This is a genomic window from Acinetobacter bouvetii (genome assembly GCF_902753875.1).
Lineage (GTDB): Bacteria > Pseudomonadota > Gammaproteobacteria > Pseudomonadales > Moraxellaceae > Acinetobacter > Acinetobacter bouvetii_A.
The window spans coordinates 1-57,671 of record NZ_CADDTS010000036.1 but is presented as its reverse complement, the minus strand read 5'-3'; the positions used below and the strand labels follow the sequence as shown (position 1 = coordinate 57,671).

Here is a 57,671-nt window from a genome sequence, read left to right as displayed (position 1 = left end):
TGTCATTCAGCAGTATGACTTTTGCAGCCAAGCTGGATCAGAATATGCATACGCTGGCCAAAAACTACAAGGCATTTAACAAGTCGCATAATCAGAAAGATGCACTCAAAGCACTGGATAATATGAAGGCTGCAGCCTTAGATGCCAAAAAAGTCAAATTAAAAACCAATGATGTAAAAGCACCGAGTTCAGACGTTTTATTTGATCAACTGGTAGCAGAGATTGATAAAACCAGAGCCCTAGTTCAGGCGGGTAAATTAGATCAGGCTAAAGTTGAAGGTAAAAAAATTAATGCAGTGAAAGAACAAGGACATGCGATTTATCATCCTAACTAATTTGATCTGCATGCGCGGTATCCGTTGATCTAAAGGATGATCAGACTTGCTTTATCTCACAGCAGATCAGACCGCTGAATCTCTTGGATTAAAAAAATGCCAGCCTATTTTAATGGGCTGGCATTTTTTGTTATGAGGCGGATGTAATCAATTTGAAGCCAGATCGGCCTGATTTTCTTTGAGATAATCTTCAGTACGCTGCATCGCTTCTTGAATATTAATTAACGCAGTTTCGACATCTTTTAAGGTCTTGGCATTGCCACCACTCAAGGCCTGACGCCATTTACGTGCACCCGGCAAGTTTTGGAACAAGCCCAAAATATGACGAGTAATAATCGATAGTGGTGCACCTTCCTGCATGCGCTGAGCAATATACGGCATCATTTGCGCCATAATATCAAAGCGGTTCGGCGCTTCCAGATTCCATAATTGTCCCAGTTCTGCCAGAAGGTAAGGGTTGTGATAAGCCTCGCGACCGATCATCACCCCATCGACATGTTTTAAATGTTCCTGAGTTTCGGCAAAGGTTTTAATGCCGCCGTTAATTTCGATGATCAGATTGGGACGTTCCTGTTTTAAACGATAGACATCTTCATAACGCAGTGGCGGCACATCGCGGTTTTCTTTCGGCGATAAACCTTGAAGTAGGGCAATTCGGGCATGGACAATAAAATTGTCACAACCCGTTTTGGCCACAGTATCAACAAAGTGCAGCATTTCTTCATAAGACTGCATGTCATCAATACCAATGCGGTGCTTCACGGTCACAGGAATGTCCACCGCATTGCGCATTTCACCTATACATTCTGCTACCAGATCCGGTTCTGCCATCAGACAGGCGCCAATTTTATTATTTTGTACCCGGTCGCTTGGGCAGCCGACATTCAGGTTGACTTCATCATAGCCCCAATCTTGAGCCATTTTGGTACAGGTGGCTAAATCTTGAGGATTGGAACCACCAAGCTGCAACACAATCGGGTGTTCTTGCTGATTGAAATCTAAATGACGGTTGGCGCCACCAAACAGAATAGCGCCTGTAGTCACCATCTCAGTATAAAGAATGATATTCGGGTTAAACAGACGGGCAAAAAAACGGTAATCCTTAGTCGTCCAATCCATCATCGGTGCAACGCTGATTCGCGGAGATTGAGCATTTTCAATGTTTTTGTTGATAGTCATTAAAAATCATACCTTTAATCTGTATTTCGCAACCTGCGAGAATCTGTTTGAGCCTGTGTTTAGGTGGGTTAATCGGTTTGCATTTACACCTAATTTTACACCATAATCAAAAAAACAGGTTGTGGTGTAAATTATGGGGTCAATTACAGCAAGGAAAGGCGCAGATGGTAAAGTTAACTATCGTGCTGCGATTCGAATCAATCGAAAGGGCTTTCCTACTTTCTCTGAAAGTAAAACATTTCACTCAAAGAAGTTGGCTGAAAACTGGGTTAAGAAACGAGAAATCGAAATTCAAGAAAATCCTGATATTTTACTTGGCAAAGAAAAGCTGATTGATCTGACCTTATCAGATGCCATAGATAAATATTTGGATGAAGTCGGGAGCGAGTACGGAAGGACGAAACGCTATTCTCTGCTCTTAATTAAGAAGCTACCAATTGCGCGCAATATTATCACAAAAATAAAGTCAGTACATTTGGCCGAGCATGTTGCTTTAAGGAAGGGAGGAGTCCCTCATCTTGAACTAGAACCCATCGCAACTAGTACACAGCAACATGAGCTTTTACATATCCGTGGGGTACTTTCTCATGCTGCTGTTATGTGGGAAATGGATATTGATTTAAATGGTTTTGATAAGGCTACGGCTCAGTTAAGAAAAACACGTCAAATATCATCCAGTCAAAAAAGAGACCGACTTCCGTCAATGGATGAGCTGATTGCACTGACGAAGTATTTTACAGAGCGATGGAAGCTAAACCGTTATGGTTCTAAGTATCCAATGCATTTGATTATGTGGTTTGCAATTTTTTCATGCAGACGTGAAGCAGAATTAACACGATTATCTCTTCGAGATTATGATTCACATCACTCAACATGGAAAGTGCATGATCTCAAGAATCCAAATGGCTCCAAAGGCAATCATAAATCATTTGATGTCCTTGATGCTTGTAAGGAAATGATTAAAAGGTTAAGGCAGTCAGAAGTTCGTGAACGGATGTTGAAGCTTGGGCATGATGAAAACTTACTATTACCTTTAAATCCTAAAAGTTTGGGTAAAGAGTTCAGAGACGCTTGTAAAATGTTGGGTATTGATGATTTACGCTTTCATGATTTGAGACATGAAGGCTGTACACGCTTAGCAGAACAGAGCTTTACTATTCCTGAGATTCAGAAGGTGAGCTTGCATGATTCTTGGAGTAGTTTACAGCGTTATGTGTCGGTGAAGGCAAGAAGAAATACTATGCAGTTAGAAGAGGTGCTACGCCTCATCGATGAAACGTAGCATAATCTTTAGAAGCTTCTGAATACTTACTGTCTAAAATATCTGCCAGATCTCTAATGTGCACCAAAAAAGGTGCACGTTTACTTTGATCTATTTTAAAAACTGAGAAAGGGAACTCTTGATTATTCGCCTTTCTCAGTGCTTCAGCTTTACTAAGATGAGGATAATAGTCTGCAACAATTGTCATTAGTTCAATGGTCATAGAGCGATACTTCATAAATAGATAGTCTGATGTATTTAGCTTTATAGCCCCCATAATTATTTTTCCTGAACTGTTTAATGATTGATGTTTTTATCGTAATAATTACAACTTTAAAGTTATATAATTGAGGTGAAGTAAAAGATTACTGTACTATAATGATATGTTAATCTATTGAAAATTAATGAATAGTTTGAATTGTTGTTTTATGGCATATGTTGATGTAGGTGAGTTAGAATTTTTTGCTTTTGAGGTATGTCAGGCCTTTCTTAGGTACTGTACGAAATTTGAACGGGAGTATGATATTGAGGCTCCAGATCGTGAAGCTTTGGGTCTTCCTCATTTACAAAATCCTGAGAGAAATTTTACAGAAGATGAGTTCGATAAAATTTTTCAGATTATGCGTTACCCGTATATGGTTGAGCGATTTGGTACAACTTATTCAAGTCACGATTTTCTAAGAGTATTATCACAAGTATTTGATTTATTAAATAACTATGAGGGGCTTTCAGAGAAAAAAATAAAAATAGAATATCAAGAGATACTGAACAGATATGCATTAATGAATGTTGATATACTGTTTAGCAAAAAGATCCACACCCGAATTAGGGGAGTGCGTGGAGCGCATAAACGATACTCAAATGTACTTTATAAAAAGCATCAGGTTATTTTTGATTTTATGCGGAATAAGGCTAAAGTACAGGGGAAATGGGCGAATCTGAATGCTGCTGTTGAAAGTGTTTTGCCAGAACTCGATATTGAATTAAAAAAATTTGATAAAGACTGGATTTTATTAAAACTGGCAGAAAAAACCAAAGAGCTGGAGCAAATAGAACAAGAATTTGAAAAATATAAAGCTCATCCGCCACGCTATAAGCTGGGTTCAGCTAAAATTATCACTGCAACCCGACATGAAACCTATATAGGTAAAATAAGAGCGCTAAAGGTCGAGTGCCGGGATTTAGATAAAGCTTTGGAAATGGATGATCCATCATTATTGCTAAAAAAACAGCTTCCATTCAATACTGCGTATCAGCCAGAAGTCATTAAAAACTTGTTAAGAAAAGAAACAGATCTTCTGGCTGATATACTGATTTAACTTCAAAAAATGTTACTTCATTTTCAAAAACTGTACTTGGTATTTCTTAGGTTTTCCATCAGTATCCGTCATGCATTCGGTATAGACTTTTTCAATGATGAAATCTAATACGTCTGGAATAGATTTATTAAAATATTCCGCTAAGTTTTTTAATTGCTCATGTCTTTCTTTTGTTAATGGGAGATGATGAGGTTTTTTAATTTTGCCAGAATCTCTAAATTTCTTTTGAGACCAAGTTTTTTTCATTTTAATTAAAAAAAGCTCTTTAGCTTCTTCAGATGTTAAGTAGCCTATTAAGTCTATTGAAGAAATAATACAGTCGTACCGTTGTATATCATTAATTGGTAGAATGGGAAATGCGGCTAATTTATATGATTTTTTTAAATAATCCCATGCCCAATTTATTTGATCTTTATTCTTTGAATCTATCCATTTAGTATGTTCTTTTTTATATTGTAAATTTGACCACATTGTTTTTATATCATTTATTTGATTTATTTTTATTTCTTTTGTTGTATTTAGCTTGTCAATAAAATCTATAAAATAATCATAGTTGTTGGCAAAAAATAAGTTAACAAAAAGTATGTTATTAAATTTTAATAACATGTTGATAGTAAATATCAATAATTGAGAGTTTTGAGGGTCTTTAGCCCAATTCAAATCATTTTTATTAATTAAGAACTTATCTTTATTAATTAATGATGATTTGTAGATTTCTTCACCATTTATACTGTTGTCAAAAATATTAAATATAATTTTTCTTTTTTCTGAAACAGAACTGTATCCAACTTGAGGATACTGTATATGGAGTTGTTGAAAGTTCCATAGCCAATTGATATCCCTATCTGTAAAACCACGATTATCTTTATATGACAATGCATCTTTTCCTGAAATCATTGTTATCGCCTTGTAGAATCTTTAGTGGAATTATAAGTGAATTATTTAAGATATACGAGTGGTAAATTAGTGTTTTATTGATGTTGAAATATGTTTTTTATAATTATAAAACAATAACTTATAATGTTTTTGTGATTTTCATTTTAGAAATAGTTAAGTACTTGGCGAATATTGGGTGAAGTGATTGGAAAACTTTCTAAACATGAGTAAAAGCTCTGACTTAACTTTAGCTTGATCCATGCAGTCAAGAATCGACCTTTCGATGGGACTAAAAGTAAAAATTCATTTCTGTAATACGATGCTTTATTTATAGAGTATTAATGGGTTTTTAATATAATGAATATATATCTGTTCTTGATGTTAATATATATCTTAGCATTAGTATATTTATTATATTAAACACTTAGGTTTATTACATACCATTTATTTGTATGTAAAAGATAACTTAATGCCTAGTGATATGTGTTAAACATTCACTAGGATATTATATGTGCTTAATTCTATCAAATGATAATGAATCAAAAATCTTGATTGATGTAGATCAGTTTATACAGTCAATATATAAAAATGAAATTAATGAAACTCTGTTTAAGAGTATATTGAATGATCTAGTTCCTAAATTTAAAGCAGTTTATAAACCCCATTTAAAGTACAGTGAAAGTGTCTGTGTCTTTAAGAGAATGGTGTGCTCATTAGATGAAATATTGCTTGGAACTAAGAGCATTGATGATTTAAGTAATTTCGAATTACGTTACTTATGGAACAATGCTTTATATTATTTCAATGATGTTAATTTAGAGTTACTAGGGTTTAAGAATCAGGAAAGAAAAAATCGTAATGGTTTAGAAGAATATCTAACTCAGCTGACTAAACACTATTCTAAATTGCTGTTTATACGCATTGATTTAAGTATAGCACTAGAGCACCAGCATGAAGTCGGTATAGAGCGGTTTAATCATTACCTACGTATCTTCATTAACCGTGTACAGAATCAAGATACCTGTTTCAAAGACCTACAGGGGTATGTATGGGCTATTGAACAAGGGGAGAAAAAGGGTTATCACAGCCATGTATTATTGATCTACGACGGACATAAGCACCAAAAAGATTTCGGTATGGCCATACAGGTTGGGCAATGCTGGACTAAGATAACAGAGGGTAAAGGTTATGTCTTTACTTCTAACTCTCCTGAGTACAAAGAACGCTTTAATCAAAAAGGCATTTTAGGCATTGGTATGATTTATCGTAACAATCCTCAACAAGTACAAAATGCAATCAATGCTGCAATGTATCTGGTCAATCCTGAAAAAGACCACCAGCATCTTCGGGTTAAAGTAAGTGGTATGCGGACCTTTGGTAAAGCGCAGTACGTGATTGATAGTCGACGAGGTTGTAATGTCTCCGCCTTACCCGAATTTAAAGGCTTCAAACTGTGTGAAGATTACTCCTAGGTAAAATGGATGTGTAATGTATTACAGCATTACATATCTTATGTAGAAAGGAACAGTCAGATAGGTTTTGGTTCTTTATCTGACATATACACAAACTCATCAAACCATCCGCTAAGGAATTGCAAAAGTGCATATTCTAAAAGCGGACGTTTCAACTTTGGATAAGCTGGATATTTTTGATTCATTTTGGGGTTATGCTATTGTTCTATATTAGAAATTATATTTTAAAAAAGAAGCTTTTTTGCTCTTAATTTATTGCTATTATTTTTTAATCTTAGAATGTGTTAGCTAGTTCCAGTATCCACATATTAGATGTACTAGCTCAAACCCGATCTGACAGTTACCCATTTTTTAGTGTGCCTGTCAGGTTAAATTTGAGCTAAATTCTTCTCAGCCCAAATTCGCTTCCCATCAAGTAGTGTTGCTAGTGGTGTGCGACCACAGCACATTTTTCCCTGGTGAGTTCGTTCAGTATTATAGAATTTCAGCCAAACGTCTAGATCAGCTTGTAATTCCTCTAATGTGCTATACAACTTTTTCCTAAAGGTTACTTGATAAAACTCCTGCAAGATTGTCTTATGGAAACGCTCGCAGATCCCATTTGTTTGCGGGGATGCTGCTTTTGTCTTGGTGTGATCAATATCATTGATGGCTAAATACAGCTCATAATCATGTTGTTCGACCTTGCCGCAATATTCCGTACCTCTGTCTGTCAGGATACGTAGCATTGGTAGATCCTGTGACTGATAAAATGGCAGTACGCGATCATTCAATAGATCTGCTGCTGTAATCGGTGTTTTCGTTGTATAGAGCTTACAATGTACGACTTTGCTGTAGGTGTCGATGAATGTTTGTTGATAGATTCGACCAACACCTTTGAGATTGCCAACGTAAAATGTATCTTGTGCTCCAAGATATCCTGGATGGTGTGTTTCTATTTCACCACAAGCAACATCATCTTCATGTTTACGCTCAAGCGCAGTAATTTGATGATCATTTAACTCAATTCCATCTTGTGCCACCTTGGCTTCTAAAGCTTTCAATCGCTTTTTAAAGTTCTCTAAATCATGGCGTAGCCAAATTGAGCGAACCCCACTACCTGAAATGAATACCCCATTTTTACGTAATTCATTACTAGTACGGTGTTGACCATAAGCAGGATATTGAATTGCGAAATCAATCACAGCTTGTTCTGTAGCATCATCCACGCGGTTTTTTAGATTCGGTACTCGTCGGGATTTATTGATGAGTGATTCAACATCACCTGATTCGACAAGTTCCTGATAACGGTAAAAGGTATCTCTAGAGACACCCATGACCTTACAAGCTCTGGATACATTCTGAAGTTCTTCAGCTAAATTGAGTAAGCCTACTTTGTGTTTGATGATTTGATTGTTAGTATGCAACATAAGAAAGTTACCTTTGTTTGATTAAGATTCGACACCTTTATCAAAACGGGTAACTTTCTCTTTTTCAAGATCAATGTCTGATCAGATCTGAACTAATACATATTAGAACAGTTAAGTAAAATTCTGAATTACATGATTTTTCACTTTGAATCTGCAAAATAATACTATGACAGGTGTAAACTTGTCTGTATTCAAAGCATTTATAAAAGAAATACCTTTATGCAGACCGAGCAAGGTGGAGTTTTCTTCTGCGTACCAGATAGAGATATCCCTTTAGGGACTAAACTTTTATGAATTTTAAGATTTAGAAAATCTAAAATCAATATAATACAAATACTGCTTATACGAAGCCCTGACATAAAATCAGGGCTTTAGCTATTTCAATCTTAAATTTCAGCAAAAGCCTATTCACCTTCAGAACAATACTAATTACGCCATTGCTACTTTTCAATTAACTTGATTTTCCCATTAGCATGGATCTCAACCTCTGTATTACATCCTTCTTAATCCAGCTCTGATGAAGTTTGTAAAAACTTTGTCACCTGCTCGCGGTTTTGATTTCCCCATTCACAAAGTGGAATCAGCGCTTGTACAAGTGTTTCGCCAAAAGCTGTAAGAGAGTAATCAACCATTGGCGGTACACACTTATAATCATGTCTATTAAGAACATTGATTGCGACTAAGTCTCGTAACTGTTGAATCAGCACTTTTTCACTGATGCCTCCAACACTTCTCTTTATTTCAGAAAATCGTAACGGTCCGTTCTGAAGATGATACAGGATTAAAGGCTTCCATTTACCACCCATAATTTTTAAAGAAATATCTAAACCGCATGATGTATCCATAATAATCTTACACTTACCTTTTGGTAGGTTCTACTCTTTAAGTAACCTCTTGTCTATACTTCTTTTTGTCCAATCGATCTATGTGATACGGCATCGGTTGGCAGAATCCAGACTTAAAGGAATATATGATGCAGAATGATCTTGAGATAATTAGAGAATTATACAATGCAGCTGAAGGTAAAACCCTTGACCTGAATAGGTTTGTTTCATTCTTTTCAGATGAAGGATACGTTCTGAATGTTCCTGCTGAAATGGAATTTCGCGGGAAAAATATTGCTATGGTAGCAAGTGGTATGGCTGCAGCATTTCCTGATGTTCATCGTGAAATTTTTAGTACGTATGCTATGAATGGTATCGTTGTCGTTGAGCTTGCAATTCGTGGTACACATACAGGAGAACTCGTTACACTTGAAGGAACGCTTGCGCCAACGGGGAAAACGATAGATGTTCCTTGCTGTGATGTATTTCATATTGAGAATGGAAAAATAGTTTCTTTCCATTGCTACAATGCTGCATCGATCATGCAGCAGCAGTTGAGCTAACTTAGATAGATGATATAAATATTTGAGTGTTGAATATGTAATCAACTATGCAAAGTCTGATCTGCAAGCTCAAAAATGAGACTGTTCTAATGTTTTAAATAGATTCTTTATTCCGGATTTCTTGATTCAGTCTGATTATTTTATCTTGGCAGATTACGATTTTCTAAAATTAAATCATAAGAATAAAGAAGCCCAGATACGAGATCTGGGCTTCTTTATTTTATTAAGTCAGACAAGCCTTTATTTCAAATGTTTCTGAAGTTCAGATCCAGCTTGAGATATAGCAGTTTTTACGGTTGGCTCATTGCTGAGTGGGTTTAGTAGACCATAATCATGGATCATACCGTTATAACGGGTAACGGTTACAGGTACACCGGCTTTATCCAAATGACGTCCGAATGCTTCACCTTCATCACGTAATACATCTAACTCAGCAGTTTGAATCAATGTTGGCGGGAAGTCTTTCAGCTGCTCATTGCTGGCGCGAAGTGGAGATGCCAGAATATTGTTGCGGTCAGATGCTTTAGTGGTGTAATTATCCCAGAACCATTTCATCATATTTTTGGTTAAGAAGTGATTATTGGCGTAAGTGTTATATGACTCATTATCAAAGTTTGCATCAGTCACTGGCCAAAGCATTACATTGTAACGGATTTTTGGACCGCCGAACTGCTTCGCTTGCAGCGCTACAGAAGCAACCATGTTACCGCCTACACTGTTACCTACTAATCCTAAACGCGTACCATCCACCCCGATTTCTTTACCGTGCTCAGCCACCCATTTAGTTGCTTCATAAGCCTGGTCAATCGCGACCGGGAAGTGAGATTCAGGGGAAGGCGTGTAATCCACATAAACCGCTGCAGCGCCTGATTCACGCACCAAATCTCGGATCAAGCGTTCATGAGTAGGGAAGTCGCCCAGTACCCAGCCACCACCATGGAAGAACATGAAGACAGGCAGCATTCCTTTAGTGTTTTCAGGTTTCACGATTTTCAGCTTGATGCTTTGACCTTTAATCTGAATCGTTTTATCAGAGACTTGAGCAGGAGGAAGAACAACGCCTTGCTGAGCTCCAATAAGGACCTGACGAGCTTCTGCTGGAGACATTTGTTCCATAGGCTTGCCATTACCTGAATTTAAGACATCAAGGAACGCTTTAACACCTGCAGTTGGTGCTGGAGCATTAACAGGTTGTGCTGATGCTGCTGCAGATGCGAATACGGCAGAAGTTAATAAAGCAGATACGATTTTCATGGCGCTAACTCACTATAACGTTCGAGAATTTTTTTAAGCAATGTGCTGGTTTCTATCCAGGAGCTGATTTCTTTGTTTAAATCACCTCCTGCTTAACCTTGTGTACATAATACTTGCATGCAAGTTACTTTTGGTCAAGAATTATTTATAATATTTTTTTAGATACTTTTTGAATAGGTTGATAAAATTATGAATAACAGTATCTTAGACGGGCAGCTTTGTTTCTCTTTATACTCTGTATCAAATGCATTAACCCGACAGTACCGTCCATTCCTGAAAGAATTTGATCTGACTTACCCTCAGTTTGTCGTTCTTTTGGCCTTGTATGACCAAGATAATATTTCTTTAAAAGAGCTTGGTGAGAAAACTTTATTTGACTCAGGGACATTAACGCCACTGGTACAGAAACTTGAAGCTAAAGAATTCTTAAACCGGGTATCGATCGCTGAAGATGAGCGGGTAAAAAAGGTCATCCTGACGGATAAGGCAAGAGAGTTGAAAGATCAAATTCTGGATATACCGAATCAGATGCGCTGTTCAATGCGGATGAGTGATGAGGAACTAGCGACTTTAAAACAACTTTCCAAGAACCTATTGCAAGATTTATAAGAATCAATTTTTTAGAAAAGCGGATGCAGTTCACATTGGAATCTGAGCATCTAGTGAAATCATCAATTTCACTAGATGCTCTGCAGAGCTATTTAAACGGATGGTGAATTGAGCTGATTTAATGCTGCAATCACGTCATTAGGCAGTTCCAATTCAGTTACAGCAAGGTTTTCATGTAAGTGCTTAATTGATGACGTACCTGGAATGAGAAGAATATTTGGAGAGCGCTGCAATAGCCAGGCTAAAGCAACTTGTATGGGTGTAGCACCGAGTTGATCCGCAACATTCTGTAACGTTGAGGATTGTAGTGGGTTAAAACCGCCTAATGGAAAAAATGGTACATAAGCAATCCCTTGCTCTGCAAGTTGATCAATTAAGGCATCATCCTGCCGATTAGCAATGTTATACATGTTCTGAACACAGACAATAGGAGCGATGTTCTGTGCTTCAGCCACTTGTGTGTGCGTGACATTGCTCAGTCCAATATGCTGAATTAAGCCCTGATGCTGTAATTCAGCCAGTGTTGTCACTTGTTCTTCAATAGAGCCTTCTGCCAGTGAAAAAGGATCAAACATTGCCCTTAAATTCACCACATCTAAAACATCAAGTTTTAAATTTTTGAGATTGTCAAGGACTGCCTGAATTAATTCTTCTGAGGAAAAAGCGGGTAACCAGGATGCATCATCGCCACGTTTGGCACCGACTTTTGTCACAATGGTTAAGTCATCACGATAAGGGTGTAATGCCTCCTGAATCAATTGATTCGTAATATGTGGACCATAGAAATCACTGGTATCAATATGGTTTACACCTAATGCCACGGCTTCACGGAGTACATCGATTGCTGCCTGGTGATTCTTGGGTGGACCATACACTCCAGGACCGGCCAGCTGCATTGCGCCATAGCCAAGCCGCTTAATCGTAAATGTTCCCAGTGTGAATGTACCGCTTTTATCAATATTCATTTCAGACCTGCTTGATTAATATTCTTAAGATCAGTACAAATATATGAAATATCCTTCAGTTTTTGAATTCGCATTTATGAACGCACCAACAAATGTGTTAAAGCCAAGAAAATCACCCGTTCAGGCCCGGTCGACTGCGACAGTTGAAGCGCTACATACAGCAACCATTCAGGTTTTAACACGTGATGGATTAATGCGGTGTACAACTACACGTATTGCAGAAAGAGCTGGGATGTCGGTAGGCAGTTTGTATCAATATTATCCAAATCGGGATGCGCTGCTGACTGCTGTGCTGGAGCTGCATTTAAACAATATTACAGGCTGTGTAGAAATGGCATGCCAAGAGGGCATGGGAAAACCAATTGCAGAGTCTGCAGCAATCTTGGTTTCAGTATTTTTACAAGAAAAATTTAAGAATCCTAAAGAGTCAAAAGCTTTATATAGTATTGCAGCCGAACACGATGGTTTAAGGCTGGTTGTAATGATGAGAAAAAGGATTGTGAGTGCAATCGGAGATATGCTGCAAACAGCGCCAGATATTCATATTCATGATCCAGAACTTGTTGCACAAATAGTATTAGGCGTATTGGATGGTCCTGCACGCGCCATACTTGAAGGGCTGACGACACACCAAGTGGAAGAAAATTTATCTGACCAATTGATTTTATTGTTAAGAGGGTATCTACAGCAGTATAAAAAGATATAACAATGAAAAATGTCGATCTTATTGATATAGCCCGTTAATGAACCTTACGATTCAGTGCGGTACCGTCACGCGACACATAAGTTGTCATTTGCGACACATAAAATGTCATTGATAAAAAACCGCCATATTGATTGGCGGTTTTTTTTTATTAATAACGTCATGAAGTATGTAAGCTCACATAATTCTCATTATATTACCTTTAGGAATTACTAATTAATCTATGTTTCTTGTACATTTGAAATACTTAGCATTAGATTACTTAAATCGCTTTTACCTTTAGAAGCTAAAGCCGTAGCTACATTTAAAATATCATTTTTATTTCTATTTTGACTTAATTTGAATTTTCCAACTAAGTCGGTAATCTCGATTTGTATTCCTACAATATGCTTCATTCTTTCACTAATAAATTCAGATGGTGCATCTGTCATTTTCCAAGGAACATCTTGATTGGATTCATGTTCTCTAGTAAGACGAGCTAAAATACCTCTTAATACTTTTTCATCTTCAATAATCCTAGCTTTACCTTTTGCATGAATAACTACGTAGTTCCAAGTTGGAACAACTTTATGATGTTCAAATTTTCCTACATACCAATTAGGAGAGATATAAACATCATCAATGCGAAATATTACAAGTACATCAGCATCATTCTTTAAAACTTCAGCCAAAGGATTCTGTCTCGATATGTGAGCCAATAACTTACCAAAATTACCACTATCAGACACTATCTCAAAAGGAAGATGATTAGCATCTAACTCACCATTAGAATATGTAACGACATAACCGAAAGGATGTTTTTTCATTAAATCATGAAGAAGTTCTAGTCGTCTTTCTTCAAAATGAGGGGGTAAGTACATTAGATTCTTTCTATAATTTTGAGATTGTATTACATCAAATTAATGTAACTGACGGCTAACTATCAACCCCTATTTAATATAGTAGACTGTTGATGGAAATTCATTTTTTAGAAAATGACATTAATTGTGTCGCAAAACTTTAAAAATGACAGCTTATGAGTCGCAACTCTTTGTCATTATGTGTCGCAAAATCTTATAAGTATTTAATTTTTAATTACTGGTTATGACAAACAATGTGTCGTTTGAGGGGTACACGCGTATGTCAAATTTTTCTTCAGCCATGGCTTCAGCTTCCGTTTCTTCATCAGCAATCAATGCCGTGTCCAAATTTTCATTTTACATAGCTGTTGCAGATGAAGCCGGCATTTCATCCTCGGGTAGCGTTTCGCTTAAATCCGTTTGCATAAACTTCTGGGTTTTTGGATCAAGCTCTGCCTGTGGCTGATCAGTTTGCTGTTTGGCCTTATCTTGTGAGGGGCTGCAAGCACTGAGCAAAGCTATCGATAAGCAGGCAGTGGTCAATAATTTTATATGGGTCATGTCATTCTTCTTGGTCGGCCCTCTGTCTCAGTTTTTCCATGTATTGAACTTTTTGCGTTGTTCAATGGATAGACAGAATAAGTCAAGACAGAGGAAAGCGGTGTATGGACCTGTGCTAAAGCGAGCTGATTATGCGGGGGTATTGCCCCTAGAGCACTCGCCAGAGCGCGTTTTAATGGTCAAGCATTACTTGGTTCAGTAGGGGCTTTAATCTTCATTACAGCGGCTGTCACGGCTTCAGCTATGGCTTGAGGTTATTCATCAACAATGGCGCTGTAGGTCAATTTGCCATGTGCGGTGTAGAAATAGACTTCCTTGATTTCGTCCGCTGTACAGCCTTTCAAGAGCAGATTGAATTTATCACCGTAGTAGGTTCGCTTAGGAAATTCGACGGTGTACGGTTCAACGCCAGTGACCTTGCAGTTGGGATTGTCCATTTCCACCTTATCCAGCACATCGTCAATTTCAGCAAAAATGTGTAAGCGGGTGGTATCCAAGACCGTCTCTGTGCGCACCTTAAATCCAACATAAGCTTCGGCAGGCCTAAACTTCACTTCAAGTGCTTCACCGGGCAATAGCTTTCTTTTCAGTTGCGGCGGCGGAATATCGATATTCTCAGCCCCTGCATAAATGCTGTCCGGGTCATAGCGATCATGCGCGATGGCGGCTGCTTCGGCCTCGCGCTCTTTTGCCTCATCTTTCGTAGCGCTGTCCTCAGGTGAAACGGATTCATGTGCGCTATCGGCAGCTGAAGCTGGGCTTTCAGGTGTTTTGCTGCAGGCGGTGAGCAGGGTAAAAATTGCAGCCGTGATGATCATTTTTTTCATGGCGGTATGTCCTTTAAAATCGGGAAGGCGGATAAATCCAGTGGGCTTGATTACGGCTGTGCAAACTGGGTGCGCTGCACATACTTCAGTACGCATAAGCCTTTGACATACAACCAGCGGTCATTGCCGTTCTCAGCGTGATAATCAAAAACCTGATAAGCAAAGTCATCCAGATCCATGAGTTTCTGTTCACGTAAATCTTTGCCTTCCCGAATGAGCGCATTCAGATCACCGCTATAGATGAAATAGCGCAAAGGGTCATCTTTGGGGATGACTTGCCATTGTCTGCTGAGTGCTACAAACGCATTGCAATTGGCATTTCCCTCACAGCGTTTCACTGCAGGTGCGGTAGACGGATCATTGACCAGCGCCATCACCTGCGCCATGTCTGCGTGACTGAAGACGGGTGCGGTTAGGCAGGCTGCAATCACCCCGGATTGCAGAAAATTCTTGATCTGTTTATTCATTAGAATCGTTCCAAATTATTGTTGTTGAGCATGTTTTTAATTGAATGACGTTACTTGAACATGGACACCGGCCAAACAATGGCTTTGCCGAGGTTGTAGGCGTAGCTTCGGTCTGCTGTCGCGCTGCAGCCTTTTAAGTAGGCTGAAAACAGCAGGGCAATCAGCAGGTAAACCCCAATCAGATAATGTTTGATTTGCATATTCGCACCCCTAGCGAGATTGGCAGTATTGAGCAGCGTGCAGCATCTGTTCACCGAAATCTGCAGGCAAATCCAGCTGGCTGACATTCTGTTCACTGAGTTTTTGCATCACCTGCGTTGAATAATGTGTTTCCAGTCGGTCATAGACACAGGAGCAGGTGGAACGGTCTGTGCCGCCGGATTGGCATCCTGCATAAATTCACGTTTGGATTTGCTTTCGCAGCCTGCTGACACGGCAGCCGCCAGCAGCGCAATGCCCAGTAAGGACAGGCGATCAAAAAGAGACATCGTAATTCTCATCATAAATAGAGGATGATCGGCGTCTGATTTTAAGGAGGTACAGGCGATGACATGGTGTTAGGGGCGTGGCGGTTTATTCCAGCCAGCCAGTTCAACCAGGAGCCAGAACAGCAGCATCATCAGCAAAAAGCCAATAACAGCCGGGCCCAGCCAGACCAGTATCCCAATCATTAAAATCAATCGTGCAATGATCTTCATGGCCAAAGCTAGGCAGAAGAACCGTAGAGTTTAGGCTGATGAGAAGGAATAGGGATGCTGCAAACAGCGGATAAGAAAACAGTCATGATTGACTCCTTTGGCTATAAAGAAGTTTCACCACATCACTGCTAAATAATGGTGGCGAAACGAAAAGGGGTTAGCAGACTGATAGCCAAAGGATCAGCACACCCAAAGGTGTCCCCCTCCCGTTCCGCCGCAAAGGAGGACACACAGGGTTGCCCACCAAAAAGATAGACTTTTTAGTGTGCTTGGCTAAACGGTCTGCTAAAACCGACTGGCAATGTAGGCCAGCATGTTCATCATAATGCCAAGCGAAAAGCTGGTCAATTTCATTTCTTGCTGATTGAACGGTGTGAGCATAAAAAATCAGCAAAAACAGATTGTAAATAATTTCAGATACATAACACCTGAATGAAACCGAGGCTGAACTTCATCACTTGAATGATGAATCCGCAGTTGATGCAAATAGATACTTTCAGGAGTTCTTTTTATGCCGTATCGAGATTTTGATCAGATGGAAGATGCCATGTTCCCGCAGCGTGAACCGATCAAGCCAATGATGCAGAGCTTAGGTCTCAGCAATGCACCGACCACTTTAGCTGTGCTGGGCATGTCGTTGGCAAAGTCATTGGGCTATTCACCTTTCATCGGTGGTGTTGCTGGCGCGATGCTGGGCGGAGTGATTCTCGTGATTGCCGAGCAGACGCAGGCATCCAGCCGTCCGCCTTTTAACAAATAGCACTGGCTCATTTTTCACATTTTCATCAATTTCAATTTCAATTTATTCATTATTTACTAACAGGATTATTGTATGGCACATCAACTGGAACAAATGGCCTATGTCGGCCAAACCCCTTGGCATGGTCTTGGCAACCCGCTCACCCAAAACCAGCCGATTGAAGTCTGGGCACAACAGGCAGGTATGGACTGGCGCATTGAATCGTCCAATGTCAGCTATATGGCGCAGAATGAACGTGGGCAAAGCATCATCATGCCTTATGAAGAGCAACGGGTGTTATACCGTTCGGATACCCATGCACCTTTATCTGTGGTCAGTCAGCGTTATCAGGAAGTACAGCCTGCTGAGGTGTTAGAGTTTTACCGTGATTTAACCGAGCAGTCCGGCTTTGAACTGGAAACTGCAGGCGTACTGAAAGGCGGAAAGAAATTCTGGGCTTTGGCGCGTACAGGACAAAGTGCAGCACTCAAAGGCAAGGATGTCAGCAATGGCTATATGCTGCTGGCAACCGGGTGTGACGGCACACTGGCGACGACAGCGCAATTCACCTCAATCCGTGTGGTGTGCAATAACACCTTGGCGATTGCTTTAAAAGGGCAGAGCAGCAGTGCCGGTGTGGTGAAAGTGCCGCACAGCACCCGCTTTGATGCCCAAAAGATCAAACAGCAGCTGGGAATTTCCGTCCGTGCATGGGATGAGCATATGTACGAGATGAAACAGCTGAGTCAGCGTAAAGTGACTCAGACTGAAGCAGCCGCTTATTTTGATGCTGTGTTTAACAATGCCAGCCTGAGTCCGATAGAGCAGGATGAAGGCATTATTCAGTTCTACCGCAATGTAGCCACCCAAGCCAATTCAACCAATAAAGCTGAAAACAAGACTGAACCGAATGGTCGTGCCATGTCGAAAGTCATGACCATGTTTAACGGACATGGCCGCGGGGCAGAACTCAGCTCAGCCAAAGATACCGCATATGGCCTGCTGTGCTCGATTACGGAATTTGCCGATCACGAGCGCCGGGCAATGAGTCAGGATCACCGTCTGGATTCAGCTTGGTTTGGTGCGGGTGCTGGACTGAAGCAGCGCGGACTGGAACAAGCGCTGCGTATGCTTGCCTAAGCTCAGCAGTCCTCAGTTCGATTAATTAGCCTAAGTACTACCAAACTAAGTCAAATATTTTCTTTTCACTCATGACCCAAATATCTAGCTCTTAAAGCCGCGTCTTCGGATGCGGCTTTTTTATGCCCAAAATTCAATACAGAGGAATTCACAATGAATAGCGTATCAAATCTATCTGCAGCATCTGTACAGCCGAAACCGTTTAGTGCACCCAAGTTCTTCAGCGCCAAACGCTTTGTCGATACCAAAAAGCTCAGTCAGGCTGAATGGCTGGAAATGCGCAGGCAAGGCATCGGCAGCAGTGACTGTGCCGCAGCTTGTGGACTCAATCCCTATATGTCGATGCTGGAACTGTGGATGATTAAAACAGGACGGATAAAGCAATCCATTGAAGATGAAAGTGAAGGTCATGCACCGCTGTATTGGGGCAAGCGCCTCGAGCCGCTTGTTGCCGAGTATTACAGCATGCATACCAACTATAAAGTCCGCCGGGTGAATGCTGTGCTGCAGCATCCTGACCCAGACAAGTCTTTTATGCTGGCGAACCTGGATTATTCCGTAGTAGGTGATGCAGATGTGCAGATTCTGGAATGCAAAACTGCAGGAGAATACGGCGCCAAGCTGTGGCGGGATGGTGTGCCGCTGTATGTGTTGTGTCAGGTACAGCATCAATTGGCAGTGACTGGGAAGAAGGCAGCGCATATCTGCGTACTGCTCTGTGGACATGAAACACGGATTTTTAAAGTGACGCGCAGTGAATCGGTGATTCAGCATATCGTCAATGCAGAGCGTTACTTCTGGGACTGTGTAGAAAAGGACACCCCACCTGATGCAGATGCATCAGCCTCAGCTGCCAAAGCCTTACAACAATTGTATCCAGAACATGTGCCACTGAGTACCACGGATTTATCGGAAGACACTCAGGCCAACCAGCAGTTTGAACAGCTGATTCAAGCGCGCAATCAAATTGATAAGCATCAGGAGCAGTTTGATCTGCTGAAGCACCAGCTGCAGGCCAGGATGCAGCAGGCTGAACGCGCCACCTTTAAAACAGGTTCAGTAACTTGGAAAAAGTCCAAGGACTCGATCAGCTTGGACAGCAAAGCTTTATTGAAACAGCATCCAGAAATGCTTAACCAATTCCCGCAAAGCAAGCAGGGCACACGGCGTTTCAATATTTATTGCCATGATGCGTAAAGCCGCGATTCAAATAAGAGCATATCTGCAAAAAAGCGCAAAACAGCCCCCGCTCCCTGCAAGCACCGAAGTACTTGCAGAGAACAAAATGGACTGAATTGCGCTGATATTTATGCATTTGAATTAGAAGATGAATGATTTCTACATATCAACCAGACAAGCGTAAATAATAACTTTGAGGACAGCAGCATGATTAAAGGTTTAGCCATCACCCCGCCAATTTTAGGGCGGATCAGCATTGGTAAAGTAGTTGAAAAGAACGGCAAGCGTCTGCCGGAAAAAGATGACCAATTCACCATTACTAGCCAAATTCAGAATAAAGATGGCTGGGTCAAACATCCATTAGATGAACAGCTGCGGGCTAAAGTACCCAATCAAAAACTGCGAAGCATTCCAGTACGTATGATCTTTAATGATCCTGAACTTAATTTGAGAGCCGAATATAGTTTGTTTGACCGCCAGACAGGCAGGCCTGTCTGTGTGGGCAATGGTGAAACTTGTCAGCGGTTGACCAATCAAGGTGTGGAACAGCATCCATGTCCATCACCGGATTTATGTCCTTTGGCTCAAGGGAGTATTTGTAAGCCTTATGGGCGATTGCATGTCAATTTAGATGAATCGGATGAGCTGGGCACATTCATCTTTAGAACCACAGGCTTTAACAGTATTCGAACTTTGGCGGCTAGACTGAGCTATTATCATGCCGCATCGAATGGCTTGCTGTCATGTCTACCGTTACAACTCACCCTTCGAGGTAAATCCACCACACAAAGCTATCGTCAGCCCGTGTATTACGTGGATCTAACTTTAAGGGATGGTGTCAACCTTCAACAAGCCATTCAAACAGCGAAAGAGATTGATCAACAAAGTAAAGCTTCAGGCTTTAATCAATATGCTTTAGATCAGATGGCACGGCAAGGTTATGGCAATGCACGGTTTGAGGTGAATTTAGAAGAAGGATTGGACTTGGTAGAGGAGTTGTATAAGGATGAGCTTGTTGAGGCTAATCAGGTGGAGTTTGATTCAAAATCTAAAGTTGAGCCTAAGTTCCATCAGGGAGAGGGTATTGTACAAGAGATTCAGAAAAGCTTGCAGCAGAATGTACGGGTTGTAAATTAAAAAAACTTAAAGAGAACAGAGAGTTCTCTTTAATTTATTTATTTTTTTTTGCTTGTATTAAAAAATAAATAAGATGATTGAACCTAATACCAAGCGATACCAAGCAAAAACTTTTAGAGTATGTTTTTCTACAAATTTAACCATGGCTTTTACCACAAGCAAAGCTGCGATGAATGCGGTTACAAAGCCTACGGAAATATTCAATAAATTTTCTGAAGTTAAAACATCAACGTTGCGAAATATGTCATAAGTAGCGGCACCAAGCATTGTTGGTATGGCAAGGAAAAAAGAAAATTCAGTAGCTGCTTTACGTGATAAACCCGCCAACATCCCCCCAATAATGGTTGCACCAGACCGTGAAGTCCCCGGAATCATCGCAAGACATTGAACCAAACCAATAACAATGGCCTGTTTGAATCCAATATTGGTTGCCTCAATGGTTTGGACTTTAAAATTTTTAGCTTCTACAGCAAAAATTAACAGTGCACCAATAATCAGTGCAGATGCAACAACCGAAGGACTGAATAAAACTTGTTTAATAAAATCAACAGCTATAACTCCGATCACTACTGCAGGAATAAATGCAATGAAGACATTTATCGCAAAACGTCTCGCATGGTAATCACCTGATATAAAACCATGTAGTAGATTAATAATTTTTTTACGGTAGAGCCAACAAACGGCTAAGATTGCGCCCAGTTGAATGACAACTTCAAAGACACGGCCTGAGTCTGAATGAAAATCAATTAAATGGCCAAATAAAATTAAATGACCAGTACTGGAAATGGGTAAAAACTCCGTTAAACCTTCTATAAAACCTAAAAATAAGGCTTTAAGTACTGAAATTATATCCATAAATAAAAGTGAGTCACAGAATAATAATAGCGATCACTTTTAAGATATTTTTCTGCATTTATAAATGCACTGAGCCAAATTTTTACGCTTTCTTTACGCGGTATCCAAAGTTATGGATAGAGACTTTACGGTTTTATTTTTCATACTAGATAGTGGAATATCCCAATGCTTAGGATGAAAAACATGAGTGCGGTCATTCACGCGCATCAGCAGGTACAGCATCAAAAAAATTGCGTTGTACAAAACAATCAAAATATATCTTATTTCAACTTCTTTAAGCAGATTTCAGCTCTGAAACATAGGAGTGAAATGCCATGTTAGAGTTTGCTTTGCTTTTAGCCATCGTCTTTGTTCTGGCTTATCCCTTGGGTAAATACCTCGCAGCGATAATGCACAACCGCGAGATGAAAATTGATCCTCTATTCAATTGGATTGAAAAGCCCATTTACGCGGTTTTAGGAACCAATCCCAAACGGGGAATGAATGTCAAAACCTATTCATTCAATTTTGTCATGAGCTGTGCGGTGATCGGTTTGGTGACTTGGATTCTATTTATGGTTCAAGCCAGCCTGCCGCTGAATCCAAACCATGCACCGAATATGTCATGGGATTTGGCGCTGCATACCATGATTTCATTTTTGACCAATACCAATCAGCAGCACTATTCAGGACAGGCGCAACTGTCATATTTATCGCAAATGGTTGGCATTGTCGGCTTGCAGATCATCACGCCGATGATGGGGCTCGCAATGGTGGTGGCAACAGTACGAGCACTATTTTATAAACAATCCAATGTGCTTTCTGAAACCGATAAGCAAACCAGCTTTAAGCATAAAGTGCAGCAAATTGATGTCGGCAACTATTGGGCTGATGTGATTCGTCCGACATTCCGCTTTTTGATTCCTTTATGCATGGTTTGGTCATTGCTGCTCACTAGCCAAGGTGTGCCATCGACTTTTCAAGGCGGACCAGAAGTTCAAGTCATCGATCAAAGCAGCGAATTAACAGCGCAAAAAATACCTTTAGGCCCAGTTGCACCAATGGTGGCGATAAAGCAATTAGGTAGCAATGGTGGTGGCTGGTATGGTCCGAACAGCAGTGTACCTTTGGAAAATCCGACACCATTGTCAAACTTTCTAGAAATGCTTGCGATTTTACTGATCCCTGTTTCGGTGATTTTCATGCTGGGCTTTTTCACCAAACGCGCCAAATTCGCTGGCTTTGTCTTTGCTTCGATGCTGCTGATGTCGATCATTTCCGCAGTCAGCGCTATCTGGTCAGAAAGCCTTTCATCGACGTCAACATTGCTTTCAGTCATGGAAGGTAAGGAAGTGCGTTTTGGCGAAGCATCTTCTGCCTTGTGGTCAGCGGTCACCACCCAAGTCAATAACGGGTCTGTGGATATGATGCACGATTCATCTGCTCCGCTCACAGGCATGGTGCAATTGTCCAATATGCTGATCAATGCCATTTGGGGCGGAATTGGCTGTGGTTTGCAGCAATTCATTATTTATCTGTTTTTAGCGGTCTTTATTGCTGGCTTAATGACAGGGCGTACTCCAGAGCTGTTTGGACGGAAAATTGAAGCCGGTGAAATCAAATTGCTCGCTGTGGTGATTCTGATTCAACCCATTGTCATTCTTGGTTTAACGGCAATAACCGTATTTTTCCCTGAATTGACGGGCAACAGCAATCAACAATACCACGGCATTTCCCAAGTGTTGTACGAATATGTCTCTGCATTTGCCAACAACGGCTCAGGCTTTGAGGGGCTGGCAGACAATACCGTATGGTGGAATGTCACTTGCGGTATCGCTTTATTGCTCGGCCGTTTCCCGACCTTGATTATTCCTTTAATCATCGCTGCACGTTTAGCTGCTAAACGCCAAGCGCCTGAAAGCAGTGGCAGTTTAAAAGTTGAAACGCCAACATTCGCACTAACGTTAATCGCAATTGTGGTGATGTTGACCTTATTGCAATTTATGCCAGTCCTGGTCTTGGGACCAATCGCTGATCATCTGTTATTGGTTCAAGGTTAAGGGTGAGTACAATGAATCATTCAAAACACGCTGTTCAAACACAGCAAAACACCATAGCTTCAACCTTATTTCAAGCTGAAGCGTGGAAAAATGCTTTTATTAAACTGCTGCCGCAGCATGTGATTAAAAATCCAGTGATGGCCATCGTTTGGCTTGGCACGCTGATTACACTGATCAGTACAATTCTAGGTCAATCTAGTTTGGTTTTTGGTTTCTTGGTGACGTTGATTTTATTTGTGACGGTTCTCTTTGCCAATTATGCCGAAGCGGTTGCTGAAGCCAAAGGCCGCGGACAGGCGTCATCACTGCGTCAAGCTCGTCAGAATTTGACGGCGCGCCGTATCCATTCTAAAGATGATATGGATGGGGTGCAGATTTCAGCGGCTGAATTGAACATGCATGACTTGATTGAAGTGCGTGCAGGGGAATTGATTCCCGCAGATGGTGAAATAATTCAGGGCTTTGCCACGATCAATGAAGCTGCAGTAACAGGTGAATCTGCGCCGGTACTCCGTGAAGCGGGCACAGATAAATCTGGGGTGATTGGCGGAACCAAAGTCTTAACAGACCGGATCATCGTGCAAGTGACCGCAGAGGCGGGGAATAGCTTTCTCGACCGAATGATTGCTTTAGTCGAAGGCTCAAACCGTCAAAAAACACCGAATGAAATTGCCTTAGGTATTTTACTGACCGTGATGACTGTGACTTTTATAATCGTCGTGGTCAGCCTGCCGTTGATTGGACATTTCCTGAATATGGAAATCAGCCCGATTTTATTGGTGGCGCTATTGGTCTGCTTGATTCCAACCACCATTGGCGGCTTATTGCCAGCTATTGGGATTGCAGGGATGAACAGAGCGCTCAAAGCCAATGTGATTGCCAAATCAGGCAAGGCGGTTGAAGTTGCAGGCGATATAGATGTTTTACTACTCGATAAAACAGGAACTATTACTTACGGTGACCGTCAGGCGACCGCTTTTTATCCATTAACAGGAGTGACGGAGTCTGAGCTTCGCCAAGCGGCGGTACTGACTTCTTTGGCCGATCCAACACCAGAAGGTAAATCGGTGGTGGCTTTGGCCAAAGAGCAAGGTGAAAGAGTGGCCGAGCCTGAACAGGCTGAATTTATCGCTTTTAATGCTTCAACACGCATTTCAGGTCTTAACTTGGCGGATGGTCATCAAGTGCGTAAAGGCGCTATGGATGCCATTCTTAAATTCGCTTCGCAAAACCTTGAAAATCATGCCGAACTGAAAGCGCGCGTAGAACAAGTAGCTTCAAAAGGGGCAACGCCGCTGGTGGTGGCCAAAGACCATCATTTGCTGGGGGTGATTGAACTATCGGATGTGATTAAGCAAGGCATTAAAGAAAAATTTGCGCGCTTACGTGAAATGGGCATTAAAACTGTGATGGTGACCGGAGATAATCCGCTCACAGCAGCGGCCATCGCTGCCGAAGCTGGTGTGGATGATTATATTGCTGAGGCCAAACCTGAAGATAAACTCACTTGTATTCGAACCGAGCAAAACAAAGGGCACTTGGTCGCGATGGTCGGCGATGGCACTAATGATGCACCAGCGTTGGCTCAAGCAGATATTGGCTTAGCCATGAACTCGGGAACGCAAGCAGCCAAAGAAGCAGGCAATATGGTGGACTTAGATTCTGATCCAACCAAATTGCTATCTGTGGTTGAAATAGGCAAACAGCAGCTGATTACTCGCGGTGCATTAACCACCTTTTCCTTGGCAAATGATGTATCAAAGTATTTTGCAATTTTGCCGGCATTATTCGTCGCGGCAATTCCGCAAATGCATGTGTTAAATGTCATGCAACTAGGCAGTTCTGAAAGTGCCATCCTGTCTGCGCTGATCTTTAATGCGATCATTATTCCTATGCTGATTCCAATTGCACTGCGCGGTGTGAAATTCAAACCTTCGACATCTACCCAATTATTGCGCCGCAACATGCTGATTTATGGTGTGGGCGGGGTGCTGCTACCGTTTATTGCCATTAAAGCGATTGATCTGCTGATCAGTCCAATCTTGGCCCTATAAATTTTTTGAGGATGACAAAGTGAATATGCAAAATCATCAATTGGCAGACTCATCATGGGGTGAGAAACTGCGCGCTTCGTTTGGAATGACCATCATTGCTCTAGGCTTATGCGGCTTTGTATATAGTGCTGCTGCAACCAGCTTAGGACAAATGCTCTTTCCAAAACAAGCCAACGGCAGCTTGATTGTCGAAAATAATCAAGTGATCGGTTCACGCTTAGTGGCACAGCCTTTTGCCCAAGTTCAATATTTCCATCCGCGTCCATCTGCCGCAAATTATGATCCTATGGCGATGGCCGGAAGCAACATGGCGAGAACCAATCCTGAACTGCAGAACGCCATAGAGGAACGGCTGAATCGAATCGCAGCGAAGGAACAGATTGAAAAATCTAAAATTCCTGCGGATCTGGTCACCGCTTCAGGCAGCGGCATCGACCCTGAAATTAGCGTGCAATCAGCCATGATTCAAGTGAAGCGGATTGCCCATGCACGGCATATGCCTGAACAGAATGTCGAAAAACTGATTCAGTCGCATACGGTTCAGCCGATTTTTGGGATTTTAGGGCAGGCACGTATCAATGTGCTTGAATTGAATTTGGCTTTGGATCGGGGCGGGAAGTGATATGAATGGCTTGAAGATTAAAATATAGTGATTGAACGCTATTAAATAATTTGAATTAAGTTACATACGATTGTTGGGCGAGGGGGGTGTTCTAAACCTCCGCCCAACGGCGGCCTCTATATCGCCCAGCAATAGCCAAGCTAATTTTAGACGTATTAAAATGAATTTAAAAAACATCTTTTAAAGCAATAAATAAAGATTACTTCTATGACAGATCAACGAACCAATAAAGCCGATGTTTTGCTGCAACATACCCAGCGTTATCAGTCTGGGCGACTGACGATTTTTTTAGGCGCAGCTCCGGGTGTGGGGAAGACCTTTGCCATGCTGGTTCGCGCACATGAGCTAGCGCTACAGGGCATCAATATCGTCATTGGCTATGTAGAAACGCATGGCCGTAAAGAAACTGAAAATTTAATTTCTGGTTTAGAGATTATTCCGCGCAAGGCTATTGAATATCAAGGGCAGCATCTGGAGGAAATGAATCTGGATGCTGTTTTGGAAAAAAAGCCCAGTATTGTTTTGGTGGATGAGTTTGCCCACACTAATATGCCCGGCAGCCGTCATGAAAAACGATGGCAAGACATCAATGAAGTATTAGATGCTGGAATTGATGTTTTTACAACCATGAACATTCAACATTTGGAAAGTTTGAATGATGTGATATATCAAATAACAGGGATTCGTGTCACTGAAACCGTGCCAGACCGGGTATTCGGACGGATTCGAGATATCCGCTTGATTGATTTGCCTGTAAATGAGCTGTTGGAGCGCTTAAACCAAGGAAAGGTCTATGTGCCTGAGCAGGCCGAACAGGCCTTGCAGCGATTTTTCAACAGCTCCAACTTAACGGCACTGCGTGAACTGGCAATGCAAACTGTGGCCAATTATGTTGATAATGATGTACGCGAAAATTTCGCCATTCAAGGGCTTGCTCAAATTCCCTTAAAAAATCATGTCTTAATTATGATTGATGGCAAAGGGCATTCTGAAGCTTTAGTTCGGACTGGATGCCGTATTGCCGAGCATCGTGCGGCAAACTGGACAGTTGTTGCTTTTTCTCATGATACGCAAATCATGAATAAACAGGAAAACTCGCAAAGCCGTGAAATTGAACGGGCTTTAAACTTAACGCGTCAAATGGGCGGAATGACTGAAGTCCTTCACGGCCAGCAACATGCTAAAACTTTATTTGATTATGTGATGGACCGCGGCATTTCAACCTTGGTTTTAGCACAAGCGGCTCCGCAAAAGTTTTCGCTGAATTTAAGGCTCAATTTGATTGATCAGTTGTTGCAATACCGGCCCAGTTTTGAACTCAGTATTGTGCCGATTATTGCAGAGAATAAGCATTTGTCCTTTTTCACTCAAAGGGCATTCTTGTCGCTGAGAGAAATACAGTACGTACTAGCCACCACGGTCATCAGCATTGTGATTGCAAGCTTAGGGGAAAAGTATTTAGGGATTGAAGATCTTTCGGTGATTTTTATCACCGCTGTGGTTTTTGTGGCATCAAAAACACGGATGCTGGCTGCAGCTTTTTCAGCCATCCTGTTCTTTCTAGCTTATAATTTTTTCTTTATTTCCCCGCAATTTACATTTCAGATTTCTGCACATCAGGGGATTGTCACCGTGGTTGCATTTTTGGGCGCGGCTTTAATTTCGAGCCGATTAGCGTCACGTTTGAAAGAACAGGTGACTGCACTCAAAACGGCGAACAGTTATAACAGCATTATGCAGGATTTAGGGCAGAAGCTGTCCACAGCATTAGATTTGGCACAAATCAAGGAGATTGCTGAACATAGCCTGAGTAAAAATCTCAATGCAGATGTCTGGCTGTATTTCCCAGATACTGCAGCAACTCAAGCATCATCCACTATCATGAGTAATAAAGAAAAAATTTCAGCCGATTGGACATTCAAAAACCATCAACCGTCCGGTCGCTTTACCCAAACCTTGACGGAAAATGAGTGGTGGTTTTTGCCCTTATTGGCTTCCAAGCAATGCTTAGGCGTGGTGGGGTTGAAACTTAAAGATGTGCAAGCAGTAATCAATACGGAGCAAAAACAGCTCGCTGAACTCATGGTAGAGTATCTTGCGCAGGCGATTTTCCGCACCCAGCTGACCAAGGCTTTGGAAATAGCCAATGTGAATTCTGAAACGGAAAAATTGCGCTCGGCATTATTATCATCCGTATCGCACGATTTACGCTCGCCTTTGGCGTCGATGATTGGAGCAGCGGATACTTTGAGCACTTACCGCCATTCCATGAATGAAAATGATCAGGACAGCTTGCTGGAAGCGATTCATTTAGAGGGGGAGCGTTTAGACCGCTATATTCAAAACCTACTGGATATGACCCGTTTAGGCCATGAAGGCTTAAGCTTGAAGCGGGACTGGATTGGAGTTGATGAACTGATCGGTTCAGCAGTGCGCCGTTTAAACCGTTATATGCCAGATGCATTGGTTGAAGTGCATGCGCCTCAAGAATCTTTGAGTTTATTTGTACATGCCGCCTTGATTGAACAGGCCATTTTTAATGTGCTGGAAAATGCCGCAAAATTTTCACCAGAGAATAAAGCTGTGATGATTGAGGTGCAGCAGGTGAATGAAAATGAGATCGAAATTGCCATAACTGATAAGGGGCAGGGTATCCCGGAAGGTGAGCGGGAACGCATTTTTGACATGTTTTATACCATGCAGCGCGGTGACCGCGGGCAATATGGTACAGGCTTGGGCTTGACGATTGTGAAAGCGATTGTGGGTGCGCATATGGGGAAAATCATGGCATCATCAGGCAAGAACAATCAAGGAACATGTATCCGCATACAGCTTCCTATTCAGCAAATTACTTAAAGCATCTAGCAGCTTTTAGGTGGGAAAATGCCAGAACAGAATGAATCAGCCAGCTCCATGACCAATGTCTTGATTATTGATGATGAAAATCAGATTCGAAAATTCTTGGATATAGCACTCAGAGCGCAAGGCTATAAAACGCTTTTGGCTGAAAATGGCCAAAAGGGTTTGGAACTCCTAGCTTTGCAAGGCGCGGATTTAGTGATCCTCGATTTGGGTTTGCCAGATTTGGATGGTTATGAGGTTTTGTCTGAGCTTCGCACATGGTCGCACGTTCCAGTGATAGTGCTGTCTGTGCGGGCAAATGAAGAAGAAAAAGTGAAGCTGTTGGATGCTGGCGCAAATGATTATGTGACCAAGCCGTTTAGTGTTCAGGAGCTGATGGCGCGCATTCGTGTACTGCTTAGGCAGCATCAGCATAGTACTGTTTATACGGCAATTTTTGATGATGGCGTATTAAAAATCGATTTTTCCAAACGGCAGGTTTTTTTAAATCAACAATTGCTCTCCTTAACGCGCAAAGAATATCAGCTGCTGAATTTATTGGCGAAAAATAAAGGGCAATTGATTACCCAGCCGCAAATACTGAAAGAGCTGTGGGGGCCAACGCACCAAGAAGATACGCATTATTTAAGGATTCTGGTTGCTAAATTAAGAGTGAAGTTAAATGATAATGCTGTGCAGCCTAAATATATTATTACCGAACCAGGAGTAGGATTGAGATTTTTGAATATTTATTAATATAAAATATGTCATACATTTTATATTAGTCATGTTGAATTTTATTTTTTAAAATTATTTTAAAATGTGTTTGTTTTATAATTTTAATGATGAAATATAATAATATTGAAGGTCTATTTTTTACGGTTTATTTACGTTACATTCGGTAGAACTTGTTTTATTTTGATCATTGTTAATATTTAACAGGACAAAATAATGAGTAATTTACTCATGGCTAGACATAATATAGCTGACGAAGAAGCGGTCCCTGAATCCATGCCATCTGCGCGTCAATGCTGCGATATTGAAGATATTCTATTTTCAGAAGAAATCGAAAACTATCTGCAGCGCTATCCCAATACCCGTCATGTTGAGATTTGCCTGCACGATCTGAATGGTCATGTCCGCGGCAAGCGCATAGATATTGTCGGTCTAAAAAATATTGCACAAGGCTGTTATTTCCCAATGTCTATTTATGCCATGAGTCTTGATGGAGAAGTGATTGAAGAATCGGGTTTAGGAAAATCGATCGGTGAGCCGGATTATTTATGTAAACCTATATTGGGAAGCCTGCAGCCCTGCGCTTTAAATCCGGAGTCCAATGCACAGTTATTCCTAACCATGAAAGATGACAATCATCAAGATTGCGAAGTTGAACCGCGCAATATTTTAAAAAAAAGTTTAAGAGCGCTGCATGATCAAAACTTTTATCCTTGCATGGCCGCAGAATTGGAGTTTTATTTATTTGACAGCAATGAAAAATCTGGCTCCAATCAGATTTATTTAAATCAATGTTTTGATGTGAATGTGCAAGATAAATATCAAGACGTTCTGGATGAAATTGAACGAATTGCCCTTTTGCAGGGGATTCAGATTACAGGCTTAGTCTCGGAATCATCTTCCGGGCAATACGAAATTAATATTCAGCATAGCGGTGATATTTTGAAGCTATGCGATCAGATCATGATGCTAAAGCGCACCATTAAGCAAGTCGCTGTAGAACATGGGTTACATGCAAGCTTTTTGGCTAAGCCTGATCTGAATAAAGCGGGCAGCGGCATGCACTTTCACATGAGTTTGTTAAATCAAGACCAGCAGAATATTTTCAGCATGAAGCAGAATCCTTTACCGTCACGGCAATTATTAAAGGCGATCAGCGGGCTGATAGTCTTGCTGCCGCCGTCCATGGCCGTGCTTGCCCCGAATGTAAACTCATTCCGCCGGTTTAAAGCTGGAAACCATGTGCCCTTAGAAGCTAATTGGGGCGTGAATAACCGCAATGTGGCCATTCGCATACCATGTTCGGACAATGAAAATCAACGCTTGGAATATCGTGTTGCAGGTGCGGATTGCAATCCTTATTTAACTGCAGCCCTGATTTTGATCGGCACACTGCATGGGTTGACACAGAATCTGGAAATTCCACAGCAAGCCACTCAGATAAAAAATAAACATCAGCCGCACTTTTTAAGTACGAATCAGCTGGATGCTTTAACATTTTTTCACCGGAATACTGTTTTGCAAAAATATCTCGGCAAAAGATTTATGGAATTATGGTGTGCAGTTAAACGTGCTGAGCATCAGTATATGTACAGCCAAATTACTTTGATCGAACAACATTGGGATATTTAACTGCTTAAAAATGTATAACACGATAAATAATGAAGAGGATGCTAGAAATCAGAAGCTCAATGAAGAATTGTATTTGAAGTATAGTTTACAGGAAATTGATTCTGACATTTTAGTAAAGAAATACCAGTATGCGTCAAAAAGTATGAAAAAAATAATTCATACTATTTTTAAAGAAAGAGGTTTTAATCGAAGTGAGATAGATCATATATTCAAATCACTCAAGTAAAATAATTATGCCAATAGAATTGCTGATACTATTGGCATTTAACTTTTAAAAAGATTTAGTCAGGGTGAATACTGCTTCAGTTTTTACCCCTTTTTTATTTTGACTTGTAAAGTCTTTGGTTTTTAAATTACTACCAACCGCTGCTAATTCTGCATTTATTCCCATTGGCTTATAGCGGTAAGTTGCACCAATTTTCCAATCAAAAAAATGGTCTTTTGCTTCAGAACCATAAATGTCCTGATTTGCTTTGGAATAACCTAAGCTAACATTTGTGCCAAAATTAGTTTGAGCAATCGGTGTAGCATATAAGACATTAAAATACCAATTTGAGATATCTTTACCTATACTGTCACTGGCAGCTTTGCCGCCATAGTTATAGGTATAGCTTATGCTTGGTGTAAAGCTATCGTTCTGATGCAGCAACGCATTAAAGATCATTTTGAAATAGTATTCATTATAATTTAAATCGCTGTTGCCGATGTAATTGTAGCGCAGCATGCCAAGATCAACTGCAGGATGGATTGAACCTAGCGCGATTGGCGCTGTATAGCCGATCTGGGGATCCAGTTCTAAATTTACTTCGTCATCAAAATCAACATTCGATGCAAATGCAGCAAGATAAAATCCTGAAGCATGGCTTAAAACAAAGTTTCCCTGCAAGGCCGGATCATTCTGGGTTTGCGTTTGGCCGCGCCAGCGGTAGTCGCTGGCCAATGATACATTACCTGCAAAGCTTAAAGCGGGAGAGCTTTCATCTCCAGTAGCAAAAGCATAACTTGAATAGAGCGGTATAAGGCTAAAAAGTAGATGGTATAATTTTTTCATAACACTTTAAATTAGTAGTCATTGAAGTAATGTATGTTATGTTTTAATTTATTGATATATAATAAAATTATCGTAAATTTTGCGTAAAATAAGTATAAAATTTAAGATGAATATTTTTTAAAGTCGCAGATTCAAATCCCAAGTGCAACACATTTGTAGTTAGTTGAAAAAGTTAGGTGTATTCATAGAATCATTAGACTTTACCGCAAGGAAGAGTTTTGCCAATGCACGGTTTGAAACGGATATAGAGGAAGGGTTAGATGTGCTGGAGGAATACTACCCTGAACAAGCACAAAACCGTACGGTGGAGCAACAAGCTTCGCATGAAGGGTTTGTGCAGGATATTCAGCAGGGGTTGCAGCAATCAGTCAGACCCGTCAACTAATCGGTTGGTTGGAAAAGAGCAGCTTTCTAGGTTGCTCTTTTTTTACGACAGTATTAGTCGTGGGAGTCGTCAAAGTACTATTTTAGCTATAGTTATCCCGTTAAAATAACAAGACTTAATTAATCTCTATTTTTTTTGTTAAGTGCATGACTTTTAATAGGTCGTAGATATGCTAACTTAGCAACATTGTTTAACATTAAGTATAAAACCAAAGCGGTTGATCTTGGATTGAGGAAATAAAATGCATTCATTGGAACAAAAATTTCTAAATGACTTAGATGACAAGCTTTGGAAAGCCGCCGATAAATTACGCAGCAGTCTGGATGCCGCTAACTACAAGCATATTGTTTTAGGACTGATTTTCTTAAAGTATGTATCAGATGCTTTTGATGAACGGCAATCTGAACTCAAAGAATTGTTTGCACAAAAAGACGATCACAACATCTATTACATGCCGCGTGATCAGTACGACAGCGAAGAAGAATACCAACAGGCTATTGCTGATGAATTAGAAATACTGGATTACTACCAAGAAAAAAACGTATTTTGGGTGCCAAAAGCAGCACGTTGGTTAAGTATCCGTAATGCAGCAGCACAAGCGATTGGCTCTATCATTTGGCAGGATGAACAAGGGCAAGATGTCAAACTACGCTCTGTATCCTGGCTGATTGACAATGCCTTTGATGAAATTGAAAAAGCCAATCCAAAGCTTAAGGGTATTCTGAATCGTATTGGACAGTATCAGCTGGACAATGACAAGCTGCTTGATCTGATCAACACCTTCTCTGACACCAGTTTTACCAAGCCTGAATATAATGGCGAGAAACTCAGTCTGCACAGTAAAGATATTCTCGGGCATGTCTACGAATACTTTTTAGGACAGTTTGCTTTGGCTGAAGGCAAGCAAGGTGGGCAGTACTACACGCCTAAAAGCATTGTAACTTTAATCGTTGAAATGTTGCAGCCTTATAAAGGGCGAGTGTATGACCCAGCGATGGGTTCAGGCGGATTCTTTGTATCCAGTGAAAAGTTCATTGAACAACATGCGCAAGAAAAGCATTACAAAGCATCAGAGCAAAAAAAGCATATTTCTATCTATGGGCAGGAAAGTAACCCGACCACATGGAAACTGGCAGCCATGAACATGGCGATTCGCGGGATTGATTTTAATTTTGGTAAAAAGAATGCTGACAGCTTTTTAGAGGATCAGCATCCAGACTTGCGTGCCGACTTTGTAATGGCCAATCCGCCTTTTAATATCAAGGATTGGTGGCATGCTTCTCTAGAAAGTGATGTGCGCTGGAAATATGGCACTCCACCACAAGGTAATGCCAACTTTGCTTGGATGCAGCACATGCTGCACCATCTGTCACCTACAGGCAGTATGGCATTGTTACTTGCCAATGGTTCGATGAGTTCCAATACCAACAATGAAGGTGAGATCCGTAAAAACTTGATCGAAGCCGATCTGGTGGAATGCATTGTTGCATTACCAGGACAACTGTTCACCAACACGCAAATTCCAGCCTGTATCTGGTTTCTAACTAAGGACAAAAAGAATGGCTTGTCTTTAGATAAAAAGAAAGCCAACCGTGAAGGCAAGACTCTGTTCATCGATGCCCGTAATTTGGGCTATATGAAAGATCGTGTACTGCGTGACTTTACCGATGCAGATATTGCTAAAATCACCAATGCTTTACATGCTTGGCAACAAGGCGAAAATTTTGAAGGCGAAGCGTATCAAGATGAGAAAGGTTTCTGCTTCTCTGCTGAGTTAAAAGATATTCAGAAGCACGACTATGTATTGACCCCAGGGCGTTATGTAGGTGCAGTCGAGCAGGAAGATGATGGCGAACCATTTGCTGAGAAAATGCTGCGTTTGACTGCTCAGCTCAAAGAACAATTTGCTGAAAGTGCGGTCTTGGAAAGTGAGATTAAAAAGAATCTAAAGGGCTTGGGCTATGAGTTCTGATCATTCTTTATTGCTGGAAATTCAGAAGGGTGAAAGTCAAACCCTTGAATTTAAAGAGCAGTTGCCGAAAGGGCAACAGGTGGCAAAGACCCTGATTGCTTTTGCCAATACCAGTGGCGGTAAATTGGTGGTGGGTGTAAGTGATGATCGCCAACTCGTAGGTATTCAAGATGATATTTTTGAGTTGCAAGATCAGATCACTTCGATGATCAATGAACTGTGTATGCCGAACATTCTGCCGTATATCTATATCGAGAATATCCAAGGCATAGAGTTGCTGGTGATTGAAGTCAGCCGTGGTTCATTATTGCCTTATTATCTCAAGCCGCAAGGCAAGGCACTGGGGACCTATATCCGTTTGGGTGCAAGTAATCGTGTAGCATCGTCTGAGTATATCCAGCAACTTGAATTGCAACGCCTGAACCAAACTTTTGATGAACAGCCGAATCCACAATACAGTTTAGATGACATTGATTTACAGCCTTTGCAGCATGCCTTTGCTGAGCTGGGCAAAGAACTGTCTTTGCAGAAAATGCGTAATCTCAAATTGATCATTCAGCAGAATGGACAGGATTACCCAAGTCATGGGTTACTCATTTTGTTGGGGCTTTATGAGCAGGTTGAGATTAAATGTAGCCGCTTTAAAGGCGCGACCATGACAGTATTTTTGGATAAAAAAGAATACCGTGGAGACTTATTTAGTCAGTTGAAGCAAACAGAGCAATTCATCAAAAACCATCTGCATCTACGTGCTGAAATTTTAGGGTTACAACGTACAGAAAGTTATGAAATCCCCATTCCTGCAATTCGTGAAGCCTTGGTTAATGCAGTGTTACATCGTGACTATAGTAATGCAGGGCGTGATATTAAGGTCGGTATCTATGATGACATCCTAAATATCGTATCTCCGGGTGGTTTGCCCAATGGTCTGACTGAAGAAGATTTGGCGCAAGGTCGTTCCGAGATCCGTAATCGTGTCTTGGCCCGTGTGTTTAAAGAGCTGGGTTATATCGAGCAGTGGGGCAGCGGGATTGCCCGGATTAAAGATCTTTGTTTACAGTCAGGCAATGCTGAACCTCAACTGAAAGCACAAGGGGATTTTGTCGATTGGGAGTTTTACCGTCCTTCGACTGAGAAAATAGGTGGCTCAATAGGTGGCTCAATAGGTGGCTCAATCCAAGAAGATATGCTGACTGATCGGCAAAAAGAGATTTTAGTTTTAATTCAGCACAATCCGAAAGTTTCCTATCGCTATATGGCAGAGCAGCTCGGTATTAATGAATCAGCAGTGAAAAAACATCTAAACCATTTAAAAGATGCAGGCTGGCTTGAGCGTATGGGTGGAACTCGTGGCTATTGGGCGATTAAGAAAGAGTTTGGGAAGTAATAATGAAATCTAATTGGACTATTAAATCTCTTGGAGAGTTAATAACTTTACAAAGAGGGCATGATCTACCTTCGCAAGATAGAATTGAAGGTACAATACCTGTGATGGGATCATCAGGTCTTACTGGATATCATAACAAAGCTATTACTTCAGGACCTGGCATTGTTATTGGTCGAAGTGGTAACTCAATGGGAGAAGTGAGTTATTGTTTATGTGATTTTTGGCCTTTGAATACTTGCTTATATGTAACTGATTACAAAGGGAATGATAAGAGATATATATATTATCTTTTAAAAACAATTAATTTTGACCAATTTAACTCTGGTAGTGCTCAAAAATCTTTAAATAGAAATGCCGTATATCCATTTCAGGTAAATATTACCACTTGTAAGAATGAACAGAAGAAAATTGGAGAAATACTAGCTACCTTAGAGGAAAAATTAGATTTAAATAACCAAATCAATCAAACTTTAGAATCCATTGCCCAAGCCATTTTTAAAAGTTGGTTTATCGACTTTGAGCCTGTGCGTGCCAAAATTGCAGCTAAGCAGAACGGTGAAGATCCTGAACTTGCGGCTATGTGTTCCATTAGCGGTAAAAGTCAAGTTGAGCTTCAGCAAATGTCTTCCGATGATTTTGCTGAGTTACAAGAAACTGCTTCATTGTTTCCTGATGAGTTGGTGGAGAGTGAATTAGGTGAAGTGCCGAAGGGGTGGGAAGTAAATAGCTTAGGAAATATATGTAATTTTACTCCTGGTTCAGCATTTAAACCTGAATATCAAGGGCAAACCCAAGGAGAGATTCCTTTTATCAAAGTTAGTGATATGAATCTCAATGGTAATGAGATTTTTATTGTTAAAGCAAACAACTATATTGATAATAGCCTTCAAAAAGAAAGGAAATTTAAACTTCATGAAGAGGGCGCGACAGTATTTGCAAAGATTGGTGTGGCACTTATTTCTAACAGAAGAAGAGTGTTAACGATGCCTACTATTATTGATAATAACATGATGTCAGCTTCTCCTTTGAAAGGATTATCAACTCCTTACTATTTGTATTTATTATTGAAAACTATAGATTTTAATACATTAGTGTCAGGTACTGCCTTACCTTATTTGAATGTTTCCGATCTAAGAAAAATTTTAATCGTTCATCCAACTATAAATTTATTGAATAAATTTGAATTAATGGCTAATCCTCTTTTACAAAAAATAAAGTTGAATTCTGTGCAGTGTGAGGGGTTGGTTACTTTACGAGATAATTTACTACCAAAATTATTGTCTGGTGAAATTGATGCCTCTGTATTAAATGGAGAGCATGGATAAGCCATGGATCAATATCAGCAATATGATTGGGATCGAATTCCTGTTTGGAATAAGGACAGCCTAAAAGACAGTTTTATTTTAATGAATGATCAGATTAATGGCCGTATTCCTGTTACAAAATTAGAGCATTGGAATCAATTTACTTCATTTTTGGAATCAGAATTTTGTAATCGTAAAAGGGTGGATTTGGTTTTTCGTGGACATAGGCGTTATGACTGGGGATTAACACCAACTTTAGCTCGTTTTAATAAAGAAAATATAATCGTCGAGGAGTTGGCTGAGGAGCAGTTAAAATTCTTCCGTAAGGCTATTCGGGGCAGAATTTCTGATCACTCTTTGTTTAATAGCGATGATAAGCGAGAGGATGATGAGCTGTGGGCAATTGGACAGCACTATGGATTAAAAACCCCATTGTTAGATTGGACGTATTCACCTTATGTCGCTTTATTTTTTGCATTTTCAAAAGCGAACGAAACTGAAGAAAAAGATAACCCTTATAGAGCCATTTATATTCTCAATAAAACAGCTATATCAGATGAGAATTACTTCAGTGAGATTCGAGTATTAGAACCTAGAAAAGATGATCATGGTCGTTTGGTTAATCAAGCTGGGCTTTTTACTTTTTCACCTTATAATGCCACGATTGAAAATAAACTGATCGAAGTTCTTGGAAGTGAAGAATATCCTGATGCAAAATTTAGAAATGCTTCACAAGACGCGGAAGAAGAACCAAGCATTTTGGCAGAATATATTTGCAAAGTTTTTATTAAAAATGAACAGCAAAAAGAATGTTTAAGATTTTTACGGCGTATGAATGTTCATCATGCGAGTTTATTTCCTGATCTTATTGGTGCAGCGGATTATTCAAATATTTTAATTGAAGAATGGGAACAACATAGACAAGACAAACAAGCTGTTCTTTTGAAACCAGAGCCAATTGTTATTGCCCCACCAAGCATTCATGCTGAGATTTTTGTACCTAGTCCAACTATAGAATCGCAGGATATTACATCCATTGTTAAAGTATTACATGGAGCTTTGTCTCAAGATGAAGTTGTAGAGAAAGATTCATTAGATAAGATCGCCTACGAAATTGCGAAAACTCTCACAGACTATAAAGAAGTTGATTTTGAGGAAAGGGGTGATCTTGCGTTAGAGCTGAAAGCAAAGCTTAAAATAATTTTGCGAAAACTAGAATATCCAGAAAACAACAGAGAATCAGCTGTTTATAATATTTTTGATTTTGTTGTAAAAGGGGGCGTTTAACCATGAACGAAACACAACTCGAAAACTTATGCCTTGACTGGTTCTCCGAAAATGGCTGGGAAGTTGTTCATGGTATTGATATTGCGCCTGACAGCAGTAACCCTTTACGCAAAGACTATAAACAGATTTTACTTGAAGCTGATGTACAAGCTGCTTTTGAACGCTTGAATCCGCATTTACCTGTAAGCTGTTTTGAACAAGTTTTATTGAAGCTCAGTCAACCTGAAAGTCTGGACTTAGTGACCAATAACCGTGCTTTCCATCGTATGTTGTTGGAGGGTGTACCTGTCACTTATAAGGAGCAGGATGATTGGGTACATGACCATGCCTTCTTGGTAGACTTCAATCATGTGCATCAAAATCGTTTTGTTGCTATTAATCAATTTACCATTTTGGGCACTAAGCGACCTCGACGTCCTGACATCATCTGTTTTATCAACGGTATTCCTTTTGCTGTGTTGGAACTAAAAAGCCCGACGGATGAAAATGCGGATATTTGGGATGCCTTTGACCAGCTGCAAACCTACAAAGAAGAAATTTCTGATCTGTTTGTTTTTAACGAAGCATTGGTAGTCAGTGATGGCATAACAGCCCGTGTGGGTTCACTTACGGCGAATCAGGAACGCTTTTTACCGTGGCGCACCATCAAGAATGAAGATGATAAACCTGCTTTAGAATGGGAGCTGGAAACCGTTGTTCGAGGTTTCTTTGATCGGGAATTGTTTCTGGATTACATCCGCTTCTTTGTGCTGTTTGAGACAGATGGCGAAAAAACCATTAAGAAAATTGCAGGCTATCATCAGTTCCATGCGGTCAGGGAAGCAGTACAAGCCACCATTACAGCAGCCAATCCAACTGGAGATAAAAAAGCAGGTGTTGTTTGGCATACTCAAGGTTCAGGTAAAAGTATCTCCATGTGTTGCTATGCAGGGAAGCTCCTACAACAGCCAGCCATGCATAACCCAACCTTGTTGATTGTGACAGACCGAAATGATCTGGATGGGCAACTGTTTGAAACCTTTAGTAATGCTCAAGAACTATTAAAACAAACCCCAGTACAAGCCAACAACCGTGATGAGCTGAGACAGCTATTGGCTGAGCGGGAGTCTGGCGGAATTATTTTTACCACGGTACAAAAGTTTGCACTATTAGAAGGTGAGAGTGAGCATCCATTATTAAATGGTCGCCACAATATTGTCGTGATGTCAGATGAAGCACATCGTAGCCAATATGGTCTGAAAGCAAAACTAGGTAATGATGGCACGTACAAGTTCGGCTATGCCAAGCACATGCGCGATGCCTTGAAAAATGCTGCATTTATTGGCTTTACTGGAACACCGATTTCAAGTGAGGACAAAGACACCCGAGCCGTCTTTGGTGACTATGTCTCCATCTATGATATTCAGGATGCCGTCGATGATGGTGCAACCGTTCCGATCTACTACGAATCACGTTTGGCAAAGCTGGATATCAATCAGGCTGAAATTGAAGAGTTATCTGATCAAGTTGATGAGGTTGTAGAAGATGAAGAAGATGTTGGTAACCGAGAAAAGACCAAGAGTGAGTGGAGCCGACTAGAAAAACTGGTGGGTGCCACACCACGGCTGAAACAGATTGCTGCGGATTTAGTCACGCACTTTGAAGCCCGGACTGAAGCCACGGCGGGTAAAGGCATGATTGTCAGCATGAGTCGTGAGATTTGTGTTCATCTCTATAATGAGATTGTCGCCTTGCGCCCAAAATGGCACGATCCTGACCCTGAAAAAGGAAAAATTAAAGTGGTTATGACGGGATCAGCATCGGATAAACCTTTGCTGCAACCACATATTCACAACAAACAAGTTAAAAAGCGTCTTGAGAAACGCTTTAAGGATGTCAAAGATCCTTTGCAGTTAGTGATCGTGCGCGATATGTGGCTTACAGGGTTTGATGCGCCTTGTACGCACACCATGTATATCGATAAGCCAATGAAAGGGCATAACCTCATGCAGGCCATTGCCCGAGTGAACCGGGTCTTTAAAGATAAACAGGGTGGACTAGTTGTTGACTATATCGGCATTGCCAATGAATTGAAGCAGGCCTTAAAAACCTATACCGATGCCAAAGGGAAAGGTGAGCCGACCTTACGTGCAGAAGAAGCCTATGCAGTGCTGGCTGAAAAGATGGATGCGATAAGGGGAATGTTCGCCAAAACCAATGAACAGGCAGGCATGGATTTAAGTGCTTATGAAACTCAGGCACACCGACTCATTATCCCCGCAGCTAACTATGTGCTGAGCTTGAAGGATGGTAAAAAGCGTTTTCTTGATTTAGTCCTGGCAATCAATAAAGCCTTCTCTTTATGCAGCACCTTGGATGAAGCGAAGAACCTGCACAAAGAAATTGCCTTTTACTCAGCCATTAAAGCAGTCATTAGCAAGCATACCTCTGTGGATCGTAAACTGTCGCAAGCTGAAAAGGACAGTACGTTAAAACAGATTCTGGATAATGCTGTCATTGCTGATGGGGTAACAGATGTCTTTGCAATGTGTGGTTTGGATAAACCGAACATTGGTTTGCTATCAGATGAATTTCTCGAAGATGTACGGCAGATGCCATACCGTAACTTGGCAGTTGAACTGCTGGAAAAGTTGCTGAATGATGGCATTAAGGCAAAGACACGAAACAATGTGGTGCAGGAAAAACGCTTCTCTGACCGTTTGCAGGAAACCTTGAGGAAATATAATAACCGAGCGATTGAAACTTCTCAGGTCATTGAGGAACTTATTCAAATGGCGAAAGAGTTTCAGGCGGATATGGCGCGTGAAGCTGCACTTGGTTTGAATCCAGATGAAATCGCTTTCTACGATGCCTTAGCGAATAATGAAAGCGCTGTCAGAGAGCTTGGAGACGATACGCTGAAACAGATCGCCCGAGAGATTACCGAGAAGCTCAGGAAGTCAACGACAGTTGATTGGCAAGTTCGGGACAGTGTCCGTGCTCAGCTTAAAATTTTAGTTCGTCGAACCTTGCAGCGTTGGAAATATCCACCTGATAAAGCAGCAGAGGCAATTGAGCTTGTGATGAAGCAGGCGGAGACTTTGTCAAATTCTTGGACGAGTGGATAAGTCATATTCAATCAATATTAGACTTGTAAATGATCAAAAAATCCATATATGTTTTTAAAATGAAATAAGAATAAATTATTTTTTATTCTTATAATTCATTGTCTTTAATGAGGAAATAATACTAAAATAGTAATTTGATTAAATGAAATATAACACTTTTTTGTAAAATCGAAATTTTAATGAAAATTAAAATATTAAATTAAATTAAGGGGCAACACCATAATGAAGGGTACATTATTAGATTTTAGTATTCAAACAAATGAAGGGATTATTACTGGTCAAGATAATAATCGATATAAGTTTGCAGGTGCTGAGTGGAAAGAAAATGTTTCCCCAAGCCGCGGACAGCAAGTCGACTTTGATGTCAGTGAATCTGGTCAGGCTGTTGGTATTTATCTTGAGTATCCAGCTCAAGCTCCAGCAAAAAAACAACTTTCTGCATCAACAGGCACAGCTGTAGAATTAAAAGATGAAGAAAATTATAACCTTCTCGACTGGTCAATGAAATGTATGCGGAAGTATGTCGATTTCTCGGGGCGTGCAAGACGTAAAGAGTATTGGTACTTCTATCTATTCCAGATTATTGTCGGATTTGGACTAGGGGTAATTGCTGCCATACTTGACTTAAGTGAAGATGGGTTTAATGGTATTATGGGGTTGATGTATTTAGTCTTTTTACTACCAAACTTATCTGTTCTTGCACGCCGACTGCATGATGTGAATCGTTCTGGATGGTGGATGCTTATTTCATTGACAATTATTGGTATTATTCCTCTATTTATTTGGATGGTTTCAGAAACAAAGCAAGAAACAAACCAATGGGGACAACCTGCAAAATAATTGAGTTGAGGGCTTTCTGCTAGTTTGTGGGAAGCCTTATTTTCTGTTCAAATTACGCTGCATCAAGTAAATGCTATACCATAAATTATGACTATCACCTTGGCACGTAATTGAGATAAGCATTGCTTTTTAAGTATTCATAGACTTTGATGATGCTGGGTTTTAATCTCAAGCATATTTTATTAACTTTTTTAGCTTTGATTGCCTATTAAATTATCAGAATAAATAATAATGACCGGATATTTTACACCAAATTTACGCCATTAAAATTTAAAAATATTATAAGTAATTGTTGTTAAAGGGTAATGTTTATTGGTGCGTCCAATCCATCATCGGCGCAACTGAAATGCGAGGTTGTAAAGATTGGAGAGCAGTCATGGAGAAAACCTGAAAAATGATCAAAAAACCGAAGCGCAAATTATACGTGCTTTCTGATCAAAGCCACAACAAATGATCAGCAACAAAAAATGCAGCCGGGCCAAATGCATTGATTCTTCATGAAAAAATAAAGATTGGATATGATGGTCATATTGTGGAAATTTCTCGAATTCAGTATGTTGTTATAAAGAAAAGAATAATGGATTGAGAAACTATAAATGTTCATTTTGGAAGAAATTTTTAAAAGTAAAAAATCGGAACATTCGGATTACTTTAATTTGAGATTACATCGGGGGTTGAGCTGGTTAAAAAAGTCAGGGGATCTGGATGATGATCTCGATCTTAAATTTATGAGCCTGTGGATTTCTTTTAATGCGATTTATGCACAGGATGTGGTGCTCAACCAAGACAAGCAAGCATTACGGCAATTTTTATATTTAATCTGTCAGAAAGATCAGGACAATAAAATTTATCATATTCTTTGGGATAAATTCAGCCAGCCCATTCGCTTGCTGTTAGAAAACCCCTATGTCTATCAGGGCTTTTGGGACTATCAAAATCAAAAAATCAGCCAGCACAGCTGGAAAGAAGATTTTGAACAGGAAAAGAAAAAAGTCCACAAAGCCTTGCAGGAAAAGGCTTCGGTAGACATTTTATTTGTGGTTTTTAATCGACTTTATACCTTGAGGAATCAGATGATTCATGGCGGTGCAACTTATAATAGTTCGGTCAATCGTCGACAGTTGCAAGATGCCTGTAATATTCTGGCAGCACTGTTACCTACCTTTATGTTTGTACTGTTAGAAAATGCACAAAGTCTGGATTTGGGCAAACCTTTTTATCCCGTAGTACAAGTCTGTTAAGTCCTATTTTGCAATCAGGCGAGTAGGAGAAAAAAACCTTTATTTGCCAGTTTCTTAAGACTGAGCAGAAGGAGCAGCATGATAGCGCATATCTAAAAATGCAAAAAAAGCAGCACAAAGGACCAGAGCAAATCCAACCATACAGGTCATGCTCCAGCCGCCATGATGCCATGAATAAACGCCCAATGCAGAACCACACGCCCCACCAATAAAGTAAGAGGTCATATAAATAGAATTAATCCGGGATTTGGCATCGGGGTGTAAACGGAAAATAATATTTTGATTGCTGGTATGCACAATGGTGAGGCCTAGGCTGATCACGCCATAACCCATGATGTAACTCACTAGAGACTGGCCACCGAAATACAGCAAGATCCAGCTGAGCATAAGCGTCAACAGGCCAATCCAGGTCAGTGCTTGGGTATGACCCTGATCGGCAATTTTACCAATTTTAGCCGTGGACAAAGCGCCAAATACACCGATGAGCGTCACAACACCGACCAGCACATCGGAAAGATGAAACGGGGAGGATGTGAGTAAAACGGCAATGGTCGAAAATAGGGTACTCATAGCAGCAAATACAAAACCACCAATCAAAGAACGAAAGCCTAAACGCGGTTCCTGTTTCAGCAAAACCGCCATGGATTTAAAAATTTGTGTATAGCTCATTTTTTGGATGGCAATATTGGGCAGTTTGGCTTTGAGTAGGAAAGCCAAAATCAGCATTAATATGGCACTGAGTATATAAATCAGCTTCCAGTTGAATAGGTTGGACATTAAACCTGCAAGACTGGTGGATAGCAGCAGTCCTACCAGAAGTCCACTCATCAGGAATCCCACGACTTCGCCGGTTTTTTCCGGTTTGACAGCCATAGTCGCAAGGGGAATCAGCACCTGTGCTGCGACTGAGAATAGTCCGGTAATGATGGTTCCCAACCAAAGCATAGGCAAGTTAACGGCAAAAGCACATAGAAATAAGCCGATCGCAGCCATCACCATCAGTAAAGGAATGAATTTGGTTTTATTGACAATGTCGCCTACCGGGACAATAAATAACAGACCCAATGCGTAAGATATTTGGGCAAAGGTCACCGTTAAAGCCACTTGCGATTCAGCCACATGAAAATATTGCTGGATAGAATGGATTAAGGGCTGGCAATAATAGTTGGCTCCCGCACATAGGCCACAGGCCATGGCCATCAGCCAGAGCAGTGATTTATCTTGGCTGATGTCGAGAGAAGTATTCATAACAGTCCTTGTGATATTTCAGGCAAGCAGAGCTTGTAGTCGTTTCTATATGCGAGGCGAAGTATAGCAAGCGCATCGATCTGAAGGAGTGAAGATCGGTAAAAAGCAATCGAAGTGTTGATTTTTATGACCTTGATTCAACTGCTTGCCCGGTTGAGGGCAGCAAAGCCATATAAAATTAATGTGAGAATTTCTTCTTGGACAGGCTAATCATCATCACCCCGATAATATTGAGGATACATCCAATCCATTGAATAGCATTCAAATGTTCACCCAGAAAAATGGTCGCCAAGATAATGGTCAGGATTGGGCCAATTGAGGCAATCATGGCCGACTGTGCAGCGCCAAGGCGGGCAATGCTTTGTGCCATCAGGATAGTCGGTAAAACCGTGACCAGAAAGCCTAAAGCAATCCCATACCAGATCACACTAGAGGGGAGTTGTAGCAGCAAATGCAGCGGTTGTGGGGTAGCAATAACATAATGGGTTAACGTCCCGATACAGGCAACCGACAGGGTCAAACCAGTAAAATTCCAGGAGCCAAATTTTTCAATCAGGCGTGGAGTGAGCAGTAAATAAGTGGCAAAACTGATGGCACTGGCAAACACCAGACTGGCCCCCAGCCAGAAATTACTTTCATGCGGAACATTGCTTTGTTCCTGCAACATCACAATCACGGTGCCACCATAACTCAAGGCAATTGCCAGCATGCTTTGCAGGCTTAATTTCTGCCTGTAAATGACACTGGATGCCAATACGGTCAGGGTGGGATAAAGAAACAGAATAATCCGTTCCAAAGAGGCACTGATATACATCAGCCCCTCAAAATCCAGCCAGCTTGAAAAATAGTAGCCGATTAGTCCGGCAAGAATCAGCACACACCAGTCTTTCGCGGCAATGTCTTTGTTGTGATGACGGTTAAACCAGCACAGCAGCAAAAAAAACGGCAGGGCACTGATCATTCTTAAGGTGATCAGCACGGTACCATCGACCAGAGGCGACAGCGCATACGTCTGCTTGATAAAAATGGCTTTGGTGCTAAACAAGAAAGCCGCACAAATTGCAAACAATGAACCTAATTGGGTCTGGCTGAGACTAAGTTTCATGTGACCTACTTGATAAATATTGTTATTTAAAAATTCTGTTGAAATGTGAATTATAAAGTTTTAATTGAAGGAGGTTAAATGCTAAAAGCTGATGCATATAATTCCATTTTGGAATGATTCTTCCCCAAATTGAGGCAAATTCTTCTTGTTGCGAAACAGATGATGTAGAGATTAAAAAATAAGACTCTAGATATTGGGTGAATTTCATTCAGATGGCATAACGCGGATTGATTTTTGGTACAAAGGATAAGAATAAACAGCAAGAAAAAAGCGGAGATTCAGCTAAATGTTGAATATTTGCACTAAGTTGGTGCAATAAATAGTCAGATGACTTGGATTGAGCTGAAAGCATCATCAAGCGAAATGACGATAAAATTTTTTTTCCGCGATTTTTAGATCTGATTAGACTTATGATGAATAAACATAAATGAGCAAAAAAAGTATCAAAATGAAAAAAATATCAGTTTTGCAAGCCTGATAAATTCCCTCAAAGCCATGATGAAGCTTTTGAGCGTCTGATTTTTTAAGCTTGAAAAATGCAGCTTGTAGATGTCAATTGAGTCAATAAATTAAAAAAAGCCTTTTAAATTTAATAATTTTATAGATAAATCAGGCTATTTCACGGATTTGAGGGTGCTTGGCTCAGGAGACAGAATTGTCAGAAAGATCAATCATGATATAAGCAAAGGCAGTAGGCTTTTAGCCCAAACATTGAACAGGCATTTACTGAGGGATCATCAAGATGATGATTAATGCCATAAGGGACATTTGAAATCACTGTTAAACCTATAAATGATATATCGTATGATTATTTTTATGAATTGCCAGTTCAAAATATGGGTATTTATTAAATAAATATTGGGTGGTAATTTAAAAAAGTTCAATTAGAATCCAAAAATTCAACAAAAACGCATCCTGGGGGAAACATTGCTAACCGCAATGTTTACTTAAGAAAAATTAGCTTGAGGAACGCTCATGCAGATCGGAATCCCAACCGAAACTGTTGTCGGTGAAAATCGTGTGGCTGCAACGCCAGAAACAGTAAAGAAGTTGATCAGTGCTGGTCATACTGTAGTCATTGAACGTAGAGCAGGTGTAAAAGCCGCTTATATTGACAGTGCTTATGAACAAGTCGGTGCCAAAATTACGGATGATGCCTATACCGGCAGCCAGATTATTTTGAAAGTTCGTGCGCCTCAAGGCGATGAAATTCAAAAACTTGCTCCAAATACTGCGGTTGTCGCAATGTTTGATCCGTACCGCAATACCGAACTTGATCAATTCGCATCCCAACAAGTGTCTGCATTTGCGTTAGAGCTTTTACCTCGTACGCTATCTCGTGCACAAAACATGGACGTGTTGTCTTCTCAAGCCAACCTGGCAGGTTATAAATCTGTGCTTTTGGCTGCTGCAGAATATCAACGCATGTTCCCAATGCTGATGACTGCTGCAGGAACTGTAAAACCAGCCCGTGTAGTCATTATGGGTGTGGGTGTTGCTGGATTACAAGCAATTGCAACGGCAAAACGTTTGGGTGCCGTGGTTGAAGCTACTGATTTGCGTCCAACCGCTCGTGATCAGGTTGAGTCTTTAGGTGGCAAATGGCTAGATGTGCCTATGTCGGATGAAGAAAAGCAAAAAGCGGCCGATGCAGCTAAAAATGGTTATGGCTGGATGCCGGGTGAGCAATACATCAAAGATCAGGCAGCTATTGTTGATAAAGCGGTATCCAATGCGGACATCGTGATCACAACTGCACTTTTACCGGGTCGTGATGCACCACGTTTAATCAAAGCTGAAACTGTTGCCAAAATGAAACCGGGTTCAATCATCCTGGATATGGCGGTTGAAACAGGCGGTAATGTTGAAGGTTCCAAGAATGGTGAAAACGTTGTTACTGACAACGGCGTGACTATTTTAGGTATTCCAAATATTCCTTCTACAGTATCGACTGAAGCTTCGGCACTGTATGCACGTAACGTGTTCAATTTCGTAGAAACGTTGTTTGATAAAGAGAAAAACTTTGCGATCAACCAAGAAGACGAAATTCAAAAAGCACTTCTAGTAACTCATGGCGGTCAAGTACTGCTCAAGCGTGGTTAAGGAGAGTCATCATGGTTGAAACGATTACAATTTTTGTCCTTGCCATCTTCGTAGGTTACTACGTGGTTTGGGGTGTAACACCTGCATTACATACGCCGTTGATGGCTGTAACCAATGCCTTGTCTTCCATTATTGTGGTGGGTGCGATGCTGCAAACTGTGGGCATTCCCGGTTTGGTTGAAGCAAATGTGCAATTTCAATCGATCAATGTTGTGAGTGTACTGGGTGCAGTTGCAGTGTTCTTGGCAAGTATTAACATTTTTGGTGGTTTCGCAGTTACTGCACGTATGCTTGAAATGTTTAAGCCGAAGCAAAAGAAGAAAGAGGGCTAATACATGGAATTTATTCGCGAATATGCCAACTGGTTCTATCTGGTTGGAGCCATTCTTTTTATCTTGACGCTACGTGGCTTGTCAGGTCCTAAAACAGCGATTCAAGGTAACCGTTACGGTATGATCGCCATGGCGATTGCTGTAATTACCACTTTCTTTGTGGCTGAGCATCCTGTGGTCTGGATGATTGGCGGAGCGATGGTGTTAGGTGCGATCGTGGGTATTGCCCGTGCACGTACAGTTCCAATGACGCAAATGCCTGAAACCGTTGCATTGATGCACTCACTTGTGGGTTTGGCTGCAGTACTGATTGCGATTGCTGCAATTTTACACAACAATCAGCTCACAGCCTTGTTTGCAGAAAATGAAGCGGCTTTAACTGCTGCTGGTGTAAAGCATGCACACATGAGCAGTGTTCATTTATTTGAATTGTTTGTTGGTTGTTTCGTTGGTGCGATTACCTTCACAGCTTCTGTATTTGCTTACGGTAAATTGGCAGCGAAGAAATGGGCAAAAACCATTTCTGGTAGCTGGGTAAAACCGGTTCAAGCCATCATTTTCCTTGCAATGTTGGCATGTGGCTTCTACTTCTTTACTACAGGCAACATGCAGGCATTCTGGGCGATGACAGCTTTGGCTCTGGCATTTGGTTGGGTATGGATTGCACCAGTCGGTGGCGGTGATATGCCGGTTGTGGTATCACTTCTGAACTCGTTCTCTGGATGGGCGGCTGCAGGTATTGGCTTCACGCTTGAAAACAACATGCTGATTGTGGCTGGTTCACTGGTCGGTTCTTCAGGTGCGATTCTGTCTTACATCATGTGTAAAGCCATGAACCGTTCCATCATCAACGTATTGTTTGGTGGTGCAATGGGTGGTACAGCCGCTGCAGCATCTGACAATGGTGAGAAAGTTCAACGTAACCACCGTTCAGGTTCGGCAGATGATGCGGGCTTCCTGATGTCAAATGCGGACAGTGTAGTGATTGTACCGGGTTATGGTATGGCGCAAGGTCGTGCACAAAATGCCGTGAAAGAATTGTGTGAAATCCTGAAAGAACAAGGCGTGAAAGTACGTTTTGCGATTCACCCAGTTGCTGGTCGTATGCCTGGCCACATGAACGTGTTACTTGCTGAAGCGGACGTCGCGTATGAAGACATTCTGGAAATGGATGAAATCAACTCGGACTTCCCGGCAACTGACGTGGTACTGGTGATTGGTGCGAACGACGTGGTAAACCCTGCGGCGAAAGATGATCCAACTTCACCAATCTATGGCATGCCAATTTTGGAAGCGCATAAAGCACGTACCATTATGGTGATCAAGCGCTCTATGGCAACAGGTTATGCGGGTCTGGACAATGACTTGTTCTATAACGAAAAAACCATGATGATTTTTGGTGATGCCAAGAAAGTTGTGGAAGATATGACCAAAGCGATTAATGGCGGCGGACACTAATACAATCCCCCTAAATCCCCCTTTTATAAAGGGGGACTTGATTTCTCCTTTTTATCAAAAGAGGGATTGAGGGAGATTAAAACCACCTTCGGGTGGTTTTTTTATGCCTTGGCATTGATGAGCTGAAGCGTGTGTTGTTCAAACAGGACTGAAGGTCATCTTCCAACGATCGTTTTTTTTGAGCTATGATCAAGCCCAATCTTAGCCAATTCACACGGATGAATAGCCAATGGAACTTAGACAGCTGCAGTCCTTTGTCACAATTGTCGAGCAGGGCAGTATCGGCAAGGCAGCGCAAAAGCTAGATGTCGGCACTTCTGCCCTCAGCCAGCAAATTTCCAAACTGGAATCGGAGCTGTCTACACGGCTATTGCAGCGTTCGGCTTTGGGGGTCACACCCACACCAGCCGGCCTGGCTTTTTTAAAACAGGCGCAACTGGTTTTACGCTATGCCAGTCAGGCAGTGGAAGCGGCGCAGTCGTCACGTCTGGCGGGTTATGTCAGTGTCGGATTTCCACCCAGTACAGCTTCGATTTTAGGTGTGCCTTTTGCCAAGATTATGGCGGAGCGTTATCCCGACATCAAAGTGCATCTGGTGGAAAACCTGTCGGGTAATCTGGTTCAGCTGATGAATTCGCGGCAGCTGGATATCGCGATTATTTTCAGTCAGGACATCAATAAAAGCTGGTCGATTCAACCTTTGGCTTCAGAGTCGATGTTTCTGATTGGCAATGATGAGTTCTTCAAAATTTATCATCTGGAAGATTATTTGCATCAGGGCACCATCACCCTGAAAAATCTGGAAAAATTGCCGCTAGCCTTGCCCAGTACCAATCATGGCTTAAGAAAGCTGGTTGAACAGCAGCAGATTGAATTAAATGTCAGCTATGAAATTGACGGACTGAGCTTGCTGATGAATACCGTGGCGAATCTTTGCGTGGGAACCATCCAGCCGGGCAGCGCTTTTATGAATCATAGTCATCAGCATTTAAACTTTTTAAAAGTGCATGAGCCTTCCATTGACCGTACCAACTATTTGATCAGTTTCCCTGAAGATGAACTGTCACCGGCCAGTCTGGCCGCGAAAACCGTCATTCGCAGCTGCATGACCGAGCTGATTCAGCAGCATGCCTGGCCCAGCGCAAAACTGATTTAAGCTTTTACCTCTTTAAAATAATTAAACACCCCATCTCAGCCAGCCTATCACTTCCTTGCTATTACATCCCTTAAAGTCAGCCCAAAGAGTAAGGGATGTAAGGCATGTACGATGTACTTGTAATCGGTGGCGGCAATGCCGCTTTGTGCGCGGCCATCACTGCACGTGAAGCCGGCGCAACGGTTCTGCTATTGGAAGCTGCACCAAAGGAATGGCGCGGAGGAAATTCTCAACATACACGTAACTTGCGCTGTATGCACAATGAGCCTCAGGATGTCCTGGTCGATGCCTATCCAGAAGAAGAATACTGGCAAGACCTGTTAAAGGTGACGGGAGGCAAGACCAATGAGCATCTGGCGCGTTTGGTCATTCGCAGTACCGAAACCTGCCGTGAATGGATGAAAAAGCACGGCGTCAATTTTCAGCCGCCTTTATCCGGTGCCTTGCATGTTGCACGCACCAATGCCTTTTTTATGGGTGGTGGCAAAGCCTTGGTCAATGCCTATTTCCGTAGTGCTCAAGACTTGGGTGTGGTGGTGAAATATGAAACCAAAATTCAGGAAATTGTTTTAGATCAAGGCAAATTTGTGGCAGCGATTGCTGAAGATGGCAGCCGTTTTGAGGCCAAAGCCTGTGTATTGGCTGCTGGTGGTTTTGAATCGAATCGTGAGTGGCTCAGAGAAGCCTGGGGTCAAAATGAAGCGGGAGAATGGCCCGCGGATAACTTCATTATTCGTGGCACGCGTTTCAATCAGGGCAACTTGCTGAAATTCATGATTGACCAGGGTGTCGATGTGATTGGTGATCCTTCCCAGTCGCACTGCGTGGCAGTGGATGCGCGAGCACCACTTTATGATGGCGGGATTTGTACCCGGATCGACTGCGTATCGCTCGGGATTGTGGTCAACAACCAGGCCAAACGCTTCTATGACGAAGGTGAGGATTTCTGGCCAAAACGCTATGCCATCTGGGGGCGTTTAGTCGCCAAACAGCCACAGCAGATTGGCTATTCCATTATCGATTCAAAATCAGTCGGCCGTTTTATGCCTCCGGTATTTGAGGGGGTAAAAGCCCATTCCATTCGCGAACTGGCGCAAAAGATTCAACTTGATCCTGACCAGTTTGAGCAGACCGTGCATGAGTTTAATCAGGCCTGTGTTCAAGGGGAGTTTAACCATACGGTTTTAGACAACTGTCATACAGAAAATCTCAGCCCAGCAAAAACCCACTGGGCCGTGCCCCTAGATACACCACCTTATTATGCCTACGCCTTGCGTCCCGGAATCACCTTCACCTATTTGGGCTTAAAAGTTGAAGATGACGCTGCGGTGCGTTTTAACAATGTGCCTAGTCCCAACCTGTATGTGGCCGGTGAAATGATGGCCGGAAATGTGTTGGGGCAAGGCTATACCGCAGGGGTGGGTATGTCGATTGGAACCACCTTTGGCCGAATTGCCGGGAAAAATGCCGCGGCGGCTGCCTTGAATCAAAGAGCCTTAACCAAGGAGGCGGTTTAAATGAATGCTCCAGCTAAAAATTTAATTCCTGTGGTGCAGTTGACGGCCAATGAAGAGCAGGTCAAACAGGCTTTACAGATTTGTAATGCCTGCCGTTACTGCGAAAGCTTCTGTGCTGTCTTCCCGGCCATGACTAAGCGTCTGGAATTCAATCAGGCCGATATTCATTACATGGCGAATCTTTGCCATAACTGCGGTGCTTGTCTACATGCTTGCCAATATGCGCCTCCACATGAATTTGGGGTGAATATTCCACAGGCCATGGCACAGGTACGTTTAGAAACCTATCAAAAATTTGCCGTACCGCACCGCTTTGGCAAGCTGTATCAAAAAGCCGGCATCACTTTGGTGAGTGCTTTGGTGGTGACGTTTATTTTCTTCATGCTGGTCGGTTCATACCTGCAAGGCAATGATCTGTTTGGTCTGTATGAAGGCAATTTCTACGCCATTTTTCCGCATAACTTTTTAGCCTTGCTGTTTGGGGCAGTATTTTCTGTGGCCTTCATTCTTTTAGGTCTGGGTATTCGTCAGTTCTGGAAACAAACCTCTGAAGTGGTACTGGGAGGCGTGGAAAAGCCAGACCTGCTGCAGGCGGCGAAAAATGCCCTGACCTTGAAATATCTCGATGGCGGTCATGGCAAAGGCTGTAATGAAGAAGATGACCGCTATACCCTGGCACGCCGCCGCTTTCACCATTTCACCATGTACGGCTTCTTGCTGTGCTTCTTGGCCACTTGTGTTGCCACAGGCTACCACTACTTTTTAGATCTGCATGCGCCTTATCCATTTTTCAGTGCGCCGTTTCTGCTCGGCACACTGGGCGGTTTGGGCCTGGTGATCGGGCCAGTCGGCCTGCTGTATCTCAATATTAAACGTGATCCTCAGCATGGTGATGCCAAACAGAAACCCATGGACCGAGGTTTTATTTTCCTTTTGTTGCTCATCAGCATGACCGGGCTGGCTTTGCTGGGTCTTCGTGATTCCAGCTGGATGGGGCTGTTGCTCATTATGCATCTGGCAACAGTGATGACCTTCTTTTTAACCATTCCGTTTGGCAAGTTTGCCCATGGATTTTATCGCAGCGCAGCTTTAATCAAATTTGCAATTGAAGAGCGCCGCAGCAAGCAAGCCAAATAATTTTTTAAAACAGCTAGCAACTTTCATTATTCGCTCATATGACCAGGGAGGTTTTTATGGCTACAGCTGGAAACAATAAAGGAATATTCAAGAAAATCTTGAATGTGACCAGTGGAAACTTTTTAGAGCAATATGATTTTTTCCTGTTTGGATTTTATGCATCCTATATTGCCGCTAAATTTTTCCATTCAGAGAATGAATATGTCTCTTTAATGATGACCTTTACCGTATTTGCGGCCGGATTTTTGATGCGTCCTCTGGGTGCGATCTTTCTGGGCGCTTATGTCGATAAAGTGGGACGCCGTAAAGGTTTGATCGTGACCTTGAGCTTAATGGCTCTAGGCACCTTACTGATTACGTTTGTACCGAGTTATGATCAAATCGGGATCATGGCACCCATTCTGGTGGTGATTGGACGACTGTTGCAGGGCTTTTCTGCCGGTGTTGAGTCGGGTGGGGTATCCATTTATCTGGCTGAAATCTCAACCGATAAAAACCGTGGTTTTATTACCAGCTTTCAGTCCGGAAGTCAGCAAATTGCCGTGGTTTTCGCCGCAATCTTGGGTTATAGCATTAACGTCATGTTAGGCCCTGAACAGGTGGGAGATTGGGGCTGGCGTATTCCATTCCTGATCGGCTGTCTGATTATTCCATTGATCTTTATTTTGCGTCGTTCTTTGGAAGAAACAGAAGCCTTTAAAGCACAAAAGACTCATCCTACCGGAAAAGAAATTTTCCAAACCATGCTGGCCAACTGGAAAGTGGTGCTTGCCGGGATGTTAATGAGTGCGATGACCACCACAACCTTCTATTTCACCACGGTATATACGCCAACTTTTGCAAAGCGCGAACTGGATTTAACTACCTCTGAAAGTTTGCTTGCAGCTGTAGTGGTCGGTTTGTCTAATTTTATTTGGTTGCCAATTGGGGGGATGATCTCTGACCGGATCGGGCGTAAACCGGTATTGGTAGGGATTACTATTTTGGCCATCTTCACGGCTTACCCAACTCTAAACTGGCTGGTGAATGATATTTCCTTTAATCATCTGATTATGGCCTTACTGTACTTTTCATTCTTCTTTGGCATGTATAACGGCAGTATGGTGGCTACGCTGGCAGAATCTATGCCAGTCCGGGTAAAAACAGTCGGTTTCTCTTTAGCTTTTAGTTTAGCTACTGCACTCTTTGGTGGGGTTACTCCAATGGTGAGCACATTCATTATTGAAAAAACCGGGGATGCCAGCATGCCGGCAATCTGGTTGATGTTTGCTGCAACTTGCAGTTTGCTGGCAAGTTTGTATTTATGCAAACGCCTGCCGAATAAAAAAGCAGTGTATCAGGAAACCAAGGCTTAACTTGCTTTGATAAAAAACCACCTTCGGGTGGTTTTTTTTGTTATAGAGTGCGTGATTTTTCAACAACTTGCTAGGAAGTGCAAAATAATAGCGCATGAACCACGTTATTCATTTATGTATTTGTCTGATTTGGTGCATCAATAAGTAATGATTGAAGTGGTGGATATTGAATTTTAAAAATAAGTATTTATTTTTATTGTTAATTTTATATGGGAGATATTTGTTTGGTTTTTTAGCCATTCGAAAGAGTCTTGGATTGCTGATGGTTATTAGCATATTCAAAATAAAAAATAAATAGCGAGAATTTGGCATTTGTTTTGCATTTTTGTGAATGAGTTTTAGGGGACTGTTCATGAAAATAATAAAGTGTCTGGTGTTGCTGTTATGCGTATGTTCACTGCCTGTATTTGCAAGTGAAGCTGCGACCAATACAGCGAATATTCAAGAAATACGTTTATCACTCGACAGCGTTTGGGTGGTCATCGGTGGGATCTTGGTTTTCTTGATGCAGGCTGGTTTTGCACTGGTCGAAAGTGGGTCTGTACGCAGCAAGAATACCGTTAACGTGTTAATGAAAAACTACATGGATGCTTGTCTCGGAGGATTGGTCTTCTGGGTGGTAGGGTTTGGTTTGATGTTTGGTGTGAACTATTCAGGTTGGGTAGGCACCAGTCATTTTGCACCTGATGTCATGGATGGTTGGCATTGGAATCTGTTGTTCTTTCAAATGATGTTTGCTGCTACTGCAACCACAATCGCCAGTGGTGCTATGGCAGAGCGCATTCATTTTGTGGCCTATATCGTAAGTGCTGCAGTAGTGAGTGGTCTAATTTATCCGATCTTTGGGAGTTGGGCTTGGGGCAGCATTTTTGAGGGCAGTGGCTGGCTCAAAGCTTTGGGCTTTATCGACTTTGCAGGTTCTACCGTGGTGCATTCCATTGGTGGTTGGGTGGCCTTGGCCGGAATTATTGTCTTGGGGCCACGTTTAGGGCGCTTTGGGCGTAATGGGCAAAGTCATTTCCTGGCAGGTCATAACTTACCTTTGGTGGCATTGGGGGGATTTATCCTCTGGTTTGCCTGGTTTGGTTTTAATGCGGCATCAACTGTCAATGCTAATGTGAGTATTGGTCGTATTGCCTTGAATACACATTTGGCTGCCTGCGCGGGTGCAGTAGCTTATATGCTGTATGCCTTGGTTCGTGGCAAGGCGATTTTAATGCGTACTTCAATTAATGCCTCACTGGGTGGTTTGGTCGGTATTACTGCAGGATGTGCAACGATGTCACCACTCTTCGCTGTTGTTACCGGAGCGGTCGCAGGCTTGATTGTTAGCATCATGCCAAGTTTTATGGAAAAATTAAAACTGGATGATGTGGTTGATGCGGTGACGGTACATGGTTTTTGTGGAGCATGGGGAACTGTAGCTGCAGGTCTGTTTTTTGAAACCGATATGTTTAATTCGCAAATCATCTCCATTCAGGTTTTAGGTGTTCTGGCAGCATTTGCCTGGGGCTTTGGCATTGCATTTATCACATTTAAAGTGTTGGAGAAAATGTTGGGTGGCCTACGTGTCAGTACACAACATGAACAACGCGGTCTGGATTATACCGAGCATGCCGAATTGTCTTATCCAGAATTTCAGCAGGATGTCACGTTTGAAACAGACGATATTACCAAACGCCACTAAACCACGAAGGGGGGAGTTTAGCCATGCCAAATGAATTACTGAGTGTGATGCAAAAGAAACAAGCGATTGAACGTGGTTTAAGTCACTTTATGCAAGGTACGGTATTGGAGCGGGTGCTTAAATATTGGGAACAGGAATATGGCGATAAACCTTCTTTTGTACTCAATCGTTTCTTAAATGATATCTGTAATACTGAAGAATTACGCTTTTATCGTAAAGATATGCTGAAACAGCTTATATCTGAAATGTCGGCAGTCGAAAAGCAGGTATTACTGGACACGAAACCCAAGGTGGAAAAAGAAACATCAGTTTCAATTAATATTTCAAATGCTTTCTTTGATCTGGTGGATGGGGTAGTTCGTACCGTTACAGCGTTGGATTTCACAGATTTTAATACAGAGGTGAAAAATCAACTAGAAGAGCGAGGTTTGGCGATAGCAACATCGGACAATATAAATACAGCTGCTTTTACTGAGTTTTTACCACTGACCAGTTATGCTCAGGTGATCACAATCATCTATGAGTGTTATTGCGAGTTTTATGGACCAACCAAGGCGGATCATGTCTATGCGCGGCTAAAAACTGAGATTAAGGGCAAATATCCAGATGTAGATTTGCATCAATTGCTCTAGTTTAACTCGTTGCAGCGAGATCATAAGCTTTCGCTGCAACATACAGAAGACTTTTTTCTGCATAGGGAAAATGTAAAGCCAGAGATGAAAAAAGCGACCTGAAGGTCACTGCTGTCCCATAGTTTGCTTTAAATAAAAAACCTGAGTCTAAAGTAGTTAAAATATAAGTGCGACCAAACACTTTAACTATAAGGACTCAGGTTTTGTCACATCAGAATACCGTATTTCATCAA

At 41.5% G+C, this 57,671-nt stretch carries 51 protein-coding genes and 2 pseudogenes (1 of these 53 running past the window's edge); 36 read left to right on the top strand and 17 right to left on the bottom strand.

The annotated features are described in order from the left end of the window. Nucleotides 1–335, top strand: the 3' portion of a protein-coding gene (locus tag FB6_RS11005; RefSeq protein ID WP_174560040.1) for a cytochrome b562. Its footprint begins 46 nt before the window's first position; 335 of the gene's 381 nt are visible here — the last part of the coding sequence; its start codon lies beyond the left edge, outside the window; the stop codon is at nucleotides 333–335. Between the two features lie 147 nt (nucleotides 336–482). Here FB6_RS11005 and dusA read toward each other — a convergent pair whose 3' ends face one another. Beyond that, on the bottom strand, nucleotides 483–1,514 hold the full coding sequence (gene dusA, locus FB6_RS11000) for a tRNA dihydrouridine(20/20a) synthase DusA (RefSeq protein WP_438819970.1): 1,032 nt from the start codon (nucleotides 1,512–1,514) through the stop codon (nucleotides 483–485). 133 nt (nucleotides 1,515–1,647) lie between these two features. Between dusA and FB6_RS10995 the strand changes: the two genes are divergently transcribed. Then, nucleotides 1,648–2,796 carry a site-specific integrase gene (locus FB6_RS10995; RefSeq protein ID WP_174560039.1) on the top strand — a complete coding sequence of 383 codons (1,149 nt, stop codon included), beginning with the start codon at nucleotides 1,648–1,650 and terminating at the stop codon, nucleotides 2,794–2,796. Here the strand turns inward: FB6_RS10995 and FB6_RS10990 are convergent. Beyond that, on the bottom strand, nucleotides 2,780–3,052 hold the full coding sequence (locus FB6_RS10990; protein WP_174560038.1) for a pyocin activator PrtN family protein: 273 nt from the start codon (nucleotides 3,050–3,052) through the stop codon (nucleotides 2,780–2,782). The genes FB6_RS10995 and FB6_RS10990 overlap by 17 nt on opposite strands. A 127-nt stretch (nucleotides 3,053–3,179) precedes the next feature. Between FB6_RS10990 and FB6_RS10985 the strand changes: the two genes are divergently transcribed. Beyond that, nucleotides 3,180–4,094 (top strand): hypothetical protein, encoded by a 915-nt coding sequence (locus FB6_RS10985; RefSeq protein WP_254592234.1) that lies wholly within the window; start codon nucleotides 3,180–3,182, stop codon nucleotides 4,092–4,094. 12 nt (nucleotides 4,095–4,106) lie between these two features. Here the strand turns inward: FB6_RS10985 and FB6_RS10980 are convergent, their stop codons facing one another. After that, complete coding sequence (locus FB6_RS10980; RefSeq protein ID WP_254592233.1) at nucleotides 4,107–4,991, bottom strand: hypothetical protein; 885 nt, start codon at nucleotides 4,989–4,991, stop codon at nucleotides 4,107–4,109. A gap of 704 nt (nucleotides 4,992–5,695) precedes the next feature. On the opposite strand from FB6_RS10980, the gene FB6_RS10975 reads away from it, so the two are divergent. Further along, nucleotides 5,696–6,442 carry a YagK/YfjJ domain-containing protein gene (locus tag FB6_RS10975; protein ID WP_368034411.1) on the top strand — a complete coding sequence of 249 codons (747 nt, stop codon included), beginning with the start codon at nucleotides 5,696–5,698 and terminating at the stop codon, nucleotides 6,440–6,442. A 368-nt stretch (nucleotides 6,443–6,810) separates the two neighbouring features. Here FB6_RS10975 and FB6_RS10970 read toward each other — a convergent pair whose 3' ends face one another. Next, the gene (locus FB6_RS10970) at nucleotides 6,811–7,851 is read right to left on the bottom strand and encodes an IS481 family transposase (protein WP_174560035.1); all 1,041 of its coding nucleotides are present in this window, start codon (nucleotides 7,849–7,851) and stop codon (nucleotides 6,811–6,813) included. 503 nt (nucleotides 7,852–8,354) lie between these two features. After that, a complete protein-coding gene (locus FB6_RS10965) occupies nucleotides 8,355–8,696 on the bottom strand; it encodes a winged helix-turn-helix transcriptional regulator (protein WP_174560034.1) in 342 nt (113 codons plus the stop codon). Nucleotides 8,697–8,824: 128 nt separating this feature from the next. On the opposite strand from FB6_RS10965, the gene FB6_RS10960 reads away from it, so the two are divergent. Further along, entirely contained in the window at nucleotides 8,825–9,238 is a 414-nt protein-coding gene (locus tag FB6_RS10960) for an ester cyclase (protein WP_174560033.1), read from the top strand. A 240-nt stretch (nucleotides 9,239–9,478) separates the two neighbouring features. Here the strand turns inward: FB6_RS10960 and FB6_RS10955 are convergent, their stop codons facing one another. Further along, complete coding sequence (locus tag FB6_RS10955; RefSeq protein WP_174560032.1) at nucleotides 9,479–10,492, bottom strand: alpha/beta hydrolase; 1,014 nt, start codon at nucleotides 10,490–10,492, stop codon at nucleotides 9,479–9,481. A 186-nt stretch (nucleotides 10,493–10,678) separates the two neighbouring features. On the opposite strand from FB6_RS10955, the gene FB6_RS10950 reads away from it, so the two are divergent. Next, a complete protein-coding gene (locus tag FB6_RS10950) occupies nucleotides 10,679–11,101 on the top strand; it encodes a MarR family winged helix-turn-helix transcriptional regulator (protein ID WP_438819971.1) in 423 nt (140 codons plus the stop codon). A 92-nt stretch (nucleotides 11,102–11,193) separates the two neighbouring features. On the opposite strand, the gene FB6_RS10945 is transcribed toward FB6_RS10950, so the two are convergent. Then, nucleotides 11,194–12,066 carry an aldo/keto reductase family oxidoreductase gene (locus tag FB6_RS10945; protein ID WP_174560030.1) on the bottom strand — a complete coding sequence of 291 codons (873 nt, stop codon included), beginning with the start codon at nucleotides 12,064–12,066 and terminating at the stop codon, nucleotides 11,194–11,196. Between the two features lie 43 nt (nucleotides 12,067–12,109). On the opposite strand from FB6_RS10945, the gene FB6_RS10940 reads away from it, so the two are divergent. Continuing rightward, nucleotides 12,110–12,772: a TetR/AcrR family transcriptional regulator gene (locus tag FB6_RS10940; RefSeq protein WP_254592232.1), complete on the top strand. Its 663-nt coding sequence runs from the start codon at nucleotides 12,110–12,112 to the stop codon at nucleotides 12,770–12,772. 218 nt (nucleotides 12,773–12,990) lie between these two features. Here the strand turns inward: FB6_RS10940 and FB6_RS10935 are convergent, their stop codons facing one another. The 6 genes and pseudogenes from FB6_RS10935 to FB6_RS16735 all read right to left on the bottom strand — a co-directional run bounded on the left by FB6_RS10935 (nucleotide 12,991) and on the right by FB6_RS16735 (nucleotide 15,951). Further along, a complete protein-coding gene (locus tag FB6_RS10935; RefSeq protein ID WP_174560029.1) occupies nucleotides 12,991–13,629 on the bottom strand; it encodes an FMN-binding negative transcriptional regulator in 639 nt (212 codons plus the stop codon). Between the two features lie 336 nt (nucleotides 13,630–13,965). Further along, nucleotides 13,966–14,169: a hypothetical protein gene (locus tag FB6_RS10930; RefSeq protein ID WP_174560000.1), complete on the bottom strand. Its 204-nt coding sequence runs from the start codon at nucleotides 14,167–14,169 to the stop codon at nucleotides 13,966–13,968. Between the two features lie 254 nt (nucleotides 14,170–14,423). After that, complete coding sequence (locus FB6_RS10925; protein WP_174560028.1) at nucleotides 14,424–14,996, bottom strand: hypothetical protein; 573 nt, start codon at nucleotides 14,994–14,996, stop codon at nucleotides 14,424–14,426. A 50-nt stretch (nucleotides 14,997–15,046) separates the two neighbouring features. After that, the gene (locus FB6_RS10920; RefSeq protein WP_174560027.1) at nucleotides 15,047–15,463 is read right to left on the bottom strand and encodes a hypothetical protein; all 417 of its coding nucleotides are present in this window, start codon (nucleotides 15,461–15,463) and stop codon (nucleotides 15,047–15,049) included. A 50-nt stretch (nucleotides 15,464–15,513) separates the two neighbouring features. Then, nucleotides 15,514–15,663, bottom strand: a complete 150-nt coding sequence (locus tag FB6_RS10915; RefSeq protein ID WP_174560026.1) for a hypothetical protein — start codon at nucleotides 15,661–15,663, stop codon at nucleotides 15,514–15,516. A gap of 10 nt (nucleotides 15,664–15,673) precedes the next feature. Next, nucleotides 15,674–15,951: pseudogene (locus FB6_RS16735) on the bottom strand (hypothetical protein). Nucleotides 15,952–16,014: 63 nt separating this feature from the next. Here FB6_RS16735 and FB6_RS16660 point away from each other — a divergent pair. The 5 genes from FB6_RS16660 to FB6_RS10890 all read left to right on the top strand — a co-directional run bounded on the left by FB6_RS16660 (nucleotide 16,015) and on the right by FB6_RS10890 (nucleotide 20,356). After that, nucleotides 16,015–16,137 carry a hypothetical protein gene (locus FB6_RS16660; RefSeq protein ID WP_302476193.1) on the top strand — a complete coding sequence of 41 codons (123 nt, stop codon included), beginning with the start codon at nucleotides 16,015–16,017 and terminating at the stop codon, nucleotides 16,135–16,137. 535 nt (nucleotides 16,138–16,672) lie between these two features. After that, nucleotides 16,673–16,921, top strand: a complete 249-nt coding sequence (locus FB6_RS10905) for a hypothetical protein (RefSeq protein ID WP_174560025.1) — start codon at nucleotides 16,673–16,675, stop codon at nucleotides 16,919–16,921. A gap of 72 nt (nucleotides 16,922–16,993) precedes the next feature. Next, nucleotides 16,994–18,040: a DUF932 domain-containing protein gene (locus tag FB6_RS10900; RefSeq protein ID WP_174560024.1), complete on the top strand. Its 1,047-nt coding sequence runs from the start codon at nucleotides 16,994–16,996 to the stop codon at nucleotides 18,038–18,040. Between the two features lie 153 nt (nucleotides 18,041–18,193). Further along, the gene (locus FB6_RS10895) at nucleotides 18,194–19,237 is read left to right on the top strand and encodes a YqaJ viral recombinase family protein (RefSeq protein ID WP_174560023.1); all 1,044 of its coding nucleotides are present in this window, start codon (nucleotides 18,194–18,196) and stop codon (nucleotides 19,235–19,237) included. A gap of 189 nt (nucleotides 19,238–19,426) precedes the next feature. Next, nucleotides 19,427–20,356 (top strand): recombination directionality factor, encoded by a 930-nt coding sequence (locus tag FB6_RS10890; protein WP_174560022.1) that lies wholly within the window; start codon nucleotides 19,427–19,429, stop codon nucleotides 20,354–20,356. A 57-nt stretch (nucleotides 20,357–20,413) separates the two neighbouring features. Here the strand turns inward: FB6_RS10890 and FB6_RS10885 are convergent, their stop codons facing one another. Beyond that, nucleotides 20,414–21,211, bottom strand: a complete 798-nt coding sequence (locus FB6_RS10885) for an undecaprenyl-diphosphate phosphatase (protein WP_004281622.1) — start codon at nucleotides 21,209–21,211, stop codon at nucleotides 20,414–20,416. A gap of 314 nt (nucleotides 21,212–21,525) precedes the next feature. Here FB6_RS10885 and kdpA point away from each other — a divergent pair, with 314 nt between their 5' ends. The 7 genes from kdpA (at nucleotide 21,526) to FB6_RS16695 (ending at nucleotide 31,360) form a co-directional block, all read left to right on the top strand. Further along, a complete protein-coding gene (gene kdpA / locus FB6_RS10880) occupies nucleotides 21,526–23,250 on the top strand; it encodes a potassium-transporting ATPase subunit KdpA (protein ID WP_039908909.1) in 1,725 nt (574 codons plus the stop codon). Nucleotides 23,251–23,261: 11 nt separating this feature from the next. Next, the gene (gene kdpB, locus FB6_RS10875; RefSeq protein ID WP_174560021.1) at nucleotides 23,262–25,304 is read left to right on the top strand and encodes a potassium-transporting ATPase subunit KdpB; all 2,043 of its coding nucleotides are present in this window, start codon (nucleotides 23,262–23,264) and stop codon (nucleotides 25,302–25,304) included. Between the two features lie 19 nt (nucleotides 25,305–25,323). Further along, nucleotides 25,324–25,926 (top strand): potassium-transporting ATPase subunit KdpC, encoded by a 603-nt coding sequence (gene kdpC, locus FB6_RS10870; protein ID WP_174560020.1) that lies wholly within the window; start codon nucleotides 25,324–25,326, stop codon nucleotides 25,924–25,926. A 207-nt stretch (nucleotides 25,927–26,133) separates the two neighbouring features. Continuing rightward, the gene (locus FB6_RS10865; protein ID WP_174560019.1) at nucleotides 26,134–28,782 is read left to right on the top strand and encodes a sensor histidine kinase; all 2,649 of its coding nucleotides are present in this window, start codon (nucleotides 26,134–26,136) and stop codon (nucleotides 28,780–28,782) included. Between the two features lie 27 nt (nucleotides 28,783–28,809). Continuing rightward, a complete protein-coding gene (locus FB6_RS10860) occupies nucleotides 28,810–29,523 on the top strand; it encodes a response regulator (protein WP_121531928.1) in 714 nt (237 codons plus the stop codon). A 195-nt stretch (nucleotides 29,524–29,718) separates the two neighbouring features. Then, entirely contained in the window at nucleotides 29,719–31,134 is a 1,416-nt protein-coding gene (locus FB6_RS10855) for a glutamine synthetase family protein (RefSeq protein ID WP_004733098.1), read from the top strand. Between the two features lie 10 nt (nucleotides 31,135–31,144). Then, entirely contained in the window at nucleotides 31,145–31,360 is a 216-nt protein-coding gene (locus tag FB6_RS16695; RefSeq protein ID WP_121531930.1) for a hypothetical protein, read from the top strand. A gap of 45 nt (nucleotides 31,361–31,405) precedes the next feature. Here the strand turns inward: FB6_RS16695 and FB6_RS10850 are convergent, their stop codons facing one another. After that, nucleotides 31,406–32,185, bottom strand: a complete 780-nt coding sequence (locus FB6_RS10850) for a TorF family putative porin (protein WP_121531932.1) — start codon at nucleotides 32,183–32,185, stop codon at nucleotides 31,406–31,408. A 196-nt stretch (nucleotides 32,186–32,381) separates the two neighbouring features. On the opposite strand from FB6_RS10850, the pseudogene FB6_RS16690 reads away from it, so the two are divergent. The 8 genes and pseudogenes from FB6_RS16690 to FB6_RS10810 form a co-directional block, all read left to right on the top strand. After that, nucleotides 32,382–32,570: pseudogene (locus FB6_RS16690) on the top strand (hypothetical protein); the annotation flags it as partial. Between the two features lie 241 nt (nucleotides 32,571–32,811). Next, a complete protein-coding gene (locus FB6_RS10840) occupies nucleotides 32,812–34,542 on the top strand; it encodes a type I restriction-modification system subunit M (RefSeq protein WP_174560017.1) in 1,731 nt (576 codons plus the stop codon). Continuing rightward, on the top strand, nucleotides 34,532–35,929 hold the full coding sequence (locus tag FB6_RS10835) for an AlbA family DNA-binding domain-containing protein (RefSeq protein ID WP_174560016.1): 1,398 nt from the start codon (nucleotides 34,532–34,534) through the stop codon (nucleotides 35,927–35,929). Before FB6_RS10840 ends, FB6_RS10835 begins: the two co-directional genes overlap by 11 nt. Nucleotides 35,930–35,931: 2 nt before the next feature. Continuing rightward, nucleotides 35,932–37,254: a restriction endonuclease subunit S gene (locus FB6_RS10830; RefSeq protein ID WP_174560015.1), complete on the top strand. Its 1,323-nt coding sequence runs from the start codon at nucleotides 35,932–35,934 to the stop codon at nucleotides 37,252–37,254. A 3-nt stretch (nucleotides 37,255–37,257) separates the two neighbouring features. Beyond that, the gene (locus FB6_RS10825) at nucleotides 37,258–38,520 is read left to right on the top strand and encodes an FRG domain-containing protein (protein WP_174560014.1); all 1,263 of its coding nucleotides are present in this window, start codon (nucleotides 37,258–37,260) and stop codon (nucleotides 38,518–38,520) included. Between the two features lie 2 nt (nucleotides 38,521–38,522). Continuing rightward, nucleotides 38,523–41,627 carry a type I restriction endonuclease subunit R gene (locus tag FB6_RS10820; protein ID WP_174560013.1) on the top strand — a complete coding sequence of 1,035 codons (3,105 nt, stop codon included), beginning with the start codon at nucleotides 38,523–38,525 and terminating at the stop codon, nucleotides 41,625–41,627. Nucleotides 41,628–41,849: 222 nt separating this feature from the next. After that, nucleotides 41,850–42,467 carry a DUF805 domain-containing protein gene (locus FB6_RS10815; protein WP_174560012.1) on the top strand — a complete coding sequence of 206 codons (618 nt, stop codon included), beginning with the start codon at nucleotides 41,850–41,852 and terminating at the stop codon, nucleotides 42,465–42,467. Between the two features lie 596 nt (nucleotides 42,468–43,063). Further along, nucleotides 43,064–43,708 carry a HEPN domain-containing protein gene (locus FB6_RS10810; protein WP_174560011.1) on the top strand — a complete coding sequence of 215 codons (645 nt, stop codon included), beginning with the start codon at nucleotides 43,064–43,066 and terminating at the stop codon, nucleotides 43,706–43,708. A 54-nt stretch (nucleotides 43,709–43,762) separates the two neighbouring features. Here the strand turns inward: FB6_RS10810 and FB6_RS10805 are convergent, their stop codons facing one another. After that, complete coding sequence (locus tag FB6_RS10805; protein ID WP_174560010.1) at nucleotides 43,763–44,956, bottom strand: MFS transporter; 1,194 nt, start codon at nucleotides 44,954–44,956, stop codon at nucleotides 43,763–43,765. Nucleotides 44,957–45,134: 178 nt separating this feature from the next. Beyond that, on the bottom strand, nucleotides 45,135–46,061 hold the full coding sequence (locus tag FB6_RS10800; protein WP_174560009.1) for a DMT family transporter: 927 nt from the start codon (nucleotides 46,059–46,061) through the stop codon (nucleotides 45,135–45,137). A gap of 975 nt (nucleotides 46,062–47,036) precedes the next feature. On the opposite strand from FB6_RS10800, the gene FB6_RS10795 reads away from it, so the two are divergent. The 9 genes from FB6_RS10795 (at nucleotide 47,037) to FB6_RS10755 (ending at nucleotide 57,438) form a co-directional block, all read left to right on the top strand. Continuing rightward, nucleotides 47,037–48,164, top strand: a complete 1,128-nt coding sequence (locus FB6_RS10795) for a Re/Si-specific NAD(P)(+) transhydrogenase subunit alpha (protein ID WP_174560008.1) — start codon at nucleotides 47,037–47,039, stop codon at nucleotides 48,162–48,164. An 11-nt stretch (nucleotides 48,165–48,175) separates the two neighbouring features. Continuing rightward, nucleotides 48,176–48,496 carry a proton-translocating transhydrogenase family protein gene (locus FB6_RS10790; RefSeq protein WP_005012553.1) on the top strand — a complete coding sequence of 107 codons (321 nt, stop codon included), beginning with the start codon at nucleotides 48,176–48,178 and terminating at the stop codon, nucleotides 48,494–48,496. A 3-nt stretch (nucleotides 48,497–48,499) separates the two neighbouring features. After that, on the top strand, nucleotides 48,500–49,954 hold the full coding sequence (locus FB6_RS10785; RefSeq protein ID WP_174560007.1) for an NAD(P)(+) transhydrogenase (Re/Si-specific) subunit beta: 1,455 nt from the start codon (nucleotides 48,500–48,502) through the stop codon (nucleotides 49,952–49,954). Between the two features lie 229 nt (nucleotides 49,955–50,183). Further along, entirely contained in the window at nucleotides 50,184–51,110 is a 927-nt protein-coding gene (locus FB6_RS10780) for a LysR family transcriptional regulator (protein ID WP_174560006.1), read from the top strand. A gap of 104 nt (nucleotides 51,111–51,214) precedes the next feature. After that, on the top strand, nucleotides 51,215–52,627 hold the full coding sequence (tcuA, locus tag FB6_RS10775) for an FAD-dependent tricarballylate dehydrogenase TcuA (protein WP_174560005.1): 1,413 nt from the start codon (nucleotides 51,215–51,217) through the stop codon (nucleotides 52,625–52,627). Then, nucleotides 52,628–53,764, top strand: coding sequence for a tricarballylate utilization 4Fe-4S protein TcuB (tcuB, locus tag FB6_RS10770; protein ID WP_174560004.1), 1,137 nt, complete (start codon nucleotides 52,628–52,630; stop codon nucleotides 53,762–53,764). Between the two features lie 56 nt (nucleotides 53,765–53,820). Further along, a complete protein-coding gene (locus FB6_RS10765; protein WP_174560003.1) occupies nucleotides 53,821–55,119 on the top strand; it encodes an MFS transporter in 1,299 nt (432 codons plus the stop codon). 352 nt (nucleotides 55,120–55,471) lie between these two features. Beyond that, nucleotides 55,472–56,806 carry an ammonium transporter gene (locus FB6_RS10760; RefSeq protein WP_174560002.1) on the top strand — a complete coding sequence of 445 codons (1,335 nt, stop codon included), beginning with the start codon at nucleotides 55,472–55,474 and terminating at the stop codon, nucleotides 56,804–56,806. 23 nt (nucleotides 56,807–56,829) lie between these two features. Continuing rightward, nucleotides 56,830–57,438, top strand: coding sequence for a hypothetical protein (locus FB6_RS10755; protein WP_174560001.1), 609 nt, complete (start codon nucleotides 56,830–56,832; stop codon nucleotides 57,436–57,438). Nucleotides 57,439–57,671 lie beyond the last annotated feature (233 nt).

Bases quoted from the DNA above. Each gene is read 5' to 3' on its own strand.
- dusA (WP_438819970.1), bottom strand. From the start codon at position 1,514: ATGACTATCAACAAAAACATTGAAAATGCTCAATCTCCGCGAATCAGC.
- FB6_RS10995 (WP_174560039.1), top strand. From the start codon at position 1,648: ATGGGGTCAATTACAGCAAGGAAAGGCGCAGATGGTAAAGTTAACTAT.
- FB6_RS10990 (WP_174560038.1), bottom strand. From the start codon at position 3,052: ATGGGGGCTATAAAGCTAAATACATCAGACTATCTATTTATGAAGTAT.
- FB6_RS10985 (WP_254592234.1), top strand. From the start codon at position 3,180: ATGAATAGTTTGAATTGTTGTTTTATGGCATATGTTGATGTAGGTGAG.
- FB6_RS10980 (WP_254592233.1), bottom strand. From the start codon at position 4,991: ATGATTTCAGGAAAAGATGCATTGTCATATAAAGATAATCGTGGTTTT.
- FB6_RS10970 (WP_174560035.1), bottom strand. From the start codon at position 7,851: ATGTTGCATACTAACAATCAAATCATCAAACACAAAGTAGGCTTACTC.
- FB6_RS10965 (WP_174560034.1), bottom strand. From the start codon at position 8,696: ATGGATACATCATGCGGTTTAGATATTTCTTTAAAAATTATGGGTGGT.
- FB6_RS10960 (WP_174560033.1), top strand. From the start codon at position 8,825: ATGCAGAATGATCTTGAGATAATTAGAGAATTATACAATGCAGCTGAA.
- FB6_RS10955 (WP_174560032.1), bottom strand. From the start codon at position 10,492: ATGAAAATCGTATCTGCTTTATTAACTTCTGCCGTATTCGCATCTGCA.
- FB6_RS10945 (WP_174560030.1), bottom strand. From the start codon at position 12,066: ATGAATATTGATAAAAGCGGTACATTCACACTGGGAACATTTACGATT.
- FB6_RS10940 (WP_254592232.1), top strand. From the start codon at position 12,110: ATGAAATATCCTTCAGTTTTTGAATTCGCATTTATGAACGCACCAACA.
- FB6_RS10935 (WP_174560029.1), bottom strand. From the start codon at position 13,629: ATGTACTTACCCCCTCATTTTGAAGAAAGACGACTAGAACTTCTTCAT.
- FB6_RS10930 (WP_174560000.1), bottom strand. From the start codon at position 14,169: ATGACCCATATAAAATTATTGACCACTGCCTGCTTATCGATAGCTTTG.
- FB6_RS10925 (WP_174560028.1), bottom strand. From the start codon at position 14,996: ATGAAAAAAATGATCATCACGGCTGCAATTTTTACCCTGCTCACCGCC.
- FB6_RS10920 (WP_174560027.1), bottom strand. From the start codon at position 15,463: ATGAATAAACAGATCAAGAATTTTCTGCAATCCGGGGTGATTGCAGCC.
- FB6_RS10915 (WP_174560026.1), bottom strand. From the start codon at position 15,663: ATGCAAATCAAACATTATCTGATTGGGGTTTACCTGCTGATTGCCCTG.
- FB6_RS16660 (WP_302476193.1), top strand. From the start codon at position 16,015: ATGGTGTTAGGGGCGTGGCGGTTTATTCCAGCCAGCCAGTTCAACCAG.
- FB6_RS10905 (WP_174560025.1), top strand. From the start codon at position 16,673: ATGCCGTATCGAGATTTTGATCAGATGGAAGATGCCATGTTCCCGCAG.
- FB6_RS10900 (WP_174560024.1), top strand. From the start codon at position 16,994: ATGGCACATCAACTGGAACAAATGGCCTATGTCGGCCAAACCCCTTGG.
- FB6_RS10895 (WP_174560023.1), top strand. From the start codon at position 18,194: ATGAATAGCGTATCAAATCTATCTGCAGCATCTGTACAGCCGAAACCG.
- FB6_RS10890 (WP_174560022.1), top strand. From the start codon at position 19,427: ATGATTAAAGGTTTAGCCATCACCCCGCCAATTTTAGGGCGGATCAGC.
- FB6_RS10885 (WP_004281622.1), bottom strand. From the start codon at position 21,211: ATGGATATAATTTCAGTACTTAAAGCCTTATTTTTAGGTTTTATAGAA.
- kdpA (WP_039908909.1), top strand. From the start codon at position 21,526: ATGTTAGAGTTTGCTTTGCTTTTAGCCATCGTCTTTGTTCTGGCTTAT.
- kdpB (WP_174560021.1), top strand. From the start codon at position 23,262: ATGAATCATTCAAAACACGCTGTTCAAACACAGCAAAACACCATAGCT.
- FB6_RS10865 (WP_174560019.1), top strand. From the start codon at position 26,134: ATGACAGATCAACGAACCAATAAAGCCGATGTTTTGCTGCAACATACC.
- FB6_RS10860 (WP_121531928.1), top strand. From the start codon at position 28,810: ATGCCAGAACAGAATGAATCAGCCAGCTCCATGACCAATGTCTTGATT.
- FB6_RS10855 (WP_004733098.1), top strand. From the start codon at position 29,719: ATGAGTAATTTACTCATGGCTAGACATAATATAGCTGACGAAGAAGCG.
- FB6_RS16695 (WP_121531930.1), top strand. From the start codon at position 31,145: ATGTATAACACGATAAATAATGAAGAGGATGCTAGAAATCAGAAGCTC.
- FB6_RS10850 (WP_121531932.1), bottom strand. From the start codon at position 32,185: ATGAAAAAATTATACCATCTACTTTTTAGCCTTATACCGCTCTATTCA.
- FB6_RS10840 (WP_174560017.1), top strand. From the start codon at position 32,812: ATGCATTCATTGGAACAAAAATTTCTAAATGACTTAGATGACAAGCTT.
- FB6_RS10835 (WP_174560016.1), top strand. From the start codon at position 34,532: ATGAGTTCTGATCATTCTTTATTGCTGGAAATTCAGAAGGGTGAAAGT.
- FB6_RS10830 (WP_174560015.1), top strand. From the start codon at position 35,932: ATGAAATCTAATTGGACTATTAAATCTCTTGGAGAGTTAATAACTTTA.
- FB6_RS10825 (WP_174560014.1), top strand. From the start codon at position 37,258: ATGGATCAATATCAGCAATATGATTGGGATCGAATTCCTGTTTGGAAT.
- FB6_RS10820 (WP_174560013.1), top strand. From the start codon at position 38,523: ATGAACGAAACACAACTCGAAAACTTATGCCTTGACTGGTTCTCCGAA.
- FB6_RS10815 (WP_174560012.1), top strand. From the start codon at position 41,850: ATGAAGGGTACATTATTAGATTTTAGTATTCAAACAAATGAAGGGATT.
- FB6_RS10810 (WP_174560011.1), top strand. From the start codon at position 43,064: ATGTTCATTTTGGAAGAAATTTTTAAAAGTAAAAAATCGGAACATTCG.
- FB6_RS10805 (WP_174560010.1), bottom strand. From the start codon at position 44,956: ATGAATACTTCTCTCGACATCAGCCAAGATAAATCACTGCTCTGGCTG.
- FB6_RS10800 (WP_174560009.1), bottom strand. From the start codon at position 46,061: ATGAAACTTAGTCTCAGCCAGACCCAATTAGGTTCATTGTTTGCAATT.
- FB6_RS10795 (WP_174560008.1), top strand. From the start codon at position 47,037: ATGCAGATCGGAATCCCAACCGAAACTGTTGTCGGTGAAAATCGTGTG.
- FB6_RS10790 (WP_005012553.1), top strand. From the start codon at position 48,176: ATGGTTGAAACGATTACAATTTTTGTCCTTGCCATCTTCGTAGGTTAC.
- FB6_RS10785 (WP_174560007.1), top strand. From the start codon at position 48,500: ATGGAATTTATTCGCGAATATGCCAACTGGTTCTATCTGGTTGGAGCC.
- FB6_RS10780 (WP_174560006.1), top strand. From the start codon at position 50,184: ATGGAACTTAGACAGCTGCAGTCCTTTGTCACAATTGTCGAGCAGGGC.
- tcuA (WP_174560005.1), top strand. From the start codon at position 51,215: ATGTACGATGTACTTGTAATCGGTGGCGGCAATGCCGCTTTGTGCGCG.
- tcuB (WP_174560004.1), top strand. From the start codon at position 52,628: ATGAATGCTCCAGCTAAAAATTTAATTCCTGTGGTGCAGTTGACGGCC.
- FB6_RS10765 (WP_174560003.1), top strand. From the start codon at position 53,821: ATGGCTACAGCTGGAAACAATAAAGGAATATTCAAGAAAATCTTGAAT.
- FB6_RS10760 (WP_174560002.1), top strand. From the start codon at position 55,472: ATGAAAATAATAAAGTGTCTGGTGTTGCTGTTATGCGTATGTTCACTG.
- FB6_RS10755 (WP_174560001.1), top strand. From the start codon at position 56,830: ATGCCAAATGAATTACTGAGTGTGATGCAAAAGAAACAAGCGATTGAA.